A 57,671-nucleotide genomic window follows, 5' to 3' on the forward strand; every position below is an offset into this window, starting at 1 on the left:
GAACTGTTTGGGCCGAGTGAGGCGTATCCATTGATACGGTGAGCGAGGCATGGGCAGTTCTGGCCGCTTGGGCACAGCCTAAAACGCAGGTTTTGTTTTGTGGGGGCTATGCGCACCGCATTAGCTCTTTGGAGCGAGGGTCATGTCAGAGTGCTTATGCTATGACGTTTGCCAGAGAAGCTATACTCTAAGAGAGTGAAGCTACCTTATGTCTCCCCTCCAGCCTCAGCACACTCTGGCGGTGCCCTTCGCCAGTTTTGCTTGTCAGCGTACCTACGGGTACGCTTCCGCACAAGAACTGACAAATGGCACTCACCAGAGTATTCTTCACTTAACAGAGAGAAGACATAAGGTAGCTTCTATGGACGCTGTCGAAGAGGTTAAAAGCCGGTTGGCTATAGAGGACGTGTTGGGTGAATACATGACCCTCAAGCGCTCGGGTCGTAACTATAAAGGCCTCAGTCCTTTTACGGCCGAAAAATCCGCTAGCTTCATGGTTAGTCCAGAAAAACAGATCTGGCATGACTTCAGTAGTGGCAAGGGCGGGGACATGATCAGTTTTGTCATGGAGGTGGAGGGATTGGACTTCAAGGCAACCTTAGAGCTGTTGGCTCGTAAGGCCGGCGTAGACCTGAGCCAGTACCAAACCGGGCGAAATGCTGACACGTCCAAACTAAAAGAGCGTCTGTATGAAGCGCACGAGCTGGCTACTAAGTTTTATCAAACGCAGTTCACTCGTAACCAGGGTGCTTTGCGATACGTGCTGGAAAAGCGAGCTTTTAGCAAAAAGGTGGTGTTGGCTTTTCGTCTTGGTTATTCGCCCAATAACGGCACGGCGCTCATGGATTTTATGAAAAAAAAGGGCTTTAGCGAGGACGAACTGCAAAAGGCCGGGCTGGCCACCAAGCGCTACCGCGGCCTGGGCGATATGTTTCGTGGACGGCTGCAGATTCCCCTCATGGATGCGCAAGGCAGGGTGGTGGGCTTTACGGCTCGCTTGCTCGAGGACATACCGAATGCCCCCAAATACCTGAACACGCCCCAGACAGTACTGTATGACAAGGGCCGGCATGTCTATGGACTGCATCTTGCAAAAGAAGGTATCCGCAAGAATGGCTATGTGGTGGTAGCCGAGGGCAACCTGGATGTTATCGCCAGCCACCAGGCAGATATCACGCAAGTGGTAGCCACGGCCGGTACGGCTCTGACAGAGATGCACCTGAAGGCCCTCAATCGTTTTACGGGCGATATCCGGCTGGCTTTTGACCAGGACCGTGCGGGGTTGGCTGCCACTGAACGCGCCATTCCCATTGCCAGCAAAGTGGGTGTGACACTGAGTATGATCACCATTCCGGAAGGCAAAGACCCAGACGAGCTGGTCAAGAAAGACCCTGACGCCTGGCGCAAAGTTATAGAAAATCACCAGTATGCGGTGGACTGGCTTATTGAACGTATCGGTGGCCAACTTGACCTAGAGAGTGCAGTGGGCAAGCGCCAGTTCAGCGATGTGGTTCTGCGGGTGGTTCGGCAGCTACCAGACCAGGTAGAGCAAGATCATTACCTAGGGGTACTGGCCAAGCACATTGGTGCCAGTAAGCAAGCTCTAGAGCGCAAACTACAGGGGGGCGAGGAGCCAAGGACTCGTCTAAAAGCCATCAAAGCCGACATAAAAATGGACAAGCAGGCCATTGATCAACTGAAGACCCAAAACCAGCTGCTGTGCCTCACGCTCATGCAGCCCGCTGTCCGTCATTACCTGAAGCCGATTACCTACGACATGTTGTCAGACGAGTCGGCTCACCAATTGCTGCGCTTCTTGCAGGACAACCCACAGTTTGCGGGGGATCCCAAAGAGAGCGAGGCATTGAGAGATATTGCAGATTATGTTAAAATCCTAAGTCTACAGTTCGATGAATTATATCGACAACACGAGCTATTGGAGCTTCGTAACGAAGCCGCTCGGTTGCAAGAAAAGCTGATAAAACAATACGTTCACGACAAAAAACAGCCTCTGATCGAAGCCATGCGTACCGCAAACGAATCAGAGTCGCAAAAACTACTCGAGCAAGCAAAAGAACTCGATAATCTACTTAAAAAGTTATAAGAGGCATACTATTTATGGTGAAGAAAAAAGCTACCCCAAAGGTTACTACCAGAGCTACTGCAAACGCTACAACCAAGGCTGACGCAAAGAAAACGACCCCTGTTGATCCAGAGTTGGTCAAGGCTCAGAAAGAGCTTCTGGCAAAGGCCAAAAAGGACGGCAAGATAGCTCAGCGAGATATCTTTGCTGCTATTCCAGATACGGCGGCAAATGCCGAAGTTCTAGATGAGTTATACACCGAGTTGGCAGACGCCAACTTACAGGTGACTGAACCAGGCACGCCAACCGCGGCCCTGACCGATGATTGGGCGCCTGAGGGCGATGAAGAGGAAGAAGTAATACTGAGTGAGCAAGTGTACCTAGACGACATTGCCGATGACTCAGTACGTTTGTACCTGCGTGAAATTGGTAAAATTCCACTGCTGAACGCCGAAGAAGAACTAGCCCTGGCCCAAAAAGTAGTCGCTGGTGACAAGCGCGCCAAGGACAAGATGGCTGAGGCCAACATGCGCCTGGTTGTGTCTATTGCCAAGCGCTATGTGGGCCGCGGTCTAGACTTGTTGGACCTGATCCAAGAAGGCAACACTGGCCTGCTACGTGCGGTTGAAAAGTTTGACCCAGATAAAGGGTTCAAATTCAGTACCTACGCCACCTGGTGGATTCGCCAGGCTATTACCCGTGCTATTGCCGACCAAGCCCGTACTATTCGTATCCCCGTGCACATGGTAGAGACCATCAACAAATTGTTGCGTACCCAGCGTCGCCTGACCCAAGAATACAACCGCGAGCCTACCAACGAAGAGATCGCCAAGGCTATGGAAATCGACGTGGACAAGGTAGAGCACATCATGAAGATCAAGCAAGATATATCTAGTCTGGACGCCAGTGTGCGTGACGATGAAGAAGACTCGGTACTGGCAGACTTTATCGAAGACGAAGACACCATCAGTCCCGAAGAATCAGCTACCAACCAGTTGCTGAAAGAACACGTCAAAGACATGTTGGGCAGTCTTACTGAACGTGAACAAAAGATCTTGAAGCTGCGCTTTGGTCTAGAGGATGGCAAGAGCCATACCCTAGAAGAAGTTGGCCAAGAATTCAGCGTCACCCGTGAACGCATCCGCCAGATAGAAGCCAAGGCTCTGGCCAAACTGCGTAAGCACAAAGACAGCAAAAAACTCCACGACTACATTAAGTAGACTGCGCTACGCGGTCCTCATTGCAAGGCTCTGGCAGGCAAAGCATTCTAGTGAAGTGACAGAGTAGTTACGAGCTTTGTCCGTCCGTCCTTGTGGTACACGTCGAGGTGTCCGAGGAAGGTGAGCGGCTTCACATCCAGCTGCTCTGGCAGGACCACGGTGACTCCCGTAGGGGTTCCGTGCGCAGCTAGGGTAGGCACGTCTTTTTTTGCTCCTCCGTTGTCTGGGAACTATTCTGGCAACGCAAGTCTACTTGCTTATATATAATAATTTTATAAAAATACAAGAATACCTAAATGTCACTCAGGAGGTTTCAGCTGCCTGACCATCGGACCGGTCGGGGTGACCCACGCTCTTTCCGGGCTGAAACTTTACTAAGCCAAAAAGGGTGACGTAGAGTATCAGAATATACAACGAAAAGCCTGATGCTTCCAAACTCCAGGTGCTTAGCGTCAGCAGGGTGATGGCGGCGCTGATGGCGAAGAGCATAAACAAAAAAGGACTCTCCGAACGGGGGTCTTTATAGGCTTTGATCAGGGTAGGGGTGGCAGCCAGGCCGTCGGCCGTGATGCTCAGGGCTACCGCCACCGCACCGCTACCAGTAAGCTGCCATAAAATAAGTGCCGCAACCGAGGCGCCACCACATATCAGGTCAAACCGTGAAGGCCTGAACTGGCCCTTTTTTAGCCCGGCGATAAAAACGGCCAGGGGGCACAAGCCTACCATCAGGGTCAAGAAAGCGGCCGGTCCCACGCCAGCTTCTAGCTGGGCGGCGAAGGCTATCATGGGCGCCACGGACCACAAGAACCATGTCACCAGGTTGGGTCTGGTGTCGCTCTGGTACATATCTTTGATGTAGGCGTAAGCGCCCCACACAATCAACAGCACAGCCAGGTACATAAACCGTTCGTCAATCATATGGTATCTATAATTGCGCCAGAATTTGGTCGAGTTTATCAGTCAGTATTTTTTGGGTACTGTCGTTTACCAGGGTGTAGTCGGCGTTGGCAATGGGGCCGCCTTTTTCGATGTTTTCTATCTCTGCGTATTCGCGTGAGGTGACTTGTTCGTCGGTCAGGGGCCGTTCGGATCGGCTAGCCAGCCGGTCGTGGCGCAGTTTGCGGGGAGCAACTACCGCAATAGTAATGGCGTTTTCGCCGAAGTGTTCCTTGAAAATCTTGTATTCGGTCCAGCTGTACAGACCGTCGGCTACCACTTTGTCGTGGCCTTCGGTAAAAAACTGCTCTATCTGGGGAATAATACGCTTGGCGTAGGCACCTTTGCCTTCGGTAGCACGTATTTCTTCACGGACGTTGCGTTCGTTTGCTTCGGTGACTTCCAGGCCTCGGCGAATAACTTCGTCGATGGTGATACCACCAAAATACACACTGGGGACATCCTGCGACTCTAGGTGATCAACAAGCATACTCTTGCCAGCGCCCGGCATGCCCACCAAAACAATAACTTTTTTATCCTGCATAGGGGGTATTATACTTAAAGTAAATATTATGAGCACTAAAAATACCGCTAAAAGTGATAAAAAGGTCTTTGCCACAAAGCTGAGCGCCTACAAAAAATTGCTAGATGCTGATATTGCGGCTTATACCAAGACCGTAGAAAAGAGTACGCTGCAGCAGTACGGTAGCCAGGCCCGGCTGGCAACAGATGCCTATCTTAGCCTGCTGGGCCGCGGTGGCAAGCGTATTCGCGGGGCATTGACTATGGTGGGCTACGAAATGAGTGGCGGCCGCGATCAGAAAATGATCGTGCAGGCTGCTCGGGCTATCGAAATGATGCATGCCTACATACTGATCATCGATGACATTCAAGACCGCAGCCTGACCCGTCGCGGTGGCCCGACTGCCCATATGCAACTGGCTGATTATCATCGCAAACACCAGCTGGCAGACGACCCTGATCACTTTGGTATTTCGTTAGCACTCAACAGCGCGCTGTTGGCAGGGCACATGGCCAACACTATTCTGGCCAACCTACCGGGTGCCACAGAGAACGCGCGGCTAAAAGCAGTCAGTATCATGAATGACACCATGGCCACTACGGCTCATGGGCAGACAAACGACATCATGAACGAGGTGGTTGATACGGTTGATCTGCAGCAGGTAGACGATGTCCTAAAGTGGAAAACGGCACATTATACTTTCTTAAACCCTTTGTACATTGGTATGGTGCTGGCCGGAGCTGGTGACGACGCTACAGACGCTATCACCGACTATGCCATGAGCGCTGGCCGCGCCTTTCAGATCACAGACGATATACTTGGTGTATTTGGGACTGAGTTCGATAGTGGCAAGAGTCCGCTGGATGATATACGAGAAGGCAAGCGGACAGTTCTGACTGTCTATGCCCTAGAGCACACCCAAAACGCCAACAAGAATTTTTTGATACACATGCTGGGTAACCAAAAACTGACACCGGCAGAATTTAGACGCTGCAAAGACATATTGGTAGACTGTGGCGCCCTGGTCTATGCAAAAGAAGTGGCAGCCGACCATGTTCAGGCGGCGCTGGTAGCCCTAGATGCTGTCCGGGGTAGTGCAGAGGGCAAGCGGTTTTTGCGGGGATTGGCAGAATACCTACTGGTTCGAACATCGTGAAAGCCCCAACAGCTCAACTGGCTATAGATATCCTGAAGCCACTCGTAGCGGAATTGGGTCCAGCCCAGGCTGCCTTTTGGGTAACTCCTACTATGGTGCTGACTCTGTCTGGAGCCCGGGGCATTGCCGACGGCGTGTTCTATACCAACGATGTCACTCTGCAGGCCAAGTGGCAGCAAGAACTGCGCGCGGCACTGAAAATTTTCGACAAGACACGGCCAGAACCGATGATAGTTGTGGGTTCGCACACTAACCCCATGGGCCGAGTCTATGTATCTTACGACGTCTTGTTTGTGCCGGGGCTAGAGTATGCTCTGCACCAGACAAAGCTACTAAGCGATGCCGACAAGATAAAACTACTGCACGGACCCATAGACAATGAGTCGCTGGGGGTAATGACCAAGCTCCTCAAACATCACCCTGACACCAAAGAGTTTGACGAAGAGTTTCTGGGGCATGTGGCCACGGGCATTTTGCTGGGTTATCCAGACCAAGCAATCGTGGGCGCCCTAAAGGCCCGTTTGCAGGGAGCTAGCTTTGTTCCGTTTGCCCACATCAAATATGCCGATTTTTACCACTGCCCTCAGCCGATATATGAGCGCCCGGACGACTTAAAGAATAACGTCAGTATCAAAAAGCACGAACAAGACTGGTCGAAGCTGCTCAAAGATTTTTATACGTCTGACTTTCATAAAGACCTGGCCAAAGACCCGGCATTTATGGAAAAAGCCAAGCAGATCGGGCTCACTACATGAAAGAAAAAGGGGTGGGAAGTGAGTTCTAAGTCGCTCGAGCAAACTATTTTTGAGCGGGGCAGTACAACGTATTACTTTAGTTCTAAGCTGTTTCCCAAACAGGTGCGAGAAGATGTGTTTCGGTTATATAGTTTTGTGCGAATAGCAGACGACTACGTCGACGCTGCTCCGCAAAAGACGGCCGAATTTACCGCCCTGTGCCGGGCGTGGGATCTTGCTAAGATAGACAACAAGTTTGATACCAAGAGGCTGTCCACGGACAGCCTTGATGAACGGGTTATAAAAAACATGATCTATCTGGTGCGAGAATACGAGATAGACCCGGCGTTGGTAGAAGCGTTTTTGGCATCTATGCTGGCTGACATAGACAAGAAGACTTTTAAGACGCTCGATGAATCTTTGGGCTATGTCTATGGTTCGGCCGAAGTGATTGGCCTGATGATGAGCAAAGTTTTGGGCCTGCCAGAAGAAGCGCTGCCCTATGCCCGTTTACAGGGAAGGGCCATGCAGTGGATCAACTTTTTGCGTGACATAGAAGAGGACAATGCTCTGGGGCGCCACTATTTTCCCGCCGATGATCTGGCATTGTATCATCTGCCAAACCTCAATCACGAAACTGCCCTAGGCAACCATCAATTATTCATCGATTTTGTGCGCATGCAGCTGGCCCATTATCAGGACTGGCAAGCCCAGGCAGCAGAAGGCTACAAATATATTCCCAAACGTATCCTGGTGCCTATAAAAACCGCGGCCGAGCTGTACGCCTGGACTGCTCGGCAGATTCAGCAGAATCCGCTCAAGGTCTATGACCAAAAGATAAAACCAACCAAGCGGCACTTACTCACGGCAGCCGCCAAATCGGCAAAATAGTTAACAAAGTATTAAAAACTACTTTAAATTGCACCCTTAACTATTCAATGCATGAAATATCTTGTTGCAACGGGTGGCTATTTGCGCTTATGCTTTAACTACGCACACTAAAATTACGAGCCGTGTTTGAGAGCCGGCTGGTGACATACAGTGTGAGACTAAACTAAATGTGGGGAGGGTGAGTATGAAACTACTCAAACTAAATCCAGTGGTGCGAGCCATTGGTGTTATGGGCGCAGTGGCCGTTTTGGTCGGCGGCGTAACGTTTGCAGCACTAGCGGACGCAGCAACACTAACAGGTAATACAATCGCAACAGAGTCGGCAAATGCCGATCTTTTGTTATATGACGGCGATAGCTTTGAGCCAACGGCTCCTGGTTTTGACTTGGCAGAGCTGAAGCCGGGTGAAGAATCTGACAAGTTCAATTTTTACTTCAAGAACAATGGCAACGTAGATCTTGATGTAACTGCTCGTATCAATGTACTGCCAGTGTTGACTGGCCTAGACGCAGACCAGGTGACCCTAAAGTTCTACGGCGCATGCCCAGACGTTCTGACGGTTACATTGGGACAACTAAGCGATGGCACACCAGACGCGCTGCCATGTGGTCCACTGGTCGAAGGCGCACAAGGTGTGGGTGGCGAAGATGCTACCAATGCGGCCAACTACCAGGTGACCGTGACGGTAGACGAGGCTGTTGAGCTAGATGAAGCACCTAAAACCGTTGGTGAGTTTGACCTAACTTTTGACGGAACTGCAGTTACCGAAGAGCTGTAGGCTGAGGTAAATCATGGGCAAGCTCACAAAAGTCGCCAAGATTGGCCTTTGCTCCCTGGCAGCACTGTTTGGACTGGTGCTGCTGGGGTTGAGCTTGCCGCTAAGAGGCGGACAGGCGCTGTCCATTCAAACTGGCAGCATGGAGCCGAGGCTCTCGCCCGGTGATGCGGTGTTTGTGAAACGTGTTCCTGTATCTGCGTTGCAGGTCGGGGATATTGTCACATACATTAGTCCGGCTCATCCCGAACAAACCACTACACACCGCATAGTTGATATAGCCGGTCCGGTCGGTCGGCCCACCTATCTAACTTTGAAGGGTGATGCTAACCGGACGGCAGATGCCCCCGTGTCACCCTACGCGGTTGTGGGCAAGCAGGTGGCGTCTGTGCCGTACCTGGGAAGGGTATTGGACTTTCTGCGCTCGTGGGCTGGCATAACGTTGTTTGTGTATATGCCGGCGCTGGCGGTTGTTTTGGTAGAGGTGCGAAAATTGGTGGCCTACTACCGCAGTATGGAGCCCTATGTTTTGCCAGAAATTCTAGCCCGGCGCAAAAAGAAGTCGACGCATCTTGTTCGTAATGCGCTGGCGGTTATGATGATGGTTGTCATTGGCAGTGTGACCGTGGCGCTACCAGTAACAGCGGCCCTAAAAGCCACAGCCACCATGACAGGCAATACTATCGCGACGGCCACACTTCCACCGCCACCCTCGGCGGTAGGCGGTCTAGCCCTGCGACGGGTGTTTGTGGCCTGTACCTCAGAAGATCGCACAAAGGCAGACCATCTGAATATTATTCTGTATAACGCCGGCAAGACAGACTTGAATATAACAGGGTGGTACTTGCAGTCTGGAGCTACCAAGTTTTATACCTTTGCGGCAACTACCGTGTCTCATCGATCAACATTTGATTTTGCTACCCCTGTACCGCCAGGTGTCAGTTACGATAGCGGCTCGGTCAAGCTGTACAACGCTGCTGGCCAGCTGGTGGACACATCGTCGTGGAGTCACAACCCCACTGGTCGTCCTTGCCGCATATTGTAAAAAATTACAAAAGTGGCATAATCTATTGATCATGATCGGTCAACTTACAGAAACAGCCCCTGGAATATATGTCCCAGACGTGCACGACGATATAGTTGTTGCGCATAGCGACAGGCGAAACGGCAATATAGATCCACGCTTTGTAGAAGGAGACGAGTGGACTGAAGCCCGTCAGCGTCTGTTCGAGCAAGCCGGTTTGCATGCCGGCCAGGTTGCCGTTATTGGTTTTGCCAAGGGCCGAGGTCCCAGCAATGAATTTGTAGATTTGGGAGATGCCGAACCGCCCGAGAGGCCAGTGGTTACAGACGGATTGGTAACAACCCGACCAGGCGTAGGCCTGATGCTCAACCCCGCAGACTGCCTAGCCTTGGCCCTATATCATTCTGATAGACAGGTACTTATGTTGGCTCATTTAGGATGGCGCGGTATAAAGCTGGGGCTGCATACCAATATGTTGGAGTATGCCGCAGGTGAGTATGATGTGGATACGGAACAGGCGGCAGTATACTTCAGCCCCTCGATTGGTCCGCGGTCTTATGTGGCGCCGGATGTTGACGAAGACCAGCGGAACGACCCCAAGTGGGAGGCGTTTATCGACGAGCAAACAGATGGCTTTCATCTAGATTTTCCTGGATACGTAAAGCGGGATCTAGGCGAAGACTTTGGTATAACCCAGATCCACGACTCGGGTATAGATGTAGGCGCAGATCCTCACCACTTCTCGTTTACGCGGCTTAAGGACGGAACCCAGGACGTCAACGGCCGCAACGGCTTTGTGGTGGCTATACGACCTGCCGTCTAGTGACGGGGCAAATCTTTGTAGTAGGGCATAGCCTGCAGGCAAGTGTTCAGTAGTTGCCAGAGCTGACGAAAAGCATCAGCCACCATTGGGTTGGTAATGGTAATAGCGTGTGGTTCGACACCAAATACTATGATCAACAGGGTGTCACCGCTGGCACTCCATTCTACTGGAGCGTTGTAATCTTCTTGCCGAACCCATGTCCGGTCCATGTTGCTCCGTTTGTCGCCTTTATTTGAGGCGGTTCCAGTACTGAGGTCAGGTGTGATGCCGTAGCGCTTAACGCCATGGCGGCCAGGGGTAATACGGATATCATGCAATGTTTCAAAGCCCATTACCGGAATATCGGCTCGCGAGCGAATGAAATAGATAGATTGCAGTTGGTTGATCTGCCGGCGATAAGCATCGGCAACAGCTTGGCGGCCTGTCACTACTTGTATACTGGGCTGCTCGGTGTGGGTGTGGTAGGTGGCTAGCAGATCTTTTAGGACGGCTTTTACCGCGTCCTCACGGGCGGCGGCCAAGTTGCGTTGGTCGGCTACTAGGTTACCGAGCGCCATCGGGTTGCCTGGTTGATAGGTGGCTTTTTTGGTTGACTCGTCCTTGATGGCAAGCCCAAGTTCTACAAGTTTATCCAGCAGTTTATAGGCATTGGTGCGGGTTATCTTGAGATTCTGGGCGGCCTGGGGCGGGGTAACGCCCCCGGTTTGGAGTAACAGGGCATAGGCCTCCGCCTGAGGGGCGGTTAAGCCGGTTGCGATCAATTTCTCTGGGGCCATATCTAAAATTCTAGCACAAAACAGGAAAAATGTGAATACTATATTCACATTAGTAATATGCTAAAGTGTTATAATTGACTCAGTACGTGAAAGATGTATTGACATATAAGTAAATTTTTAGTATAATACTGCCTGTTTTGTTGAGATATTCGGCGGAACGTTCGTTTCAGACAGACTACACTGATTGGCCCCACATGTCAGTTGGTGACCACGACGAAAGAGGAGTCATGATTTTCATCGATTACCAGAACGGCGTTCGGGTTTCGGGCCTTCCCAAGATCGATCGCCTCGTCGAACGGCTCAGTGCTGCCCTCTTGGCCACCGGCACGCCCGGCAGCTTCGAGCAGACCAAGCCCAACGAGGCCATCTACAAGTACGACAGTGGGAAGTCGCTGACGCCCGAGGCAATCGCTCTGCGCATCCACGCCATGGTCAAGCTGGTGCTGGGCCCCGACACCGAGGTTGAGTACCGCGCTAACGACGATCGCCAGCTCATCATCAAGGCTGATGGCAGTCAATGGACGCATCGCGACGCCAGTGGCATGTGGTACTTGGACGACAAAGACCCCATCGGCTACCACTGCGAGTGAGGACATGACGGGTGCGTGCTAGTGCTATATGTGCGACCACGCACCCGTCACCCCACCCCACTAGTCTGTCTGAAACATTTCACTCTTCTGATGCGCCAAGAGCCTGTTCCAGATCTCCAATTCCGCCCCAAAACCGCCCATTCCGGTAACAATCCGCCCTGGTTTCTGAGCCGTAACTATGGTTACGCCTCAAAACCCAGAACGAATTCTTTCTCGAAATGGATCGATTTTGGGATCGGAAGCGAGATCTGGAACAGGCTCTAACCAGCGAAGTCAGGACTGACGAGCCGAAAACGGCGAAAGTGATAACAATGAATAAAGAAGGATCATATATGGAGTCACCGGCCCCAAAGAATGCAGCCAAGCGATTGTCTCTATCGACAGGGAAGTATGTGCTTGCTCCTGCCAATCGGCTGCGGCTTATTGAGCTTGCCGAACAGAGAGGACCAGGTGACCCGCGGTTTGTATCATTTAGCTTACAGTCAGGACTGGAGGTGACGGCGTGGTATGTGGGGAAAACAGAGCTACCAGATGGCAGCACGGCCCTCCGCTATCACGTGCAGACAGAGGAGAGTAAGGTTTTACCAGCCCTCCTGGACAACGATGAGCCACTATTAGAAATTATAAAAAACTAGGAGAAAAGACATGGAATCACGAACACCCAACGACAAAGACCCCCAAGCGTTATTGGAGGCGGCCGGCAATCCTGGCGGTGTAGCTTACGAGATCGCGTCGGAACTTATAGAGTCTGACGTTACGCTTGAAAGTCCGGCAGAGGTGTGGGAAGTGATCCTTCCACGGCGGGGAGCAGTCGAGACACCGCGCTGGCAACTCAACGAGGAAGCCCCCGGGCGACTCAAGGAGCTGGTTGCCGAACGTTCAGATGAGGTTATGGCTTTGGCGGACGGTTTGCGCCTGCGCCTGCCTGATTCGTTTCCCGAAAAAGACATAGAAGCCCTCCGGGCCGCCAATCCCGAGGATATCTTGGCTGCGGTAGAACCCGGGGCCAACGAGACGGCCGCCAAGCGTGGCCAGGTGCTTGCCCAAGCCCTTGAGCAAGCAGAAGTTCCGCTGGACGTCCCTATGTTCTTTGTGGCGACCGATGAATACAAGGTGCCCGTACTCAGGGCTGATGGCACGCCCAACCCCGAGCAAGCCAAAGCGCGGGCAGTAGCCGATGACTTGCCAGAGGGCGACCTGACGCAGCACCAAATTACCTGCGGTACACAAGTAAGATTGGGCTACCGCGTGGCGCAAGAATTCACTGTGCCTGACGTTGGCACTTTTATCGAATACCAAAAAGAAGGTGAACGCGATCGCATAGTCGTGAAGCCGGCACAGATTGGCAGCGAGGGCGGAACGGTTGCTGGCCTGCTGGCGATCAATCACGTCTATCATGCACTTGAGGACGCCCAGCTGGTACTTGGCACCAACGGACAATACCGTGAGAAGCTAGCCCTGCAGGGTCAGCTGGCCGCTATCAAGGCTGGAAGCGAATTGGCCCAGGATCCAATTGTGTTTGGAGATGAGGCTGGGCTAGAGGTGCCACACCCCGACGCCGAGGGCAATATTGTTACCTTTACCACAGCCGCGCGTGGCGAAGTCGCTTACATAAAAGAAGTAGCTGCGGCCGGCAAGGTCAGAATAGAAATCGAAGAAGCCCGCGCGGCTTAAAAGGAACAAATGCATGTCCAGTGAAGTCTTATCCAACCCCAACCACGCCCCTCTGAGTGACAGTGAAGTTGAGCTGCGCGAGCGGCTGTTAGAAGTTGGATTTCAGATTATAGAAGATGCACCACAAAACCATGTCTCGTACGACATCGAGGGTGATGGCGAGGCTTTTGCCCTGGGCAGTATCTTCTCATGGGGAGGCGTGGCACCAAGTGGTGACACCTTCTACGACGAACTCAGGCCGCTCTTTCCAGATAAATTTACTCCAAGCCGCCGACAGTTCTGCGAAGACCACGGGCTGGGAGTAGAGCGATTGATGGACGAGGGCACCGATCCTCAAGAGGCAACAGAAAAGCTCGTAACATGGTTGAACGAACAGACAGAAAAGACCGGTAAAAAGCCACTGATGGTCGGGCAGGCGATTGCCTGGGACTACAGTATGACCCACGCTTACTTTGCCAACTATGGCATAGACGATCCTTTTGGCCGCACGCCCAAGCCGCTCGATATCTGTGGCGAGGCTTTTGCGGGAGTTGCTGGCTATGACATGAAGCAGACGGGTAAGGAAGACTTTCCGCGGTTCATCTGGCCGGACCAAGAGTTTCCGCATCAGGCATTAGAAGATTCCAAGATACAAGGCGTACTGCATGCCGGGGTGCTAGCCCTAGATGCGACCCTGCGCAATTCGGACCTAGCCCAAGACCTTGGGCTAGAGCCAGCCCTGCGGGCCCGCGGGTTTGAGGCTATGGCTAACCAAATTAGGTAATGAAGAGGAGGCAAGAACATGGCAAAAGAAGGATTTTCTGAAGCTACAGAGGGATTGCTGCACGAAGTAGATGAACACTCTCGCCGAGTGTTGCTTGGTGATTTCAGATTTAGCTCTATTCCAGAGGCAGAGCGTACCGGACTTGACGAAGAGACTACCGTCGTTGCACGGGGTGAAGACTGGACACAGTACAGCGATGGGGAAGTACTATACTGGGACGACGGTATCCCATTCTATCTAGAGTAGAACATCTAAGACGTCTTTTCTTGGAGCAGGTTCAAAACATGGTCACGGGTGTGGCCATGTTTTTTGCTGTAGCGTTGTATTTCGCGGATAGCCAAAAATGTGCTGGCAGCGCCCAGGGCAAGCAGCCAGTCTACAACGTCCAAAGGTCCGGTGCGGAAGTAAGGTGACAAAAGTGGGCTGTAGATAATAGCCACAATACAGAGTGTTGAGCCAGCAAAGGCAATCCACAGCTGCTTGTTATGGAACTGGTAGCGGGTAAAGAAGCCCTTGCTACTGCGTCGCTGCAAGATGTTGGCAAACTGACACAGCACGATGGTCAGGTAGGTGACGGTCGTGGCTTGTAGGTGAATAAGCGAATTTGTGTCCAGTGCGGTCGGGTCGACACCCCGGCGAATAATGGCGAACAAATAATTGGCAAACGCCAGGCTGCCGATGATCAGTCCGCAGATGATCAGATCCTGGATAGAACCACGGTTGAGGATGTGCAGGCGTGGGTTACGGGGCTGTTCTTTCATGACCTCGTGGTCGGCCTTGTCCCAGCCCAGGGCGGCAATAGGGAACAGCTCGGCTATCAGGTCAATGGCCAGAATTTGCATGACAGACAGGGCCAACGGCACACCCAGAATAGCCGCAGCTGCCAGACTGGTCAGGTTCACCACCAGCTCGGCCAAGTTGCTGGTAAAGCAGCTGAGGGTGCCTTTTTTGATGTTCTGAAAAATAGTGCGGCCTTGCTGCACGGCACCCACCAAGGTATGAAAACTATCGTCTAGCAGGACGATCTCGGCAGATTGTTTGGCGACATCGGTGCCGGTGATGCCCATGGCTACGCCAATATCGGCCCGCTTGAGTGCTGGGGCGTCGTTGATGCCATCGCCCGTAACGGCCACGATGTGGCCACTGTTTTTGACCAGCCCCACGATACGCAGCTTGTCCTCTGGGCTGACTCGACTAAAGACCATGCCGCCGCGGATAGCCAGACCCAACACTTGCTCATCGGTGAGGTGTCGCAGTTCTTCGCCGGTGATAACCTTGATATCTTCTGGTTTGTCAGCTAATTTGGCTTTGACTGCAATAGCCTGAGCGGTGGTAGCAAAGTCGCCGGTAATAATAGCTACCCGGATGTTGGCGGCTCGGGCAGCAACCATGGCCTCGGCTACGTCTTCGCGGATGGGGTCTATCATAGACACCATACCCAGGTACACCATGCGATCCTCGGCGTCCTCCATCTTTAGTGACTTTGGGTTAGTTTTGTCGGGCAGTAAGCGGTAGGCCAGGGCCAGGTTGCGCATGGCAGCGGTGGCTTGGCGCTGATGTGTGGCCAAGATGTCTTTGCGTTCTTTGGCGGTTAGCTTGCGGATATGGCCGTGATCCCATACGTCGTCACAGTGTTCTAGAATGCTTTCCGGCGCACCTTTGGCAAATAAAAAGAGTTGTTTGTCAGGACCGTACTGCCTGACAGAACTCATGCGCTTGCGGGCAGAGTCAAAGGCAAATTCTTTGAGTTCCGGGTAGGCATGGTCTAGTTCGATGGGATTCAGGCCGGCCTTGTTGGCGAGGGTGATCAAGGCACCTTCGGTGGGATCGCCTATGACATACCAGCCGGCGTGTTGGTCGTCTGGCGCGCTGACGCGGGCATTGCTGGCAAAGGTGCCTGCCAAAAAGAATAACTCGAGGTCTTTCAGTGTCTGAGCTGCCAGGGGTTTGCTCTTGGCGTCTGTCACATGCCCATTTGCTATGTAGCCGCCACCAGTAACGGGGTACTGGTTCTTGCCGATGAACAGTTGCTCTACGGTCATCTCGTTCTTGGTCAGTGTGCCGGTTTTGTCAGTACAGATAATGCTGGTGGCGCCCAGGGTTTCTACGGCGGACAACTTTTTGACCAATGCTTTGGCTTTCACTAGCTTGTCGGCAGCTTGGGCCAGGGAAGTGTTGATCTCGGCCGGTAGCCCTTGGGGAATGAGCGAGCTCGCAATACCGATAGCAAACAGCAGGGCTTCTTTGATGCCCAGGTCTGCCTGGATGGCAATTGGCAACAAAATGGTACACAGCACCATGGTGCCCTGGGTGACGCGCTTGGCCACGTGGTTGAGCTCGCGCTGCAAGGGGCTGAGGTCGCTCGTAACATCTGCACTCAGGGAGGCAATGCGTCCCAGCTCGGTCTGCATGCCAGTGCCAATGACCACACCATAGCCATGGCCCAGGGCTACGGTAGTGCCCATGAACACTATGTTGTGTCGGTCGCCCAGTTCGACATGGCTAGCAATGGCGTGGGTGAATTTGCGCGACGGCTGGCTTTCGCCGGTTAGGGCAAAGTCGTTGGTGGCTAGTTCAGATTCTTCTATCAGGCGTAGGTCTGCCGGCACTGAGTCGCCCTCTTCTATATAAACAATGTCACCAGGCACCAGGGTAGTGGCGTCGATCTCTGTCAGTTTGCCTTCGCGCAGGGCTTTGGCCCGGGTGACTACCAGCTTTTCCAGGCTGTCCATCAGTTTCTCGGCTTTGAACTCTTGTGTAAACCCAATCAGGGTATTCAACATGACTAGAGCCAGTAGGATAATACCGGTGCGGCGGTCGCCCAAAACCGTAAAGGCCAGGAGGCTGCTTGTCAGCAGCAGAACAATCATGAGGTCTTTGAACTGGCGTATGTATTTGCGCCAGGCAGGGTCTTTGTGGGCCTGGGCCAGACGGTTATAGCCGTATTGGTCTAGGCGGCCAGTGGCGTCCTTGTTGGTCAGGCCTTTTGCCGTGGTCTGTAGTTGCTTTAATACGCCACTCACCTCGAGCCGGTAGAACGACAGCTTGTCTTCTGGTAGAGAACTCATATCCGTCAGTAAGTATACAGTAACAAAGCATAACCAAATTGACTTAAATGCTAATGTTTGTTATAATATACTCAACAAACTGAAACAAAATGTATGATCATAAGAGACGTCGTCCCGCAGCAGAGCGCAGGTCCATAAGGCATATTCCGGCAAACATAACCCTGACCTAGACTAGCCTACAGAACACCTGGTTTTTCAGGGTAGCCGGGTATACACCCCTTGCGGAACGGGTATACTGGTATATATGAACAGAGTGACCGGTAAGAAGGTGTTGGCGGTTATAGACGGTAAGTCAGTATTTTACCGCGGCTACTATGCCATGCCAGGCCTCAGTACCAAAGAGGGGACACCCACTGGCGGCGTCTACGGCTTTGCGGTCATGGCGCTCCAAGTTATTAAGCAAATAGATCCAGAATATGTGGCCGTGGCGTGGGACAAGCCCAAGACCAACATTCGCCGCCGGCTGGAACTCTACCCCGCCTACAAGGCCGGTCGCAAACCCGCTCCACCTGATTTTCATGTGCAGATTCCTTTGTTGCATGATTTGCTAGAAGCCTTCGGTTGGCCGTTGTACGAGTTTGACGACTACGAGGCCGACGACATCATGGGCACGCTGGCAGTGCAGGCCAAAGAACAAGATATAGAGACCATGCTGATCACTTCTGACCTGGACATGCTGCAGCTGATCAATCCGTTGGTCCATGTCTATGCCCTCAAGAAGGGGCTGAGCAATATCGAACTATACAGTCCCGAAAGTTTTCAGGCCAAGTACGGTATTCGTACCGACCAATTCCTAGACCTCAAGGCTCTTAAGGGCGATAGCTCGGACAATATTCCAGGCGTACCTGGTATTGGCGAGAAGGGCGCGCTTGATCTGCTCAAGCAGTTCGAAACGCTAGACGGTGTCTACGAAAACCTGGCCCTTATAAAAGACAGCACTGCCAAAAAATTAGAGGCTGGCAAAGAATCTGCCTATCTCAGCAAAAAGCTGGCAGACATCTGGACTAATGCACCAGTTACGCTGGATCTAAAAGAGGTAGACGGTAGCAAGTGTGACCCCGTCCGCGTTCGCCAGACATTGGAAAAACTCGAGTTCCGCACACTTGCTCAGCAACTGCCCAAGTATATGCATGTTCCAGAAGAGCAGGGTGGTCCCAAAGAAACCGCCAAGCTGGTCGTGGGTGACCACACCGTCATAGATTCCAAAGCGGCCCTAGAAAAACTGACCCTGCCCAAGGCTGACGAGTTGGTGCTGTACAGCATTAGTTCTACTCCGCATGGCCGTGAACCGGTCAGCCTGACCGTGTCGCCAGACCCTAAGACCGTTATTACTTTTGACCTAACCGCCATGGACGATGCCGACGTAGGCAACAAGCTGCGTGACTATATAGAAGGTGCCAAACTGGTTGGCTACAATCTCAAAAACAGTCTGCAACTTCTAAAAACCCTTGGTATCCAGGCGGGGCAGATTCAGCACGATGTGCTGATTGGCGCATTCCTGATCAATTCACTCCGGCGCGAACAAACCTTGGGTGAATTGGCGGCTGCAGATCTGAACATCCATTTGCCAGAAGACGAAGACACAGCCACGGCCGACATTATCGCCGTTATTCGCGGGCTGCATGTCCAGCAACAAAAAGATCTGACCAAGATGCCCAAGGTGGCTCAGCTAGCTCAGGATGTGGAGTGGCCTATCATATCGGTGCTGGCCGACATGGAATACGAGGGCATCCAGCTAGATACCAACTACTTGGTGCGCATGAGCGACCAGATCAATGACATGATTAGCGACCTCGAACAGCAGATATACGGCCATGCCGATAACGAGTTCAACATCGGCTCGCCCGCCCAGCTGGCAGATATTTTGTTCAATACCTTGCAGCTGCCCACCCAGGGCATCAAAAAGGGTAAAACTGGGTACTCCACGGCCGCGACCGAACTGGACAAGCTGCGCCCGGTGCACCCCATTATCGACCTCATTACCCAGTGGCGCGAAGTGTCCAAGCTGAAGAATACCTATGTAGATACGCTGCCCAAGCAAGTAGACGACAACTCCCGGCTGCACACTACCTACGCCCTGACGGTTGCGCAAACTGGACGGCTCAGCAGTAACGAACCCAATTTGCAGAACATTCCGGTACGGACAGATCTGGGCAAGCAAATCCGCACTGCTTTTGTAGCCGGGCCAGGGAACCTGTTGGTTAGTGCCGACTATTCCCAGCAAGAGCTGCGCCTGGCGGCCTACCTAGCTGACGACCAAGAACTAATAGATCTGTTCAACCGCGACGTAGATGTGCACACCGCCACAGCCGCCGAGGTCTATGGTCGGAAGCCCGAAGACGTCACCAAGAACATGCGCCGCGACGCCAAAGTGGTTAACTTTGGGGTTATGTACGGTCTGAGCACTCACGGCCTGGTAGCGGCTACGGGCATGACCTACGAACAAGCCGGCCACTTCATAAAGAAATATTTCGAGGTCCGGCCCAAGCTGCTTGCCTACATAGAATCAGTCAAAGAACAGGCCAAAAAAGACGGCTATACCGAAACCATCATGGGCCGCCGCCGGCCAACCCCAGACGTACACAGCAGCAACTTCATGGTGCGCGAAGCCGCTATTCGAGCGGCTGTAAATATGCCGTTCCAGGGCAGTGCCGCCGACCTGACCAAACTAGCTATGGTGCGTATCCAGCAGCAGCTAAAGAGCACCGACTGCAAGATGTTGCTGCAAATTCATGACTCAGTTATTGTCGAATGCCCAGAGGCCGAAGCCGACCGGATAGCAAAATTGCTCAAGAGTACCATGGAGGGCGCCCAGCAACTGCCGGTCAAACTAACCGTAGACACCTCCGTAGGAAAAAACTGGGGCGAGTTGTAGCAAACTCAACCTAAGGCAACTGTTTAAGTATAAACAAGCATAAGCATAATATTAACAGATACAAATGCGACTTATTGTTTAAGTCAAAGTAAAGATGTAGTAAACTTGATATATGTTAAAGCCGATAAGATTACCTGAGCCCAAGTTTACTTCTCCACTTGTCATTTCTATATGGGAGTTGGAGAAGCTTCGATACGATGGTTTCGAGGCAACGACGCCGCCTTGGCTCTTCTTTGATTTAAAGCAAATCATGCATCTACTCGAGAGCGTTCTGTCGGTACGCATAGAGGGCAATAGGACTACTTTGTACAGTGCAGTTGAGGATGTCATAGAGGGACAAAAGCCTACCTCTGACGAGCAAGTCATAGAGTGGCGCAACGTGCAGAAGGCGATAGAATTTATCGAACAGAATGCGAAACAAAGAAAAATAGACAGAGCATTTTTGAGCGAATTGCACAAGATAGTGGTTGCCGATCTCTCACCCTCAAATGAAGGGAGTAGGTCACCGGGGGTGTTCCGAAGGGGTAAGGTTAAGATTGATAAATCTGCGTATTCACCACCTGACCCTGTCCAGGTGACTGAGCTGATGGACGAACTCTTTGAATTCATTGACTCAGAGATAGCAGGTAATCAAGACCTTCTAGTGACGGCGATCGCACATCATCGCTTCGAGGCAATACACCCTTTCGATAACGGCAACGGTAGAACTGGGCGCCTGTTAACGTATGCCATGCTGACCAAGCAAAGGTTTATAGATACAGATGGGCTAAGGCTTCTGAACCCTTCCGCAATCTTTGGGGTGGACAGAAGGCACTACTTCCAGATGCTTTCTTCGGCCGACACAGGTACCGACGACGGGCTGCTGGGTTGGTGTGAGTACGTTGTCAATGGAATAAAGGCGGAAGTATCAAGAATTGATAAACTAATGGACTTCGAGTTTGTTAAGCGCTTGATTCTGGGTCCATCCATAAAAAATGCAACCGAAAAGGGAATCTTAAGCAAAAAAGAAAAAGGAATATTAGAAATTGCCATCGAGAAGGAGCGATACTTCCAGGCAGGTGATGTTATGCATCTGTACGGTGCAAGTCAGTCTGCGAGAACTATGACGTCTAGGGCCCTCAAGAAAATGAGAGACCAAAATTTGATTTTAGCTCTTCCGAATAAGAAGCAGCAGTACGTTCCAAGGTTTTTCAACAATCTGTTACTGCGTGGGGTGATGCAACAACTGAACGAGCAAAAGGTCCTTCCACTGAGTTTTAGTGCATCAGATCTCGATAAGGAATAATGTGTGAAAAAGATTCTTTTTATAACTGAAAACGAGCGAAAGATTTGGCAGGCGCAGAGTACGCTGGAGCCTTTTGGTATTGTGGTCGAGGCCCAAAAGCTAGATATCCAGGAAATCCAGGCGCTTGATCCGTTGGACATTGCTGACGCAAAGGCCCGGACGGCCTACGAGCATTTCAAAAAGCCGTTGGTGGTCTGCGATCATGCCTGGAGCATCCCGGCGCTCAAGGGCTTTCCGGGCGGGTATATGAAGGACGTGAATAAGTGGCTGGTCGAAGACGATTGGCTGGCACTACTGGCAGATAAAAAAGACCGCTCGATCATTTTGACCGAGACGGTCGTTTTTATAGACGGCGACACCACTAAGCACTTTTCGGTCGAGTTTCCGGCACATTTTATTCATGAGGCTCATGGCAGTACCAACGGTCACCCCTGTGAAAGGATAGTTGCCTTTGATGGATTTACCGAAACTATCACCCAGCGCATAGATGCTGGCCAGCACGCCCGTGATATGAGCAAATCGGCCTGGCAAGAATTTGGCCGGTGGTACTAGCAGGGCTGAGTAGGGGCCTGAGAACCGTTGCCTACTTTTTGCTGAATCCAACTGCTGGCAGCGTCAAAGAAGACGTGAGCATTGGGGTGCAAATTCAGGTTGTGGCCAGCTACTGGCTGCACCATAGCTTCTAGACAGGCGCTGGTGTCGTAGTGGCTGCTCTCGCGGGCCAGAATGTCTGCTGCCGAATTGCACTGAAGACCTCCGCTACAGTACACGTTGTCCTCGGCACCCATGGCCAACAGGACGGGCACATGGATCTGAGTGGTAAAGCCGGGCAGCAGTGGTACAAAGAAGCTATTGAGATCATCAGTCGATACGGTGCCTTTTAGCTGTTCATCTACCTTGACGGCCTTGGGTTTGGCAAAGTCGGTGTTAAAGAAAATACTGCCGGCACCTGGTTTGGTCGTGAAGTAACCCGCTATGCCAGGTTTGTTAGCAAACTTAGGGTCCTCGCTGGCTGGGTAGAGTAGGTTTGTGAACTCCTCTACGGGCAAGGCTCCGTCATGCAAAATACCCGACAGAATCACGCCATCGACATCAGCATAGGTTGCCGATTCGTACATAGCAACGGCTCCACCAGATGATTGTCCAACTAGTACGACCTTGGAAAACGACGTACCGTTCAGGCTGCCGTTACGGAGTTTCTGTACAATCTGGTGCAAGGTGTGGGCGTTGGACTGCACGGTTACCTGGTCGGCTGGTGGTCGGTCGCTGGGGTCAGCACCAAAGGTGTTAAAGGCAAAAGTCACAAAGCCCTTGTTGGTCTGATCTAGCACATACGAATGCTTTTGCGGTTGGTAAGGAAAATCCCAGTATTCTTTAGATGACGTAGTGCCATGGCCCAGAACTTGAACGGTCTTGCCCTGCGGAGATCCCCGATAGCATAGGTCACCTACGATGCTATATGTGGTGGGGTCGCTTGCAGAGAGTGTTACGGCAATGGTTTTTGATTCGCAGTGCGGTTTGGGCAGGGCCGACGCCTTGCTGGGGACAAGCCCCGCCAGGGTCACCAGACCCAATACGGCCATAGCAAAGCCACTTGCTCTTTTTATTGTCATGCCAAAACTCCTTATGGTTATTTACGCATGTAATATATCGAATGCGTAGTCTTTTTCTGACAAGGATTCTCACTTTTTAAAGAATTTTGTTTTTCTGGTCTGCGTTTTTTGTAGGATGGTATAGTAGCACCCATGAGTGATACACAGACAAGTCAGGGTGATATTGTTTTTCGGGGTAAATTATTCGAGGTCGTGCAGACCAAACAGCCAGATGGCCGAGTCTTTGAGCTGGCCCGTCGGGCACCGGGTGTTCGTATCATTGTGGCCGACAAACAAAAGCGCCAGCTGCTACTAACCAAAGAGTTTCGGACCGAGCTGAACGATTGGGACCACCGTCTGCCGGGCGGAAAAGTGTTTGATACGTTGGCCGAGTATGACAAATTTCGGGAAAGCGGCGCAGACATTGCGGTACCAGCGCTGGCCAAGGTAAAAGGCGAGGGTGCTGAAGAAGCAGGCTTGGATATCCGTGACGCCAAGCTGTTCAAGAAATCTACCTTGGGTGCCACGGTAGAGTGGGACCTGTTTATTTTTGAGGCTATAGACTGGCGGCCACACGCCGATGGCCAGCAGTTAGAGGCTGGCGAACAAATAGAAGCCGATAACTGGTTTGGCTACGACGAGGTAAAAACAATGATACTAGCGGGCCACATGGCCGAAGACCGCGTGGCACTGATACTGCTGCAGTGGCTTTCTTTGCAAGGATAGGGTGCAAAGGGATGAGCCTCTTAGAGCAAGCCACTAGCGTAGAGCAATACAATACCGCCGATATGGACTGGGAGGCAGAAGGCAATCCCGACTCACCTGTTCGCCAATTTTTGGGCCGAGTTATAGGCATCACTCCTATTGATGTCGAGGCGGCTGATGTGCTGGATGTAGGCTGTGGCTCTGGGTGGTTTTTGCAGCGTTGCGCGCAGCTAGACGCGTATAGCTTGGTTGGCGTGGAGCCATCCAGATACGCTGAAATGGCTACCAGGCTTGTTCCTCGGGCTACCATTTATAATCAAACCTTCGAGAGCTTTGCTACCGAGGAGTCGTTTGACCTGGTAAGTATGATAATGTCCACCGAGCATCTAGCAGATCTTGAAGACGCTTTTTTGAGGAGTCGGCTGCTTCTCAGGGCTTCATCAATGTTGCTGGTTGTGGCGGGCGACTACGATGCTTTCCGGGCACCGCGATTTGACTACACGATAACCGAAGAAATAAAGCAGCCAGGCAAAGAGGCTGTTGTTCGGGTAGAGCGGCCTTCGAGTTTTGGCACCACAACCGACATTCTTCGAACAGTAGATTACTGGAGCGAAACTGCGGAAGAGTCAGGCTTTAAAGTTGCAGACCACCAACCGGTGTTTGCAGATGACCAACTTGTAGAAGCTATTCCAAAGTACGAGATATACAAAGAAACACCAGTGATGCAATTATTCAGATTTAAGAAAGAGCCATGAGGCCACTGTGCTAAAAAGGCGACGAGCGTTTGGTCGCGGTAATGACCGCGAACCCACCATCTGAGACGAGGTATGAGTGGCCTACGGCAAACCCAGCGTTTTGCAGTTCTTGCTCTAGGTCAGGGATCTGCCAGTATTTAAAATATCGTTTGCCGGACAGGCCTTTTTCGCGCCAGCCCTCAAAATCGCCCACCTTCATACCCAGGCATAGCAGACCTTGGGACTGTAGTCCTTGATATAAATTGCTAACCGCTTGCCGGAACTGGTCAGTGTTACAGTGCAGCAAAACGGCGTTGGCTAGAATAGCTTTGTAAGTTTTTTCAGGTGGCTGGTCTAGGACGTTATAGGCCAACACGTCGTGGCCTTGTGCCTGCAGCAGGTCGCGAAAGGACTCGGCTGCGTCGCTGCGCTGCACGCGGAAGCCAGCAGCTTCTGTTCTTCGGGCGTCAGCCCCGCTGCCACTGCCAACTTCAAAAATTGTCTGGCCGGGTGGCAGCTGGTCCAAAAAATATTCTACCCCTGGCCAGTAGGCTGCCGTCCGGTCATGATCCAACAGCTCCTTTTTATCTACGTATTCGTCTATATGCGTATTGTAGCTTTCTAGGGTGATTCGCTGGGCCTCGGCTGGATCGATCTGTGACATACCGCGTATGATAGCAGGCTTTAGAGCCTGTTGTCCCAGTGAAATAACTCGCTGCCCGGCTGCCAAAGCTGTTTCATACTGCGTGTATATTTGGAGGAATAGCTATGGGGCGTTGGCTAAAAGAACATTCATTGAGTTTGGTGGTGTTTGGCTTATTTGCGGTCTTTCTTGTGGGCCACAGTATCGCCGGGTTTCGCCACTACAATGAGCAGCAGCAGATACATAGCCAGCCGGAGGTAACATATGCGGAATATGTGACTTCCGGCGATTTTGTCGAGTCGGTGTTCGAGAACTGGGAGAGCGAGTTCCTACAGATGGGCATGTATGTTTTTCTGACGGCTTTCTTGTATCAAAAGGGCTCGGCTGAATCAAAAAAGCCCTATGGCAAAGAGGCCTTTGACGCCGAACCGCGAGCTTCAAAGTATGCGCCATGGCCGGTCAAGCGCGGTGGTTGGGTACTGAAGCTGTACGAGAACTCGCTGAGTATTATCTTGCTGCTCATGTTCCTCCTGTCTTTTTGGCTGCATGCCGCGGGTGGGGCGCGGGCGACCTGTGAAGAGGACCAGGTTCACGGCCAAACCGATTGCCACACAACCACTCAGTACATGCATACGTCAAAGTTTTGGTATGAATCTTTCCAGAACTGGCAGAGTGAGTTTTTGGCCGTAGGTGCCCTGGTGGTTCTCAGTATTTACTTCCGACAAAAGGGGTCACCAGAGTCCAAGCCGGTCAATACGCCCCATAACAAAACAGGCGCACAGTAGCTAGTACACGACAATTAGCATAAACGACTTGTATTTTATTACCTATTGTGCCATAATAGGTCAGTTATGAAATATGTTTTGGCGGTTTTAGGAGTCATTGTAGTGGCCGTTTTGGCTATTGTATTGATTACCCGTGGCCCAAGTGGCAAAAAAAATCCTGCAGCCCCTAAGAAAGTGGTGATCTCTCAGCAGGATACCGACAGTACGTCGGCTATCTTTACCACCCAGGGCAAAGTAGTGGGCGAAGAGCAGTTTCGCGCTATTCGTATTACGGTCAGCCAGGACGAGCGTCGTCTAGAGATATTGACCGGTTACGACGGCACGGTCTCGACCAGTCAAGTCTACCCAAACACGCCATCTGCTTATTCCGCCTTTCTGACCTCGATCGAAAAGGCCGGCTTTGGTTTGGCGCGCAAAACCACTACCACCGACCCAACCGGTGTGTGTCCTCTGGGGCGTCGATCTGTTTACGAACTCAAAGACTATGACCAAAAGCTTATAAATCTCTGGAATACTTCTTGCGGCGCAAAGATCGGCAGCTTTGGCGGGCGTGCTGCCACGGTTAATTCGCTATTTAGGGCTCAGATCCCTAAGTACCAAAGCCAGGTTAAAGGTGTTAGCCTGAGCGGCACCAACGACTAACACTCTTGTCGGTCCAGTCTGCTAGACTAGAATCAGTGAAGACGCGCGCCATTATTTTTGATTGTTTTGGAGTACTTACCACGGATGTGTGGCGGGCTTTTCTGGACAACTTGCCGGCTGGAACGGACACCACAGAAGCGCGTCGTCTCAATCATGCCTATGATGCCGGGCTGATCAGCTTGCAGGATTTTCTAGAAGGGGTGCAAAAAGCTACGGGCCAAAAACCCACACGTGTAGAAGAGCTCTTGGAAGGAACCGGCGAAGTTGTCAAAAACACCCGGCTGCTGGAATACATCACGCAGCTGCGGGGCCGGGGCTACAAAATTGGCATGATTAGCAACATTGCGACCAACTGGATTCGCGACACGTTCCTGAGCGCAGAAGAGCAGGCGTTGTTCGACCACATGCTTTTTAGTTACGAACTCGGCCTGACCAAGCCAGACCCGCGAATCTATCGCCTGGCGTGCGAACGTTTGGGAGTAGAGCCGGAAGAAGCGATTTTTATTGACGATATCGATCGCTACTGCGCCGCGGCTGAGGCTGAGGGTTTAGGAGCAATTATATACACCGACTTTGGGACTGTGCAGTCCCAGCTCGAATCCTTGCTAACGGCCTAAATATATCACACGTGATATATACGGCGGTCTTTTCGTCCCATTGTATGGTAAATGCTTGACAAGCTTGACCACCAGGTTTAGGGTGTGGGCAGGTAAATGTTTTCTCTTTGATAACCAAACTAAATACTAACTAGCAAAGGCTGTTCTATGAGTTTGTATGAATATAGGGGCATGACCGTTGGGGGTGCTGCATTTGATGTTGCCGAAGCGTCTCCGGACTCTGGGGTTGCAGCCGATCTGGGCGAGCCGCTGACCGACATTAACCTTCGTGAATACGGCAGTCCCGAAGCACGCTATGCGGGCGAGGTGCCAACCGCAGATCGAGTCATCGAAGACGCACCAGTGCTTGGGCATCTCATGCTAGAGAATTTATAACAGGATCTGTACAACTAGCACGCCATCACGTATGCTAGGGGCCATTGGATGGCCTTGGCCATTCATCCAGTGCGAACACATCTTTCGAGGTGTGTTTTACATATATTAACCCCCCATGAAGGTCCAGCTTTATGAGTGCAGAACACCTTATTACGTTTGCTGAGTTACAAGAACGAATACTGGTCGCCAAGACGGCAGCGCTTATGGATTTTGAACAGTGGCAACAAGGCACGGGCGCGTTTTGGAATAACAAACCTTCCGAAGATTTGCGCTATGCTGGTTCGATAGAGCTCAGCAATGGCAAGCTCATTCCCATGCACTCGATCATAGGCTACATGGCTATGATATCCGGAGAACCAGACGTTTTTGGGTCTGACATATTTCCTGCAGCTGATGCAGCTGTAAACGAAGCGTCCCGGCCAGGGCCGAGCTCTTAACTGCGATAATTATCTGCTTGGACTGCACCGTAACCTGTACGGGCTGTTGGTAGCGGTCCATGACATAGTCTTTTATTATTTGTACTTCTGGTGGTTCGGCAAAACGGCCCAGGGGCATTAGGTCGGCGAGGGAGTTAGTCATGCTTTCATGGTAACAGATAGGCTACAATAAAGGTCATGCCCGAACTCCCCGAAGTAGAGACCGTAAAACTTGGTCTGAACCAATTGGTGATTGGCAAAAAGGTAGCCAGTGTTAATTTTAATTGGTCTAAGTCTTTTCCGAACGCTCCTGAAGATGTCCGTCAGTTTTTGGTGGGAGCTCAGCTGTTGGCAGTCAGGCGCCGAGCCAAGGTGCTGATCATAGAACTAGACAGCAAGTATTCCTTGCTCATTCACCTAAAAATGACTGGCCAGCTGGTGTTTGTAGGCACCCAGACACGGTTTGGGGCAGGGCATCCAAATGACTCACTCATTGGCCAATTACCAGATACATCTACCCGTGTCACGTTTACATTCACGGACGGTAGCTTTTTGTATTTTAATGACCAGCGTAAGTTTGGTTGGGTCCGGCTGGTACCGACGGCCGAGATCCCCAACATAGATTTCTTTAAAAAAGTTGGGCCAGAACCACTGGCTGCCGACTTTACGGTCGCGGCTTTTCATCAGCGATTGCTGCGACGCCCGGGCAGCGGCATAAAGGCAGTGCTGCTGGACCAGACGGTCATAGCCGGAGTGGGCAATATCTATGCTGACGAATCGCTCTGGGCAGCAAAGATCCACCCCATCACGTTGGTCCGAAGCCTCTCGGCATCTCAGACCAAAACCTTGTTTATAGCACTTCGCGACGTTCTGGAGCTATCTATTGCAAAGGGCGACAGCAGTGACAAAAACTATGTAGATGCCCAGGGCAAAAAGGGCAGCTATAGTAGCTTTGCCAAAGTCTTTCGGCGCGAAGGGCAGCCCTGCGAACGCCACCCTGATACCATGATCATAAAACTAAGAGTAGCTGGCCGCGGGACACACATCTGCCCCCAATGCCAAAAGGTGGTTATATGACGGTACATACTTTTCATTTTTCGGGCGAGCCTGCCCATCATCCAGACGAGGATGCTAGGGCCTGGCGTGACAATCGATTTGCAGTGTTTGACGGTATCACGCTACTGCACCAACAGCCATACCCGGACCCATCACCCGCTGCGGCCGCAGCACAGGCTGGCTGTCAGGCGGTTTTGGATACGCCGTTAGATGCGCAGGGTCCAGAAAAAACCCTCCGACATATGGCCGCAGAGGCCAATCGGCATATCAAGCAACTCAATCAATTTCTGAACATCACTGAACAAACGGTAGACTACCTAGCGGTGCAGTACGCTGCGGCTGTCGGAGCGTATGGGTTTATCCAGGATGATACGCTGCACTGTGCCCAGCTGAACGATTGCGAAGTGATGGTGCTGAACAAGCAGGGTGATATCACCTTTCGGTTAGAGACTGATACCGGTCCGGTTAACGCCTACCTGCGTCATCTGCAGGATACACACCATTTTGCTGCTAGTAGTCCCGAAGAACACCAGTATGCTCGCAAAAACGTTATCAACAATACCCAGCTGGAGTTTCAGGGTGTACCCATACGCATGGGTGTATTTACCGGCCAGGAGGTTGCCGAGCAGTTTATAACTATCGGGCAGCATCAGCTTGCGCCAGGCGACACGGTTTTGTTCTATAGCGACGGCATGCTGCCGTTTGTTGATAACCCGGCGTTCAGGAAGTACTTGGCGACAGCCGCGGACTTCAAAGATTTAGATAGTTTTCATCGCTCCTTGGGCGGCCGGCTGGCAGAGCGTTCGCTTGTGCTCGTGCGTCCAGGGTAACCATGACTCACTGAGGGTTTATATACTTATATCAAATCAAAATGTTTAGTGGCCCCGCTCGGTGATATCTAGGAAATTTCCCTAGAGTTACACCGAGCGGGGGCCACTGCGACTAGCTAGGGGTAACCCAGCGGGACTTGGGGCCTACTTGAAGGCGTTGACGGGGCCGGCGTCCATCTGGACGGTGCCATCGGCACGCAGCACTGGCCGGCTCTCTGAGTTCCGTGCGCTGTAGAGCTCCAGCGCCTCGATGACCACGCCGTCGGGCGTGTTGCGGATGATGCCGGGCACGCAGGTGTAGACATTGTCGTCGTCGTTGGCGTGCTTGGCGTCGACGCCCACCTTGGTGCCCTGACCGTTGTCGATCTCCAGCCCCACGCGGTAGCGGAAGAACGAGCCCTGACCGTTGGATCGGGCCGAGTAGGCGACGGGCAGTACAGCCACGATGTCGTCGGTCAGCCGGATCTCCAGCGTCTCCTGGGCCTGACCGTCCGCACTGCGGCCGACGTCACCGAGATGCCGGACGGCACCGTCGGGGGTCTGGAGCTGGAAGCCCTTCTTGTCCTGCTCGGTTCCGAAGGTCGCCACCGTCTCCATGCTGCCGTCACGGTAGCCCACGAGAGCGTAGAGATCGTAGTCGGTCTTGGAGCTCCAGCTGGTGCGGGCCACGATGAGGGGGGTCTTGTCGATGCTGACCGACTGGCCCTTGCTCAGGCTGACCGCGCCGGACCGCTTGCCGAGGTCGACCGCCGGGGCAGCAGCCGAGGGGACGGGCTGGTCCTGGTCCTGGTCCTGGTCCTTTTTGAAAAATCCCATGGGATTTCCTTTCGCTGTCATAGTCAACTCGTTTGAGTTGAGACAAATATATAAAACTGATAAGGTGCTTACGAGAATGTATTTATAAATTAACTTCTACAAATTGTCAACTTTTTAACCTAGTGGGTACGGAAAAGAGGTCATCGCTCGGCCTACCGTCGAGGGCGAGAAGGCGAAGATCCACCATCTTTTCTGCTCCATTTCGGGTAGTCGGATGGCTTGATAGCTGCCATGCTATAAGGTAAAAATAAACTTGAATCAAGAATATTGTTATTACTACAAGAAAATTGTAAAGAGGTTTTTTCTATGCTACACTTGGCTCTGCTTTTCGACTCAGAAAGTGAAAAACAAGAGAGTTTTGAGGAGCATTTAAGTCCCTTAACAATTCGTTGATTCCCAAGGCAATCCTCCAAAAGGAGGGAGAGAGGTGTCAGACAACCCCGGTCCTATCAGCCGACTCAAGGCTCGCGCGGCCGGTGAAGTCTCCGCCGCTCCTCTTGCAAGCCGCCTTGTGGCCGGTGCCTCTAGCCGCTACGATGCCGCCACCAAGCTTGATGAAACGCTTGCCGAAGCAGGTTTCAGTCTCCACGGTTTGTGGACACTGTCACCCGCACAACAGGCCGTCGCCCAGCTTTGGTGGTTGAGTGCCGTAGGGTGGGAGACGGCTGAGCGGTTCTTTGCTCGGCTGACGTCTGCCACACAACGGCAATTCATCGATCGCGATGGAGTGCCATGGTGCGAAGGGCTGTGTGCCGCCGCCGAGACCTATACGACCGAAGCAGTTCGCTGCCAAAGTCAGGTAGAGGTCCAGGTGTCGGTGCCCCCGCCTCAGATCAAGCAGCTCAAGGACCTCCCCGTGACCGACGACCTTGTCGCTGGAACCTGGGCAATCCTCGAGGCCATCTACGACCGTGTGCAAGAAGACCAGACTCGCTTGCTTGGTATGAAAGTGCCCAAGCGGTTCCGGCCAGTACTGCACGAGATCGTGAAGATTGTGCACCCCAACATGGCGGTGTTCGAACATCTCAGGCAGGAGTGGGACTCAGCTACTACAGCCAGTACTCGACTGGGTGTCGTGAACCAGGGTTTCGACCCCATTCGCGCGCTCTTCCGGGCTGGCCAAATGTGCTGGGCACCCTCCCTGACTGGCCAGGTGTACCTGCAGTGTTTGCATACCCAACCAACGCTGGAAGATCTGGAGTTCGGGTTTGACCCGTGGCTCTTGACCGATCCATTGCAGCGGAAGGCTCGCGAGCCCAAGCTGGAACACCAGCAGGAACTCACGCGTTTCTGGGAGAAGGTGACTTCCCCTGGCGATGCACGTGAGGTGGCACAGCAATTGGAGCAGTGGGTTCGTAATCGCAAGATCCGGCAGCGCTGGGGACAAGGCCAAGTCATGGTTCCGTGGCCCTCGCAGTTTCTGGTGCGATACCCAGTCTCCTACGGAGGCCGATCGTTCCAGTGCGGAGATCTTATCTCTGCTTTCGTTCTTCAACAGTCCGATAAGGACTGGCAGGTAGAGATTCGTCGAACAGGACGGGTCACGGACTTGCTGGAACTATTCGGCCAGTAGCAAGTTCACCAACCCACGGCTGATGGGTCCTCCATCAGCAACACCCAGAAACAGGAGAGTGATACCGATGGATACCGTTTCCCTCGAAAAGGGCGAGAACGTCAACCTCAGCAAGATGGTCGCCGATGCAGGTGGCACCCTGACCAAGGTCAGCGTGCGCGCCGGCTGGGATGCGAAGAGCGTCAACACCACCGGTCCGGGCTTCGACATCGACATCTCGGCGTTCGTCCTCGACAAGGACCGCAAGATCCTCAGCCAGGATCCGAGGTGGTTCATCTACTTCAAGAACCTCGACTCGCCCGACGGCTCGGTCCACCACCACGGTGACAACCTGACGGGTGCTGGCGACGATGACGACGAGATCATCGACGTCAACCTCGATCAGCTTCCCACCATCGCCCAGCGTTCGGTCTTCTCTGCGACGGTCTTCGAGGCTGTCAAGCGGAGCCACAACTTCGGCAACATGCAGAACGCCTTCGTCCGCGTGCTGGACGACAGCACCGGCATCGAGCTGGTGCGCTACGACCTGACCGAGGACTACGCGTCCGCCATCGGCCTCGTCGTCGGCGAGCTCTACCTCCACGACGGCGACTGGAAGTTCCGCGCCAAGGGCGACGTCTACCCCGCCGGTCTGGCCGGTCTGTGTGCCGAGCACGGCGTGGCGGTGAAGTAGAGCCAAGTCCAGGGATCAACACCCGCTCCACCAAGGAGCACCGGCTTTGACGCCTAGCGTCTAGCCAACCCCCTAGGGGTGGTCCTCATGCTCCAGCTCCGGCTGTGAAAACTTGGACCACCCCTTTCGACTATCTGGGCATATCCATGTCCAGAGTGTTCCATCGGGAGGAATCGATGGCACTGGAAAGTGACAACACCAACGTCAAGGACGACGACTCCGGCCTGGAGCCGAAGACCGTTGCCATCCTGGTGGCGATCGCCTTCGTCGCGGGCACGCTGTTCGGCGTGGCGATTCTGCCGCTGATCATGTGGCTGGTGAGGATCGCCTTCTGGACGGCTGTGATCATCGCGATCATCGGCCTCGTCTACAAGCTCCGGCCAGGGCGTTCCCGCTCCTAGCCAACCCTCATCGTGGGGGGTGAGTCTTCGGGCTCACTCCTCACACCGAGGTATCTGGACCCGGTCAGACCTGTCGGTCTCACTCGGTCCGTAGTAGGGTCAACATGATTTTTTTATTCTTCCATGTTGGCCCGCTTTTTTTATTCAAAATTTGGGTATAAAAATCCCCTACAACGGGGGTACGTTTGATTATTAGTATAAAAAATTTAGTACGAGTCTTCAGCGGCAGAGCAGTGGGTGGCCCCCGAGGGCAAAAAGAGCCTTTTGGGGGCCACCGTTACTGCTACGCGACGTGCAAGGGCGTCGAGCTGGGGACGGCGTGGTTGCCGTCGTTGGGCTCGTCGACCTCGGGGGTCGGGGGGTTCTTCTTGGTGTGCCGACGGCTGCTGATGAAGGCGGCGGTGATGAAGCCGACGCTCAGGCTACCGGTGACCCACTCGGGGATCTCGAACCGGAGGCTCAGCAGCACACACAGCGCCAAGGCGCCGATGGCCCAGTGAGCGCCATGCTCCAGGAACCGGTACTTGGTCAGGGTCTGGTGGCGGATGACGTGAACGGTCAGCGACCGCACGTGCACCGCACCGATACCCAGACCAGCCGTGATCAGCAGCACCTTGTCGGTGAGGGCGAACGCGCCGACGACTCCGTCGAAGGAGAACGATGCGTCCAGCATCTCCAGGTACAGGAAGCTGAAGAAGCCCGCCTTGGCGGCGTTCTTGGCCAGCTGACTGCCGTTGCTGCTTTCGTCTTCCTCGTCATTCTCGAAGACGCTGTCGAAGGCGTTGACCAGCAGGTAGACGACCAGACCGAGCAGACCGGCGAACAGCACGGCTTCCTTGTGGTCACCACCCCAGAGTGAGGCGACGGTCAGCAGTGTGAACAGGGCGACGATCACCGACACGGTGTCCAGCTTGCCGACCTTGATGAGCGGACGCTCCAGTCGTCGCAGCCAGACGATGTCCTTGTCCTCCAGGATGAAGTTGAGGAAGATCATGAACAGGAACGTGCCGCCGAAGGCAGCTAGCTGCGGGTGGGCGGTTTCCAGGTGCTCGGCGTAGACGTGCGGGTGGTTCAGCGCCAGGTCGATGACCTCGCCAAAGCCCAGGTGGGCGGTGAGGCTGACCAGCACGACGGGGAACACGGCTCGCATGCCGATGACTGCCACGGCGATGCCGACGGTCATGAAGATCTTCTGCCACATGGGTGACATCTTCTCCAGCACCTTGGCGTTGACCACGGCGTTGTCGAAGCTGAAGACGACCTCGATGATCACCAGAGCGGTCAGCGGCAGAAGCGCTGCTGGGCCCATGGTGACGAGGATGACACCGTACAGCACGAGAGTCGTGAGCCAGGTGAAGAAGTAGATCCTGAACATGGAGTCGGGGTTCTTGACGTGATGATGCAAGAAGCGCATCAGGTTGGTGCCTTTCTCTTTGGGAACAAGCAATCACGGCACCACCTCGCGGTGATACGGCCATTGCTTGCCCCAATATGGCGAAGACTCGTACTTTAAATGAACGATCCCACCGAAGTGAGACCAAGGCATACAATAACATAACTCAGTAGTAAAGGCAATAAAAAACCTCTGGTAGATTCCAGAGGGCGTACGGTTCAAAAAAAAGGGGGGCAGGGGATCGCATCGGGGGTAGGGGGGTGATCAAAGATCACTGCTACGTTGATGAGATCCCCTGAGGGAGACGGCGCAATGGCCACATGCGTTGGCTTGGGCCAATGCACCGTCTCCCAGCGAGGGGTTGCCTGTCAGGCGGGTGTCGAAGCGAGTGCTACGATGCCGTGTGCCTGATCAGGCGATGAGCTGAGCTCAGCTGGCGAACCAGACCGGGACCTCGTCGCCGGGCAGGCTGTTCACGTCGAGCACGTCCACGTCGTCGGCGGCGGGGCCGTCGTCGTCGAGCTGGCGCAGCCAGTTGGCGACCTCGCCGTCGGGCTGGTTGTTCACCACCACGATGACGATCTTGTCGCCGTCCAGGTTGGCCACGGCGGCCTCGACGCTGGCGCGGTCGGCGGTGTTGCCGTCGCTGATGACGATCGACAGGTCGTTGCCGTCGGTGGACGCGGCGTTGCGCTTGGCGACCTCGAGGGCGCCGGCGAGGTCGGTGCCGTAGGTGATGACCGGGACGTTGCTGTCCGAGTCGAACGGGGTGTAGGCGGCGACGGCGGCGTCGGCGGCCTTCTGGACGCTGTTGTCGGCGACCTCGTCGGTCATCGAGGCGACGGTGGTGTCCGGGACGAGGACCACGACGTTGGTCTTGTTGCTCATGCTGGAAGGTTCTCCCTCTTGGTGTCTTTTTGCCTTTTCGGGGCATTGGACGGGGTTGTTGCCACTGGTGTGACCGAATTATCCTACTATACGCCAAATAATATGTCAAAACTTTTTTTCAAAAAAGTCCACATAATGTTATTAATGATAAAATTCTCACAATAAAGGTTATGCAAACGACAAAAAACTCAGGATGGGAGTTGTCGTATACTAGTGGTGCATGATACGAGTTTTAACCGGTGACAACACTTTTACCCTCAGAAGCGAGCTAAATCGTTTGGTAGATGCTTTCGTGGCGGACTATACCGACATGGGGCTGGAGCGTCTGGACGGCGAAGAAATCAGCTACGACCGTATTCGCGAAGCGCTGCAGAGCTTGCCGTTTCTGGCATCCAAAAAAATGGTCTTGTTGCAGCGTCCCAGCGCTAACAAAGAATTTTTAGAAAAGGCCACCCAGCTATTAGACGGCGTGCCAGAGACCACAGACGTACTTATAGTCGAGCCCAAGCTGGACAAGCGGCTCAGTTATTACAAATTCCTCAAGAAAAACAGTGACTATAAAGAATTCACCGAACTGGACGAAAATGGTCTGTCGAGCTGGCTTGTACAGCAAGCCCAATTACAGGGTTCGACCCTGAAAAAAGAAGATGCCCGTTATTTGGTGCAGCGGGTAGGGATACACCAGCAATTGCTGTCCAGCGAGCTACTCAAGCTGCTTACTTATGACCCGCAGATATCCAAGCAAACCATAGACCTCCTGACCAACCTGACGCCGCAAAGCACTATCTTTGAGCTACTAGACGCCGCACTGGCTGGCCGCACCAAACAGGCGCTGGGACTGTACCAAGAGCAGCGGGGTATGAAGGTAGAGCCCCAGCAGATCATGGCCATGCTGGCGTGGCAACTGCACATACTGGCGGTGGTCAAGGTGGCCGGTTCGCGCGACGCCAACACCATTGCCAAAGAGGCTCGGCTGAACCCCTATGTGGTACGTAAAACCCAGGGGTTGGTCCAGCGTATGCCTCTGAGCCAAATCAAAAAACTTGTTCACCATGCCTGTATCTTGGACACTCGCCTAAAGAGTGAACCAATCGACGCCGACGAGGCCCTGCAGCACCTCATCATGACCATCTAACGGCAAGAACTCCAAGTTTGATCCACGTGCACCTCAAGCCAGGCGATAAATCTTCTGGTCGCCGTGCAGGGGTGTTTTGAGATTGCTACAGGTACGATCAAGATACCCATCAAAGTGACGCATCCTTGCGCAGGCTATTGCAGCGGATTTGATAGCTTGAGCCCCTGGATATGGTGAAAATCATCAGTATTTGCAGTCCATAGCGTAAGGTCATGCTCGAGGGCAGTAGCGGCTATTATTGAATCGCCTAAACTCATTTTTTTGTTTTGTCGCAACTTGACGGCCTGCTCAATAATAGACTGGCTTAGGTCGATATTTTCGTATGCCTCAAAGAGCCGCTGAAGCGCGCGCTGCTCTGCTGCGGTGATCTGTTGAAAACCAAGGGCCTCAATTATGCTTATTGATGCGTAGCAAGCTTCTAGCCCTTCAAGTTTGGAGATGTCGATGGACCCATTACCTGCGTAGACAAAAACGTTGGTGTCAAAAATAACCATATGTTTAGTCTCGGCCAGGAAGCAGACGGTCTTTGCGGATTTCACGTTGCCAGGCGGCTGGGTCTTGAATAGTTTGAAAAGGCTTCAGCGCCTGGAGCTCTTTCCATAGCTGCTGAATATACTTACGGTCCTGTACTGTGTGCTTCTGGGGCAACGTGATATCTGCCTTGTCGCCTAATTTAAGCTGCGCGTGCTCAACATATGCCTTTGGCACCCGAAGGGCATATGAATTTCCCGTCTTGATCACCGTCGTTGTGTACTTATTCATAGTAACTACTATTATAGGTACATTAATTTCTGTGTCAAACTAATTATGCTTGACACGCTTGGTTGATAAAATGAAGCAAGCATATTGCCAAAACAGCAATAATATGCTAATGTTTATATATACTCATGAACTACACTGACTCTCTTGTAGCACCAGAAGCCATCACGGCCCCAGAGACTGTGTATCATGCCAATAATCTCGAAATTATGTCTGATCTGGATAGGCTTTTTTGGCAAGAAAGCGAGATTGTTAACCAGCCCGACGGCCGTATGACTATGACCATTATCCAAAGGCCTCTAGAGAAGGACAGCGAGCTAGCGGACGATGTTGAGCATGGCCAGCGTATCCAGAAAGACCAGGAAGACGAAGTCTATGAAAACTTTGGGGATTGTGTGGTGTTCGAACAGAGGAGCAAGGGACCACTTGGGTCAGCTCTGCGATTGTTTGGTATGCACCTGGCGGCTCGGAGACAGGACGGCCTGCTGAGATACGATGTCACCGTGTCGGACGTAGACTCTCTGAATGATACCCTGGATGAGGTACGCGTAGTTACGGGTTTTGCGCCAACAGCCAAATGGTTCGAGGGCGATCAGTATACTCACGCTGACTTGGAACGAGCTATCGAAGAAAAGACACCAATAGTTGCCATAGATCCCTCACTGCGCATGCATGATACTTTGACCCATCTACCTGCATGGCTGATGCTGTCTGAAATTACCATGGACGCAATGAGTGCACGAGTAGTAGAACTGCGTACTGCTGTGGAACGAGCACGAGCCTCGGGACATGAAGCATTGCTGGGGCGCACACAGGGCGACCTGACCACCTACCTCAACAGTGTAGATACACTACTCAGCACCACAACTCTTCTGGAGGAAATGGAAGGAACGCTTACATCGCAAGAAGGTGCTGCTGGCAAACTTGCGGCAACAATGAAGAAACTCACAGGCAATCCAGACGACAGGGCTGCAAGGCGCCACGCCAAACTGGCTCTGCGCAGAGTGCATCAGCTAACAGAGATGAAACACTCCAGGAACTAAAAGCCGGGCAGCAAAAACTAAAATGTCAGAAACTTACTCCCCCATAAACCAAGAAATGCACTCCCTAGATGAGCTGCGCCAGCAATCGCCCCTGGACGGTATTGAGCAGCAACTACCTCAGGACGCAGCCATAGAGTTTGCCCTCCGGGATTTACGCCAGGCCGTAGAGACCGAGCGCAGCCTTGTCGATGCACATACCGTTCAAGACGCTCAACGTTTTATAAATCAGGTAGGTAACCAGCATGAAGCTGCCGCTACCATCGCTACAGCCCAGGCCCTTGAGGCTGCGGGGCACGTATCAGCAACTAAACTTTCCGAGATTGAGCAACGCAGGCTAGAAAAAGATACCCCGGACGATAGCACTGCTCGCTATCACCTGGCTCGTACGACTGGCCCCCATGACCGACGGGCTGTGTCTCCGATCGAGGACAGAAGTATCTCAAAGCAGATGATTACCAGAGAGCTCGCCGCCGAAGTAACCAGGGTTACCGCACCCCAGTCTAGTAGCGAGTATTTGCATAGCCAGGAAGGCCAAGCGGAGCTGACACGTGTAGGGCTGGAAGGGTTCGACAAGGCAGTCGCCGCTCGACTACAAGTCATTACGGGTGCGGCTTCTGATGAGGCTCCCACTCCCCAGCAGATAGCGGAGGGGCTGCGCACCTTGACACAAGAAATGCACAGTAGCCAGTCCACATTGTCGAATGAAGTTTTGGAAAAGCTCGAAGAGAAGGGCGTTTTGATGTCGGCTGAGGTGCAGCAACAAGTGCTCAGCCAAGTCCTTGCCGGGGCACCTGAAAGGTTTGCCTCTGTCGAGCATCGTGACCACCAGATTTTTGCCGCCGCAAAGGTGTTTATTGGATTTGCCAGCGGTGGCGGCGAGGTCTACGAAGACGTGCTGGCTGGCCAGGCCCGGGCAACGGCGTTTCATTCAGCCTTCCGCAGCAAGGGGCAAGGGGAAGGATCCGGCCACACCAGGGGGCGACGAGAAGCTCCTGGGGCGTACGAAAATAATCCTCAAGACAACAACTCTTCTATTGCCACCGAAGGACCATTGGCTGGCCGTCGCCTGGCGGCGGATCAACTGGTGGCCTACAACCAAATCCTTACTGATAATCCCCACCTGGCTACAGGTGAAGGAACGGCGCAAGACTTTAAGGATCTAGCCAAAAAATACCACAATGACAGCGAGGGCAGTAAGGATGGTATAGCATTTGGCGTGGTCAGTATGATCAAAGAAGACGGTGGCTTCAAAAAGGCAAGAACGGCTACAGCCTCGCCGGCAACCGCGGCCCAGCCCAAACCAACTACTGCACCGCCAGAGCCGTCTCGTCCTGAGGCTCCCGTTGGTCCTCTAGCGCTCGAGGCCGCACCGGCACCAGTTTCCGCAGAAGCAGACAAAGGGAAGATTATTAGCATGGATGAACGGCGGCGTAACGATCCAGAGCTTAGCAAGGACAAGAGCAACAAAGGCAGCGGCGATCTAGTCGAAGCAGCCTAACTTCTCCTAAAGTTAAAGCCACCTAGCAAAAGGTGGCTTTAAAACCCTAAGACGGTTTCGGATTATTTCTTGGTCGACTTCTTGGCGGCTGGCTTCTTTGCAGGAGCCTTTTTAGCAGCTGTTTTCTTGGCAGGTGCGGCTTTCTTGGCTGCAGTCTTCTTGGGAGCGGCAGTCTTTTTTGCGCCAGCAGCAGCTTTGGCTTTAGCGGCTAGCTGTCTCTGTTTGCGGGCAACTTTGTTCTTGTGCATTACATTCTTTTTGGCGGCTTTGTCCAAAGCACTCTGTGCTTGGCTCTGGGCCTTCTTAACATCTTTTTTGCCACCAGTTACGGCTGTCTGAAAGGATTTCAGGGCAGTGCGCAGGGTGCGCTTGGTCTTGACGTTGCGCACAGTTGCTTTGCGAGCAACCTTAACGCGCTTCTTGGCTGATTTAATAATGGGCATCGTGCTTCCTCTATTAATCGTTGTTTAAGAGCTCTTTCATGTCTATCTTTTGATAGCGAATCACAAGCAGCTGCCTGATTTGTTGTTTGTTTTCTCGGCTTCCAAGGCGTAGCTATAGCTACGACTGGAAGCGAAAAACAGATAACAAGTGGCAGACCTTGGGATTATTAGCCAAAATGATAGATGTGAAAGAACTCGATTTATCGGATCTGACTATACAGGGGTGGACTCCTTTTGTAAAGGCGGGCAGATCCTTGGGCCGGAGCACCTTGGTGTAATGCGGAGGGTATAGTATTGCACGGACGCTTATGTTTATGGTACGCTGCCAGAGACTAGGTATAACCAAAAAAATCAAAATCAAAATGGAAAATCCTAAGAATCAAATAGCAGAGCGTATAAAAGAGGCAAGCAATGTCTTGGTGACTGTTAGTGCCAACCCTTCGGTTGACCAACTGTCGGCGGCCATTGGCTTGACCCTACTACTGAACAAGCTGGACAAGCACGCCTCGGCTGTTTTTAGTGGGCAGGTGCCATCTACTCTTGAGTTCCTCAAGCCAGACGAAACACTCGAGAAAAATACCGATTCTTTGCGTGACTTTATTATTGCTCTGGACAAGTCCAAGGCTGACAAACTGCGCTACAAGGTCGAAGACACTATGGTCAAGATCTTTATTACTCCGTACCGTACATCTATCGGCCAGCAGGATCTTGAGTTTAGCCAGGGCGATTTCAACGTCGACGTGGTTATTGCACTAGGTGTCCATAGCAGGGAAGAGCTAGATCAAGCCATTACCGCTCATGGCCGTATCTTGCATGATGCAACAGTGGCAAGCATCAACACCAACAGCGAGGGTGCCGATGTAGGCAGCATGAACTGGGCTGACGCCAAGGCTAGCAGTTTATGCGAGATGGTGGTGTCACTGGCCGAACTGGTCAAGGCCAATTCGCTAGACGCCCAAATGGCGACCGCACTATTAACAGGTATCGTTGCCGAAACCGACAGATTCAGTAACCAAAAAACTACCTCGGTCACCATGAGTGCCAGTGCCAAACTGATGACAGCCGGTGCCAACCAGCAGCTGGTGTCGTCCAAACTGGAACAGCCCGAAGAGCTACCGCCAGCAGAACCGCTCGCCAAAAAAGAACCCAAGAAGGGCGCCAAAGATAAGGACCAGAAACCACCAGAAGATGCAGCGAGCGGTGATGGATCGTTACGGATCGAGCACGACGAAGAACCAGAAGCGCCCGAGCCCCCTGCAGAAGAACCGGCAAAGCCAATCGAACAGATAAAGATTGACGACCAAGGGCAGATGCTCCCCATGGAGCCACCTCAACTACCGCCACCACCTCCACCCGAACCCCCTCATGAAGAACCCCCGGCGCCTCCACCACCCCCGCCTTTGCCCCCAATGAACGAGCCAACTCTGCCACCTCCAGTGCCAAAATCAGAGGCACATATCAAGGTGGATAGTCGTGACTTCCTAGAGCAGCCACCACTGACCCAGCGCCTTGAAGATGCCATGCAAACTACCATGCCCCAGGTACCCGGCGAACTCGGCCTTGCGCCACCACCCGACGAAGACACGGGCTACGATCCAACAGGGGGGTCGCTCAACCTGCCGGCGGTGAATACGCCGCTACTCAAGCACAATTCTGGCGCGGCCCACACCAATGATGAACCCTTGCCTCCACCTCCACCTCTACCCCCGCGCCCTAAAGCACCAGAACCAAAACCTGAGCCACCTCAACTACCGCCACCACCTCCACCCGAACCCCCTCATGAAGAACCCCCGGCGCCTCCACCACCCCCGCCACCGGCGCCCGAACCACTGCCTCCGCCACCACCACCTCCTGTACCACCAAAACCGCCAGAGCCACAGCTGCCCCAGGCGGTCATTGACGTTATGGACGATCGCACCCTGAAGGAGCTTGAGCGGGTTGTAGATAGTCCACACCGCACCGCATCTGCCAAAGTAGGGGAGGGCAAGACCCTCAAGGCCTTAGAGCAGACTTTTAATAGCCCTCATCTCACCGCACCGCCACCGGCGCCCGAACCGCTATTTCCTCCACTCCCAGCCCCGGGCAGTGCTGCACCCAAAAAAGACGACGACATGGCCCTAGACTACGAGGCTATAGACTCTGAGCCACCTGAACATGCCGACAAGCCAGATCCTAAAAAAGATGCAGCCGACAATCCCAGCCCAGCTGATGACCTGGGGGCTCCTGAAGTAACAGACGTACCAGTTCTGACCATACCTGGCAGTGCGCCAGTGGCCCCGGCCGATGACGTCACGCTCCCAGCCGCCGTTACTGATGGTGCGGACACCAATCAGCCACTAGCGGACGCCCCGACAGGCGGCACCAACCTGGACGAACTGCCAACAGAAACCAATGCCCGTGACCAGGTAGCAGCAGCCCTGGCAGCCGCTAGCGGTACAGAACCCTTAGAGCCGCCAGCCGCCATGGGAGCTTCGCCGCTTTCGGAGATAGAACACCAAAAACCCGGCGCTCACATAGATATTGATAAAGACGGTACCGTCAGCTTCCCGCAGACGTTGGTACCAGAGTCAGACAGCTTGCCGCCAGACGATACAGCGGCTCCGGCCAGCGACGCCACCGCACCACCGACTATGCCACCACCCATCATGCCACCGGTACCTTCTGCCGATAGCAGCTCCCCGGCTTCCTAGCAGGGGCTTGCTCTAAAAATCGTCGTCGATAAAGTCAGGCTCTTGTTCCGCGACCTTTATTTCTATATGAAATCGCTTGCGTGCGGTGCGCTCTAGCTCCTCTACGATATGCTGGCCTGTTACTTCTTCGACAGTCGTGACAACTCCCTGCTTTAGCAGGGCTGCAACCACTTGGGTGTCGCCAAGTTTGCCTGTTCGTTTCAGGGCCGCTACCATGTCGTCGCAGACTCGTTCGGCAAAAGGTGCTTCTTCTCGCAACAGCTCCGGTGCCTTATCTAACTGTCTCCGTACCAAACTAGAAGTAAGGTTATCTGCAAGCCATGCTGCCTCCGAAAACTTTTTGTCGTCATCATATTCACCAGCGGCAACCTTTGGGTTCAGGCCAGAGAACGCCAAGGGTCCATCCTCTAGGGCCGCCGCCGCGTACTGTGCCATGAAGTCCATCAACGGTTCGCCATGCTCATACAAGGCTTGCTCGTGATCCGTGGCCGCATCGTGCAGGAAATAAAAGAAGTTAGTTGCACCAATAGGGAACTTGCCCTGTTTTAATATACTCAGATAAATGTGGTCATCGATATGGCCCGTCTCCAATATCTCAACATCAGGATAGTAAATGGCCGATTTCTCGTCCTCTGGTTTGAGTGCATCTGCTTGCCGCAGTATATCTAACCGTCTCTTGAGCTCATGCGGGGTAGGGAACGAGATTTGGGCAGTGGCGTCACCGGCCATTGTTACCTCAAACCCTAAATCTGCATAGAGCTGTTGTATCTCGGCGATAGATTGATAAGCGTAATAATGGGGATAGGTTGCGTCATTGAGCCGCTCACTCACATACCGTGGGTTATTGAACGATCGCCTATCTAGTGTCACGTCTACCGAGCCCTCTGATGGGTCGCCAGTCACACCTACAACCTCGGTGGAGGTTCGGAGCGTCAAGATGTTAGCCTCATCCATGCTTATGGTGGTGGCTGCTTCGAGCCCAGAGGTCACCTTTGATATCCCAATGGTAACAAGTTCTATAGCCTCTCCCGGGGTTCTCTCATCAAATGCAAGGGGTCCGTATTGCTGGAGGGCAATAAAAAGCTCGGCGTCATTTGTAAGGACTTGCGCTCCAGATTCATGGCCCACACGTACAAAAGTATCCTGCACTACAGTGTCGTCAACCAGGTGTATATCTAAGAGCATCGCCTGAGGACCGAGGTCTAGCTCTTGTCCCTGTGAGGGGCCTGGGGAAAGTTCTTGTGTTTGGCTCATTTTTGTCTTAAGTTTAAGAGTATGCTAATTATAGCATTATTTTGATTATAAATCAATATTATAATACGAACTACGTCTGTATAATAGCGGAGTATGTTTGATGGCATTCTGCTTATTGATAAGCCCAAAGGTTGGACGTCTTTTGATGTGGTGGCCAAAGTTCGGGGCATGGTCCGTGCAGAAACGGGCCAGAAAAAGCCCAAAGTGGGACATACTGGCACACTCGATCCGCTTGCCACCGGGCTGTTGGTATTGGTGTTGGGCAAGTACACCAAGCGCGTCCCAGAACTGTCCAAAACCGACAAAACCTACGAGGTGACCATGTGCTTGGGGCAGACCAGTACCACTGGCGACGAAGAAGGCGAAAAAGCAGCCGTTTCGGACAAAGTCCCCTCGGAACAGGAGCTGTTGGGGGTTATCCGTCAATTCGTGGGTGAGATATCGCAAATCCCGCCAGCTTATTCGGCTATCAAGGTGAATGGTCAGCGTGCCTATAAACTGGCTCGGGCGGGCAAAGAGGTGGTGCTGGAGTCCAGAAAAGCCACTATCTATTCTTTAGAACTTCGGCGCTATGCCTACCCCGAGGTAGATTTTGTGGTTAGGGTGTCCAGTGGCACCTATATCAGAACTTTAGTGGAGGATGTGGGTAAAAAATTAGGCACGGGAGCTTATACGTCTGCGCTCCGCCGTACCACGGTGGGGAGCTTTGACGAGGCTCAGGCCATGCCCATAGAAGGGCTTTCGGCAACCACCATTCTGGCTAGTCTTATAGCGTAGCGTTGGCGTGAATATGTGTTTTCTGTAGCCAGGCAATCCCTTCTTCGGGGGTAGAGAAGGCTCCGTCCAGCTGGCCTCCTAAAAGAAGATCCAGTAGCGGGCCAAACTCTGGGCCAGGCTTCATGCCCAGTAGCTCGATCAGGTGATGGCCTCCCACTATGGGCTTCGGTGGAGCCTCGGCCACAGCCATATCGAGCGATTGCAGGTAGATGGCATGTGAACGAGTAGTGGGCTCAAAGTCGTGCCCCCGACCGTTAGAATCGCACCGACTCACCAGGTCCCATAGCCTGATACTGGCTGGGTGCAGACGTTGCGCAAAGCGTCCCAGCTGTTTAGGGGTGGGCTCAGGGACATGCACATGCCACAGGTGATCACGAACAATGGGCAGGACCTTTTGTACCACGCTACGCTTCATTTGTATCTGTTCCAGGAAACGCTTCGAGGGTTCAATACCGGCAGTTTCATGGCCGTGAGCGGTAATACGCATAACGCCATTCTTCTCTTTGCGTGCAGTGGTCGTAGCCTTGCCTAGGTCGTGACAGAGGGCGCCAAATAAGACAACCAGCGCATCATCACCTTGCAAACCCTCTCGTTGTACAACTTGCACGGCGGCATCAATAGCATGCTTGGTGTGATTCCAAACATTTCCCTCGGGGTGCCATTCACTTTCTTGCGGAATAGTGTCCAGTACGGCTAGTTCTGGGTGTAATTGATCCAGCACGCCCAATTCGCGAGCTACCTCGAGTCCTACGCTGGGCCGCGGTGATTTAGTGATCAGTTTCAGCCATTCCTCGCCCACACGTTCGGCGGGCAGTTCGGTGAGGTCAAGCGATCGACAGAGGTCAGCAGTCGGGGGGTCTACATCAAACCCAAAACGGCCGGCAAACTGCATGACGCGCAGTACCCGCAAAGGGTCATCGGTAAATAATTCAGGATCGGTAGCACGCAGCACACCGGCTTTAATGTCTGCAGCGCCCCCATACTCGTCAATCAGTTCGCCGGTGAGAGGGTCCATGGCCAGGGCATTTATGGTCAGATCGCGCCGCTTTGCCGCTTCGGCTATGGTCATTGTAGGATCGCCGGTGACTATAAAGCCGCGGTGTCCCCGATCTACCTTAGAGTCACGCCGGGGGATAGAGAAGTCCAATACATCTCCACTCTCTGGGTTGGTGAGCTTGGCAATGCCAAAGCTGGCACCAACCAGGTTAACTTCGCCGTATGCTCGCAAGGCAGGGACAAGCTGCCCAAAAGGCACTCCGTATACCTCAATATCTATATCTTTAGACGCCAGCGCCTCGCCTGTATGGCGGGCAATCAGCGAATCTCGTACGAACCCACCAACTACTAGGGCCCGTCCGCCCTGATCTAGCAAATTTTGGGCGAGATCAGCACAAAACCGTAGATCAGAGGCCCAGGCCGGATCTGTTTCGTGGTGTGCTTGCTCATAAAAGCCGACGAGGTGTTCGATAGGCTGCACTTCACGCTCGGATTCCATTGTTCCGTCACGATGTAACATATTATAGTTATTTTACAATAAAAAACCATTTTTGTCTATCTTCATCTAAATTCTCGACATCAGACGACTACAGGCCAAGGGGTTTGTCCTTGAGAAACACCGTGCGCAAGTAGGGGATTTTGATATCAAAGATGCCCGGCTCCTGACAGAAAAAGCTGATATTTTGAACTATTTGATCAAATAGGGTATAATATTGTTCACTAAATGAACGGAGTATCATGAGCTTTTCCCCTGAACACATGCCCTCAGAACCAGAAACATTTCCTTGGGTAGTAGAAGTAGACGGCAGAGTCCATGATCTTTCAATAACGCTTTACGAACATCCAGACGCATCGTCCCGTGACACCTTGGCCCAGTATTACGGTGGCCTCGGAGAAAGAGGATTAGCACTTCCCAAAGCCGTCCACGAGCTGGGTGTGAATGATCTGCAAGCAACTGCGGTAGAGCTACCGTTTCGGGAACTTCCTGCAGAGGCAAAATACATCGAGTTCATGGCGACCGAAGCCCCACAAGCTGTTGCCGCACACCTGAACGAAAGGGCTGGCAAACCTGGTGACGCGCCCGCCCACCGCCTCGGAAACTCCCAGGGCAGTGGGGTAGCCCTCATCTCGGCTGGTGCAGCCCCCGAAGGCGTCGACATTGTCGCTGTTATGGGAGTGCTCGGACTCAACAAAGAAGCCTTCCAGAATCATCCACTGGGCGCAAAGGCTGGCTTTCTCTACCGTTTTGCAGTCAAGAACGCTCTACTACGCATGGAGCAAAACTTGCTGGTAGATCCCAAGGGTAACTTCGATGCAATAAGAGAAGTAGGCGGCTACGTCCTTGCCGAAATGCTAAGTGGACGGCTCAACCCAACGCTTGACTATGCCCTGGATAAATCACTGGTGCCTCAACTAAGTACGCTCATTGCCGAGGGTCACGACGTCGGCCTCTTCTTGGGCAAGCGGGATCCAAACTTCCGACCTAAAGAAGTAGGGGCTACCCTGGACACCATTGGCGCTCGTAGTCTGCTGCATGTTGTCCCTGGCAGTCACGGTACTACCAATAACTGGGGCGGTCGCCGCCAGCTGGGGCACGTGGGTCGGTGGGTACGACAGGTCGAGGACGATCGTAACCTGCCAGAGCCAGACGAAGCCCAGGTGGCTTAGTCTTGCCTAACAGATAGGAGTATGCTAATATGGTGCCTAACGCCATCAAAACTCTTCCGTAAACGTAAATAGATTGGGACTAGATGATTTTCATGCAAGCATTACAGAACTCCTTTCCGCTGCAAAGCATTCTGGCGGCACCAGCTGCTAGTTTTGCTCGTCAGCGTACCGATGGGTATGCCTCCTCACAAGAACTAACAGCTGGCACTCACCAGAATGCCTTCCAGCTAGGAAAGGAGTTCTGAATGATTGCATCTGAAAAGAAGCAGACAATCGTTGCTGACCTGCAAAAGGAAAAGAACGACACCGGCAGCCCCGCTGTGCAGGTTGGTATCTTGACTGAGCGTATCAGGGAGCTCACCGAGCACCTCAAGGTAAACAAACACGACTTCATGGCTCGCCGTGGTCTGTTGCAAATGGTTGGCAAGCGCAAGCGTTTGCTGAAGTACATCGCACAAAAAGACAGCCAGGCTTACCTGGATCTGATCAAAAAACTAGGTATTCGTCGCTAGAAAAGTGCATAAACCACCGTTCTTGAATCTCGAGAGCGGCAACTTGTGCACATTACAAGAGGGAACAGGTCGCTGGCAGAGCACCAGATATACGCGTGCATTATTTAAGCACAAGGCTCGTAGTATATTTGCACCCTGGCAGTGACAACTCCCAGAAAGGTCTTCAGAAAGATAGATGAGCACCATCAATCCCTTTGGAAAAAAAGTAATAACCGTAGAGACTAACTTCTGCGGCAAGAAACTCTCGCTCGAAGTAGGGCGGGTTGGTTTTCGTACCAGTGCCTCAGTGCTTGCCCGTTACGGTGACACTGTTGTACTTGGCACAGCTATGGTCAGCGAGAAGTCCGTGGGTCACATGGACTATTTCCCATTGAGCATCGACTACGAAGAAAAAATGTACGCCGCCGGCAAGATTAGCGGTAGCCGATTTATCAAGCGCGAAGGTCGTCCCAGTGACGACTCTGTACTGATTGGCCGCCTGATCGACCGACCTATCCGACCCCTATGGCCAAAAGGCTTCCGTTACGAAGTACAGGGCGTCGCCTCTGTGCTCAGTCTGGACCCAGCCTTTCGCCCTGACATGATTGCCATGATTGCCATGAGCGCCGCCTTTATGCTTACTGGTGCACCGTTCGACGGCCCTGTTGCAGGTATACGTGTAGGCATGAAGGACGACAAGTATCAGGCCTTTATGACCGCCGAAGAGCTAGACACCGGCAAACTCGACCTGGTGGTGGCCGGTACCGAAAACGGCGTCATGATGGTAGAGGCCGGCGCTAACGAAGCGACCGAAGAACAAGTAGCCGACGCCATCACCTGGGCCCAAGAAGCTATGCAGCCTGCTATCAAGCTGCAGAAAGACCTGGTCAAGAAAGTTGGCGTGGTCAAAAAAGAATACGAAGTCTTGCTACCTGACGACTCCATCCAGAAAGAGGTAGACAAGTGGCTGGCCGGCAAGCTAGGCGAAAAACTACGGGCACCGTACCCAGAACGCAACGTCTTGGTTGCCAGCTTGCGTGATGAGTTCCATAAAGCCTTTGCCGAAAAGCACGGTGAAGACTATGACGACAAGCGCGGCAGCTACGAAGATGCCATGACGCTGGCCATTCATAAGGATGTCCGCCAAGAGATCGTCAAGAAAAAGATTCGTCCAGACGGCCGCAAACTAGAAGAAATCCGCACGCTCAGCAGCGAAATAGCCCTGTTACCACGGGCTCATGGTTCTAGCATCTTCACCAGAGGCATGACCCAAGCCCTGAACATTGTGACCCTGGCACCGCTCAGCTACGCTCAGATGGTAGACACCATGGAAAAACAGGGCGAGCGACGCTATTTTCACCACTACAACGCCCCTGGCTATACGGTTGGTGAAGTAAAGCGCCTCGGCAGTCCTGGCCGGCGCGAAATTGGCCATGGCTATTTGGCCGAACGAGCTCTGACAGCCGTGCTTCCTGAAGAGTCGGAATTCCCCTATACCATTCGGTCAGTGACTGAAATAATGAGCCAGAACGGCAGCACCAGCATGGCAGCGACATGTAGTAGTTGTTTAGCGCTGATGGATGCAGGTGTGCCGCTCAAACGGCCAGTCAGTGGTATTGCCATGGGACTGATGCTGGATGGCGACAAACCTTATATCATGAGTGATATCGCAGATGCCGAAGATTTTGCCGGAGACATGGATTTCAAGGTAACCGGCACCACGGAAGGTATCACAGCGCTACAAATGGACATGAAGGTCCATGGACTAAGCCCCGATATCTTGCGCCAAGCACTCGCCCAAGCCAAAGCAGGCCGCGCTCATATTCTCGAGCACATGCTGACTACCATCAAAGAGCCTCGTGCCGAGATGAGTCCCTACGCTCCACGGGTAGAAAGCATTCAGATCAACCCAGACAAGATTCGCGAAATTATTGGCAAGGGTGGCGAGACTATCAACAAGATTATTGCCGAGACCGGTGCCGAGATAGACATCAAAGACGACGGCACGGTATTCATCGCCAGCCCAGACAAGGCAAGCATCGACGGTGCTATCAAGTACATTAAGAACCTGACCGAAGACCCCGAAATAGGCACTATCTACAAAGATGCGCCTGTGGTGAGTGTCATGGACTTTGGTGCCTTTGTACAGATTTTGCCTGGCAAAGATGGCCTGGTGCACGTATCAGAAATGAAAGAAGAGCGTGTTAACAAGCCAAGTGACGTGGTCAAAGAAGGCGACCTGGTGACTGTCAAGCTAGTAGCTATAGATGAGAGGGGCCGCCTCAACCTCAGCATGAAGCAAGCCGCCCGTGAACTAAACGACAAGAAGAAATAAGCAATAAGCATGAAGAAAACCCCAGAAGCATTTAGCAAACCAACCGCCTTGCACCTGCAGAGCATAGCCGCCTTTGCGCTGGCGTATATTCTCGGATCGCGTGCCATAGACACGGGCAGTTGGTGGCAGTATCTGGGGTGCGTCATGCTTCTGGTAGTGGGTATTAAGTTGGGGATTCGCTCTTTCAGAACCTATGGCAAAAAAAGATGATTTAGAACAGTTAAAAGCCAAAATCTTGGCAGACAATGTGTGCCAAGATTTGGCTGCCCAGGCCACGCAGATTGTGTTTGGTGATGGCAGTGCAGACGCCCAGATCGTCTTTATTGGTGAGGCTCCAGGCAAGCACGAGGATCTACAGGGTCTGCCATTTGTCGGAGCAGCCGGGAAGTTTCTGGACGAGATGCTAGAGATGATCGGCATGCAACGAAAGGACATTTACATTACCAATATCGTAAAGTACCGCCCGCCTAATAACCGGGACCCACTGCCCGAAGAAAAAGCCGTCTTCTTGCCGTACTTGCAAGCCCAGTTGGACATAATTCAGCCCAAGCTGGTGGCCACCCTTGGTCGCCATAGCATGAATTGTTTCCTACCGGACTTACAAATTAGCAAAGTCCATGGCCAGCCCAAACGACACAAGGGCAGGGTCTATTTGCCGCTGTTTCACCCAGCAGCAGCCTTATATAACGGAGGTATGCGCCAGACACTTATAGATGACTTTGCGCGCATCCCACTCATTTTAGACAAGATAAAAGCCTAAGAACCTGTCCATGATCTCCAATTTCACCCCAAAACCGCCCATTCCGGCGCCAATCCGCCCTAGCCTATCAGCCGTAACTACGGTTACGCCAGATAAACTAGAACGAATTGTCATCCAAAGTGGATCAGTTTTGGAGGCAAAAGCGAAATCATGAACAGATTCTAAGAACCCTTTAACCTACGAAAGGAATAAAAACAAGTATGAACAAACCAACTAATCAGAATAAACGCGGCCAAGGCGGAGCCCCTGCACGGGGTCGCACCAGACCTTTGGTGGGTGGAGCACCCGTACGCAGCGCCAGCCGCGGTGCTGCTATCCGCGCCCAGAAACGTACCCATGACGATGCCCAACGGGTTATCAGCCAATACCTAGAAGTGCCTGAAAAATCAGAAGGCAAGCGCCCCCAGCGGGCCAACTTTATCGACGACAATCCCCGCCTCAAGATCATCGGACTCGGTGGCATGGACGGTGGTGGGTCAAAGAACATGGTCCTGGTCGAATACATGAACGACGCCGTAATTATCGACGCCGGAAACGACCTAGGGGTCGACCTGCCAGGTATCAACTACGGCATTTGCGATGTTAGCTATGTCGAATCTATCAAGCACAAGTTGCGCGGCTACATTATTACGCATGGCCACCTGGACCACATTGGTGGACTGCCGCACATTGTACCCAAGCTACCAGCACCTATTTATGGCTCACGCTTCTCCATTGGACGCGTAGAAGAAATCTTCCAGAACTTTGGGCTGCCTATGCCCGAAGGCTTCAACCTAGAGACCGTGATCATGAACGAAAACACGCACGAGCGACTCAAGGTCGGACCGTTCTTTGTGGAACTCGTACGCGTTACGCACTCCATACCTGGCAGCACCGTGGTGGTGCTCGATACTCCAGTAGGTCGCATCGTCAACACTGGTGACTTCCGTCTGGACCCTAATCCACTAGACCACGAGCGTACGGATATCGAACGGCTCAAGCAACTGGGCGACGAAGGTGTGCTGGCGCTGCTCAGCGAGAGCACCACTACCGACCGTCTGGGTCGCACGCCATCAGAGAGCACCATCGAACAGAGTTATGTAGACATCATGGACAAAGCCCCAGGACGTATCTTTGTGGCTATCTTTAGTACTAACGTCAACCGCGTGCAGATGATCGTGAATGCTGCCGTACACCACAACAAAAAGATCGCCCTAGATGGCCGCAGTATGATCAGTACCCTAGAAATGGCAGTGCGCAACGGCTTTATCAAGATTCCCAAAGGGACATTTGTGCCCATTTCTACCGTGCCCAATCTAAAAGACCAAGACGTCGTAGTAGTATGTACCGGTGGACAGGGCGAGCCCAGCAGTGCCTTGCAGCGCATGGCCAGTGGCGACCACAAGCACGTCAAACTAAAAGAGCAAGACACCGTTATCCTCAGTAGTACGCCTATCCCAGAGAGTGGCAACGACGCGCTTATTTCTGCCATGGTAGACAACCTGATGCGCAAGAATGTGCATGTTTTCCAGCACATCACCCACGAACTAGACGGCAACGGACCGCTGCACGTGTCTGGTCACGCTAGTATCGACGAATATGCTGACATGATTAATATGACCAAGCCCAAATATTTCATTCCGATTTATGGGTCTTACTATAAAAAACAGCGCCACATAGAAATCGCAATAGAGAACAACATCCCGCGCAAAGATTGCGTAAATGCCGAGAACGGCGACATAGTAGAACTGTCACCAGACGCCATCCAGATTACCGGTAAAGTACCAGTTGGTACTGTGTTGGTAGACCAGTCTGGTGCCATCGTTAGCAGCGTGGTTATCAAGGACCGCCTGATGTTGGCAGAAGAAGGCTTGGTAGCCATTGTTCTAACCATAGACAAAAAGACCGGCAACCTGCTTACTAGCCCAGATATCATCAGCCGTGGTTTCATATATATGCGCGATAACGAAGAGCTCATGAACGCTTTCCGTATAGAGCTGAAGCGGGCAGTCAGCCAGCGCTTTAAGCGAGTAGATCTGGACCGATTCAAGCTAGAGCTCAAAGAGCATGTCACCCATTTCTTGTTCGAGTACACCCAGCGCAGTCCAATTGTCATACCTGTTGTGAATGTCATCGCAGGCAAGGGCGGTAATGGCGGTAATGGTAATGGCACTGCTCCTGCTGCTGCAGGAACAGCTCCTGGTAAAAAACAGGCTCCCGGTACTCCTCCTCCGCCTCCAGCCGAACCAACCCCAGACGAGATTGCCGCCGAACAACAGCGCCGCTTCGAAGAAATGCGTGCCCGCCTCCTTGGCCAAGACGCCCGCACAGACTAGCTTAAGAGGAGATGACTCCACGTCGAGGCCAAGCCTGAGCTATAATTTGAGCATGCAGACAAAGGGTGAACTCATAACCGGGCGACAGGCAAAGACTTACGATTATCGCGGTGCAGTATGGAATCGCATCAAGGCAAGACATCTGACCTTGGTCAATCCTCAGCCTGGGCAGCGTGTCCTGGATGTGGGGTGCGGTACGGGCAGGACTCTGCAACTGCTGAGTCAAAAGTGTGACAAGGGCGTACAGCTCTACGGGCTTGAGCCGTCACCCGATATGCTTGAGCGAGCACGGGCAGGGCTCGGGAAACGGGCCCAGATTCGGCAGGGGTTTGCTCAAGAGTTGCCGTATCCCACTGCTCATTTTGATTTCGTTATAAGTACTCAGGTGCTACACCATATCCCTCTGGTAGGAAAAAAAGAAATGCTATCAGAAATGCACCGCATATTAAAACCGGGCGGCACGCTGGTATTGAGCGATTGGGGTAAGCCTACGACTACCTTGGGTAAAATCATAGGGCTCTTATGGCGTAACCATGCCTACGTACAAGCCAACAGAAATATCCTCACTACAGGCTTTCTCCAGACTATAGACCTCAATACGCACGAGATTGTGCAGTTCGGAGTAGTACACCACCTAGTGGGCAAAAAGCAGAGAGAGTAGCTGACATGCATGTATAACCTGAATCCCGAAACTCAATTTAACAGAGGTAGGTGAAAATGAAAGTCTACTCACCCCAACAGAGACGGCAACTTCACCCAAATCCTTATAACAGGGGTGTAGTTTCGGGATTCAGGTTGTATAAACTTGATAAAAGTACAGTTTTATGCTATATTAAAATAGTTGAAACGAAAATAAAAAATGGAAAATCTACTTCCCAATACAGCTCACGAAGTACCTCTTGTGCCCTCTGGGGCTGAGGTTCGGGAACCCTTGGATCGGCTAAGTGATGAAGAGTTTTTGCAAGCCTCACAGGAGTTCGGCAACACATACGCTGCACTGGTACGAGGAGAGGCGGTCGACGACTTTCCAGCTTCGGCAGAGGTGCAGGCAACCCTTGATGCTGCCGGTCAAAAACTAGAGGGTCTGGATGAGTCTCAGCGCGCGAAAGTAGTTATTGGTCAGTATCGAAGCGTGCTCAGAGAAGCCTACGAAGCTGCAGGACACGAGCCGCCTATCGATAGTGGCGAGCCGGATGAAGCAGCGCTTGCATCCGTAACTAGAGTAGAGCAGGGTCCTTACGGTACACAGATTGTATACACTAATGGCAAGCAGAACGAGGCGTTGTTTGGTAGTGATAGCCTCGCGTTTGCTGCCTCAGAGGCCATGCTCCAGCACTATAACACCCCTATAGTGGTGGTGTACGAAGGATATGGTGACAACGAGAAGCAAGAGGTCATGACACATGAAACCAGCCATGCCGTATGGGGAGTGCTGCGTGCCAGTGGCGTGATACCTTCACCCCAGGGTGAGGACGATCGTGCGGGTGCCGGCCGTTCGGCATTCGAGCTTGCCCGAGACGAAGCGGCCGCCCTGATGGTGGCTGGTCAGAGGAAGATAGTTCATTCCAATGTCGTGACCCGCATGGAACAGGAAGGGTATAGCGCCGAACAGGTTGAAAGGTATCGTGCTCTGGGCGAGGGTTTTAATGCAATGGCCGTCCAGGATAAGCCCATAGAACTTTCTAGTGCGTTGCTCGGTATAGTATCTGCCCGGACCTTTGATGAGCTAGAGGTAAACATGACCAGGTTGGCTCGACTAACCCAGGCCCTTCCGGGAGTAGAGAAACCGGCAAATGACAGTGCAGAAGTCGAAACGCCCGATGAAGCACCTATGTGGACCCTCTAGGTAGAAGAGTACCTGAATCACGAATTAGAACCCCTGTTAAATTACAGATAGGATGTATCCGAATCAGGCCCCCTTATCTGTCGGAAAAGCACAAGAGAATCAGACTAACAGATAGGCTAATTCGTGATTGGGGTGCGTAAATATTGAATTATCTTTGTAAAAATGGTATAGTTTGCACGACTCTATCAGAGTTTTGTTTGCCCAAGAAGTGCAAGTTCGTACCCGAAATTACAGAGAGGAGCGGCAGTGTCCGCTTTTCAATCTCCTGGCCGCCGAGTGCTGCTGGGTGTCCTGGTTCTCCTGGCCCTCGCGGTCTCCGCCTGTGGTGGCGACGCTGGTGCCAGTGGCAGCCGACCCAATGCCAACCGCAACGTCCAGACCTTCGACGACGTGCGGGATGACTACACCTTCACCGCCGAGGACTACAGCGACGAGATCCTGGACTACGCCGAGGATTTTCCCGAGCTCGACTTCCTGAACAACCGGGACCTCCTGGACAACGTGGCTTGGCTGTGCGCCGAGGTGGACGTCACGGGTGTTCAGACGGTGACCGCGGTCGACCGACTGGCTGCCAAGATCGGCCACCGGTGGCCGGAGGACCTGGATCCGCTGGCTGAAGCTGCCGGTTCGTACGTCTGTCCCGGCGTGATTAGCGACTACTACGTCGTCGACCCCTACGGCTACCGCGACTACATCGTCGAGGAAGATCCTTTCTTCGGCGATGATGGCTACTACGACGACTTCTAGAGCCGTCGGCGATAGAAACATCTGATAGGGAACCGCGCGTGGCGTTGGTGGCAATTGACTGGAGGACATCCTTCATCAAGACCCATCAATGCCCCGCGCGACCCACCCACGATTATTATTTTTGAAGATTCGCTGCCAATACAGCTCATCAGTACAGCTTGAGATTACTATCTCTACTCTGCAGTCTTCGGGTGGATGGTCTCTTGTGGTTCAGGGGGCGCTAGTGGCGTCCAACGAATCATAAAGACCACCCACCCGGTGATTTGATATCTGGTCACCACTCCAGAGGCGCTGTACTGGCGGCTAACTGATGGGGCCTGACATCGGGGTCTGACAGTTTTGGCAGAAGTACCGGCCGGGCGCATTGATCTTTCCGCATACTCGGCAGGTTGGGGAGGAGGTTTTCTTTTCTTCCAGAGAGGATGAGGTGGGCAGGGTGCCGAGTGGTTCTGGGGACGGCATGGGTGGGTAGATGACGTTCGTGCCTTCGGGATCTTTTTCTCGTGAAGCAGCATTCACAAGGGCTACCATGGCAGCAACAAAGCAGGCGACCATGATCAGCACCAGGGGGATGGGGAGTTGACCGGCGTCCAGCCGTAATCCAATCCAGGCCACCAGTGTCACAAGCAGCACACCAACAAGACAACGTCCCGCCACGGCAGGTGTCATGTCTGTACCTCTTTCTAAGATGTGAGCTAACCAAGCCAACCTTGGTCAGTACAGCTACTGATGCGTTTTTCAGCGCAGGAGTACTATGATTATACAATGTTACTGTCATAGCAGCGAGGTGGGTGCCAAGACTGCCGGCCAGCTGCGTTAAAAACATAACCCCGTGAATCACGAAACCCCCAACACATAAAGCACCCGTTTTGCTACTCTTGAAGTGCTAGCTAAAAGAGGAAACAAACATGAGTGCTTTACAAAAACATCATATCGTCGATCTGTTTGTTTGGGTAGACGAATGTCTACCCAAACACGAGCCTTATCCGTTCGGTGGTCGTCCTTCGGCTCTCCGGGATAGTGAGCTGCTCACTATCCTCATCTGGGACGGCCTCAACGAACCGCACAAAACACTCAAGGCCATTCATTCCTGGATACGGCGGGATTATGGAGATTACTTTCCTCACCTGCCCAAGTACCAGAACTTTGTGGCTCACTGCCACCGGCTACTGCCAGCTATGATCTGGCTGTTGCAGTCCTTGCTGCGCTACGATGCGGCCCTGCGCTTTGCCGACAGCACCATGCTGGAAGTATCCAAGAACCACCGAGCCGACCACCACAAGGTTGCCCGAAGTGTGGCCGCCTGGGGCAAGAACTGGCAGGGCTGGCACTACGGCTTCAAGCTGCACGCCAGCATTGACCAGAACAACAACCTAACTGGTATCTGTTTCACCCCGGCCAATGGCTATGACGCTCAACACATGGAGCAACTGGCGAAAGGCGCGACCAAAGTCCTCGTTGGCGATAGCCACTACGGAGCCAGCCCGATGAGAAGGCGGCTCTGGAAGAAGCACGGCATTATTGTTATTGCACCGCCGCACTACAAACAGCGCAAGAAGCTCATGAGCGGAATGCAATT

Annotated in this window: 60 protein-coding genes (1 of these 60 only partly in view); 44 read left to right on the forward strand and 16 right to left on the reverse strand. The window is 52.8% G+C overall.

The annotated features are described in order from the left end of the window. Positions 1–361 precede the first annotated feature (361 nt). Both dnaG and rpoD read left to right on the forward strand, forming a co-directional pair. Positions 362–2,104, forward strand: coding sequence for a DNA primase (gene dnaG, locus VK694_01845; GenBank protein ID HTE57457.1), 1,743 nt, complete (start codon positions 362–364; stop codon positions 2,102–2,104). Between the two features lie 14 nt (positions 2,105–2,118). After that, the gene (gene rpoD / locus VK694_01850; protein HTE57458.1) at positions 2,119–3,303 is read left to right on the forward strand and encodes an RNA polymerase sigma factor RpoD; all 1,185 of its coding nucleotides are present in this window, start codon (positions 2,119–2,121) and stop codon (positions 3,301–3,303) included. Positions 3,304–3,350: 47 nt separating this feature from the next. On the opposite strand, the gene VK694_01855 is transcribed toward rpoD, so the two are convergent. The 3 genes from VK694_01855 to VK694_01865 all read right to left on the reverse strand — a co-directional run bounded on the left by VK694_01855 (position 3,351) and on the right by VK694_01865 (position 4,783). Next, positions 3,351–3,503 carry a hypothetical protein gene (locus tag VK694_01855; protein HTE57459.1) on the reverse strand — a complete coding sequence of 51 codons (153 nt, stop codon included), beginning with the start codon at positions 3,501–3,503 and terminating at the stop codon, positions 3,351–3,353. 103 nt (positions 3,504–3,606) lie between these two features. Further along, positions 3,607–4,221, reverse strand: coding sequence for a hypothetical protein (locus VK694_01860; protein ID HTE57460.1), 615 nt, complete (start codon positions 4,219–4,221; stop codon positions 3,607–3,609). A 7-nt stretch (positions 4,222–4,228) separates the two neighbouring features. Beyond that, a complete protein-coding gene (locus tag VK694_01865) occupies positions 4,229–4,783 on the reverse strand; it encodes an AAA family ATPase (GenBank protein ID HTE57461.1) in 555 nt (184 codons plus the stop codon). Between the two features lie 28 nt (positions 4,784–4,811). Between VK694_01865 and VK694_01870 the strand changes: the two genes are divergently transcribed. The 6 genes from VK694_01870 to VK694_01895 all read left to right on the forward strand — a co-directional run bounded on the left by VK694_01870 (position 4,812) and on the right by VK694_01895 (position 10,165). Beyond that, complete coding sequence (locus tag VK694_01870; protein HTE57462.1) at positions 4,812–5,918, forward strand: polyprenyl synthetase family protein; 1,107 nt, start codon at positions 4,812–4,814, stop codon at positions 5,916–5,918. After that, positions 5,915–6,673 (forward strand): hypothetical protein, encoded by a 759-nt coding sequence (locus VK694_01875; protein HTE57463.1) that lies wholly within the window; start codon positions 5,915–5,917, stop codon positions 6,671–6,673. The genes VK694_01870 and VK694_01875 overlap by 4 nt, the downstream gene beginning before the upstream one ends. Positions 6,674–6,691: 18 nt before the next feature. Next, entirely contained in the window at positions 6,692–7,543 is an 852-nt protein-coding gene (locus tag VK694_01880) for a phytoene/squalene synthase family protein (GenBank protein ID HTE57464.1), read from the forward strand. 184 nt (positions 7,544–7,727) lie between these two features. Continuing rightward, a complete protein-coding gene (locus VK694_01885) occupies positions 7,728–8,321 on the forward strand; it encodes a hypothetical protein (GenBank protein HTE57465.1) in 594 nt (197 codons plus the stop codon). 13 nt (positions 8,322–8,334) lie between these two features. Beyond that, positions 8,335–9,363 (forward strand): signal peptidase I, encoded by a 1,029-nt coding sequence (locus VK694_01890; protein HTE57466.1) that lies wholly within the window; start codon positions 8,335–8,337, stop codon positions 9,361–9,363. 31 nt (positions 9,364–9,394) lie between these two features. Continuing rightward, positions 9,395–10,165 carry a polyphenol oxidase family protein gene (locus VK694_01895; protein HTE57467.1) on the forward strand — a complete coding sequence of 257 codons (771 nt, stop codon included), beginning with the start codon at positions 9,395–9,397 and terminating at the stop codon, positions 10,163–10,165. Here VK694_01895 and VK694_01900 read toward each other — a convergent pair. Beyond that, the gene (locus VK694_01900; protein HTE57468.1) at positions 10,162–10,941 is read right to left on the reverse strand and encodes a helix-turn-helix domain-containing protein; all 780 of its coding nucleotides are present in this window, start codon (positions 10,939–10,941) and stop codon (positions 10,162–10,164) included. The two genes, VK694_01895 and VK694_01900, sit on opposite strands and share 4 nt — an antisense overlap. A gap of 137 nt (positions 10,942–11,078) precedes the next feature. Between VK694_01900 and VK694_01905 the strand changes: the two genes are divergently transcribed. From VK694_01905 to VK694_01925, 5 genes are all read left to right on the forward strand, one after another. Beyond that, positions 11,079–11,531 carry a hypothetical protein gene (locus VK694_01905; protein ID HTE57469.1) on the forward strand — a complete coding sequence of 151 codons (453 nt, stop codon included), beginning with the start codon at positions 11,079–11,081 and terminating at the stop codon, positions 11,529–11,531. 332 nt (positions 11,532–11,863) lie between these two features. Further along, positions 11,864–12,166, forward strand: a complete 303-nt coding sequence (locus VK694_01910) for a hypothetical protein (GenBank protein HTE57470.1) — start codon at positions 11,864–11,866, stop codon at positions 12,164–12,166. 10 nt (positions 12,167–12,176) lie between these two features. Beyond that, positions 12,177–13,205 (forward strand): hypothetical protein, encoded by a 1,029-nt coding sequence (locus tag VK694_01915; protein ID HTE57471.1) that lies wholly within the window; start codon positions 12,177–12,179, stop codon positions 13,203–13,205. 13 nt (positions 13,206–13,218) lie between these two features. Beyond that, positions 13,219–13,968, forward strand: a complete 750-nt coding sequence (locus tag VK694_01920; GenBank protein ID HTE57472.1) for a hypothetical protein — start codon at positions 13,219–13,221, stop codon at positions 13,966–13,968. Positions 13,969–13,986: 18 nt separating this feature from the next. Then, entirely contained in the window at positions 13,987–14,214 is a 228-nt protein-coding gene (locus VK694_01925) for a hypothetical protein (protein ID HTE57473.1), read from the forward strand. 5 nt (positions 14,215–14,219) lie between these two features. Here VK694_01925 and VK694_01930 read toward each other — a convergent pair whose 3' ends face one another. Next, a complete protein-coding gene (locus VK694_01930; protein HTE57474.1) occupies positions 14,220–17,036 on the reverse strand; it encodes a cation-transporting P-type ATPase in 2,817 nt (938 codons plus the stop codon). A 244-nt stretch (positions 17,037–17,280) separates the two neighbouring features. On the opposite strand from VK694_01930, the gene polA reads away from it, so the two are divergent. The 3 genes from polA to VK694_01945 all read left to right on the forward strand — a co-directional run bounded on the left by polA (position 17,281) and on the right by VK694_01945 (position 21,748). Continuing rightward, complete coding sequence (polA, locus tag VK694_01935) at positions 17,281–19,911, forward strand: DNA polymerase I (GenBank protein HTE57475.1); 2,631 nt, start codon at positions 17,281–17,283, stop codon at positions 19,909–19,911. Positions 19,912–20,023: 112 nt separating this feature from the next. Continuing rightward, positions 20,024–21,196, forward strand: a complete 1,173-nt coding sequence (locus VK694_01940; protein ID HTE57476.1) for a Fic family protein — start codon at positions 20,024–20,026, stop codon at positions 21,194–21,196. Between the two features lie 3 nt (positions 21,197–21,199). After that, on the forward strand, positions 21,200–21,748 hold the full coding sequence (locus tag VK694_01945) for a non-canonical purine NTP pyrophosphatase (GenBank protein HTE57477.1): 549 nt from the start codon (positions 21,200–21,202) through the stop codon (positions 21,746–21,748). Here the strand turns inward: VK694_01945 and VK694_01950 are convergent. Next, positions 21,745–22,809, reverse strand: coding sequence for an alpha/beta hydrolase (locus VK694_01950; GenBank protein ID HTE57478.1), 1,065 nt, complete (start codon positions 22,807–22,809; stop codon positions 21,745–21,747). The genes VK694_01945 and VK694_01950 overlap by 4 nt on opposite strands. Positions 22,810–22,941: 132 nt before the next feature. Between VK694_01950 and VK694_01955 the strand changes: the two genes are divergently transcribed. Beyond that, positions 22,942–23,514, forward strand: coding sequence for a hypothetical protein (locus tag VK694_01955; GenBank protein HTE57479.1), 573 nt, complete (start codon positions 22,942–22,944; stop codon positions 23,512–23,514). Positions 23,515–23,525: 11 nt separating this feature from the next. Further along, entirely contained in the window at positions 23,526–24,248 is a 723-nt protein-coding gene (locus VK694_01960; GenBank protein HTE57480.1) for a class I SAM-dependent methyltransferase, read from the forward strand. 10 nt (positions 24,249–24,258) lie between these two features. On the opposite strand, the gene VK694_01965 is transcribed toward VK694_01960, so the two are convergent. After that, positions 24,259–24,891 (reverse strand): methyltransferase domain-containing protein, encoded by a 633-nt coding sequence (locus tag VK694_01965; protein ID HTE57481.1) that lies wholly within the window; start codon positions 24,889–24,891, stop codon positions 24,259–24,261. 104 nt (positions 24,892–24,995) lie between these two features. Between VK694_01965 and VK694_01970 the strand changes: the two genes are divergently transcribed. The 7 genes from VK694_01970 (at position 24,996) to VK694_02000 (ending at position 29,591) form a co-directional block, all read left to right on the forward strand. After that, complete coding sequence (locus VK694_01970) at positions 24,996–25,655, forward strand: DUF6766 family protein (GenBank protein HTE57482.1); 660 nt, start codon at positions 24,996–24,998, stop codon at positions 25,653–25,655. A gap of 66 nt (positions 25,656–25,721) precedes the next feature. After that, on the forward strand, positions 25,722–26,297 hold the full coding sequence (locus VK694_01975; GenBank protein HTE57483.1) for a hypothetical protein: 576 nt from the start codon (positions 25,722–25,724) through the stop codon (positions 26,295–26,297). A gap of 35 nt (positions 26,298–26,332) precedes the next feature. Next, positions 26,333–26,914 (forward strand): HAD family phosphatase, encoded by a 582-nt coding sequence (locus VK694_01980; protein HTE57484.1) that lies wholly within the window; start codon positions 26,333–26,335, stop codon positions 26,912–26,914. 147 nt (positions 26,915–27,061) lie between these two features. After that, a complete protein-coding gene (locus tag VK694_01985; protein HTE57485.1) occupies positions 27,062–27,289 on the forward strand; it encodes a hypothetical protein in 228 nt (75 codons plus the stop codon). A 131-nt stretch (positions 27,290–27,420) separates the two neighbouring features. Then, entirely contained in the window at positions 27,421–27,726 is a 306-nt protein-coding gene (locus VK694_01990; protein HTE57486.1) for a hypothetical protein, read from the forward strand. A gap of 177 nt (positions 27,727–27,903) precedes the next feature. After that, entirely contained in the window at positions 27,904–28,782 is an 879-nt protein-coding gene (gene mutM, locus VK694_01995; GenBank protein ID HTE57487.1) for a bifunctional DNA-formamidopyrimidine glycosylase/DNA-(apurinic or apyrimidinic site) lyase, read from the forward strand. Then, positions 28,779–29,591 carry a hypothetical protein gene (locus tag VK694_02000; protein ID HTE57488.1) on the forward strand — a complete coding sequence of 271 codons (813 nt, stop codon included), beginning with the start codon at positions 28,779–28,781 and terminating at the stop codon, positions 29,589–29,591. The genes mutM and VK694_02000 overlap by 4 nt, the downstream gene beginning before the upstream one ends. 144 nt (positions 29,592–29,735) lie before the next feature. Here VK694_02000 and VK694_02005 read toward each other — a convergent pair whose 3' ends face one another. After that, positions 29,736–30,407 (reverse strand): hypothetical protein, encoded by a 672-nt coding sequence (locus tag VK694_02005; protein HTE57489.1) that lies wholly within the window; start codon positions 30,405–30,407, stop codon positions 29,736–29,738. Between the two features lie 427 nt (positions 30,408–30,834). On the opposite strand from VK694_02005, the gene VK694_02010 reads away from it, so the two are divergent. The 3 genes from VK694_02010 (at position 30,835) to VK694_02020 (ending at position 33,054) form a co-directional block, all read left to right on the forward strand. Beyond that, positions 30,835–31,980 carry a hypothetical protein gene (locus VK694_02010; GenBank protein ID HTE57490.1) on the forward strand — a complete coding sequence of 382 codons (1,146 nt, stop codon included), beginning with the start codon at positions 30,835–30,837 and terminating at the stop codon, positions 31,978–31,980. A 67-nt stretch (positions 31,981–32,047) separates the two neighbouring features. Then, positions 32,048–32,653: a TerD family protein gene (locus tag VK694_02015; protein ID HTE57491.1), complete on the forward strand. Its 606-nt coding sequence runs from the start codon at positions 32,048–32,050 to the stop codon at positions 32,651–32,653. Positions 32,654–32,829: 176 nt separating this feature from the next. Next, a complete protein-coding gene (locus tag VK694_02020) occupies positions 32,830–33,054 on the forward strand; it encodes a hypothetical protein (protein ID HTE57492.1) in 225 nt (74 codons plus the stop codon). A gap of 283 nt (positions 33,055–33,337) precedes the next feature. Here the strand turns inward: VK694_02020 and VK694_02025 are convergent, their stop codons facing one another. After that, entirely contained in the window at positions 33,338–34,468 is a 1,131-nt protein-coding gene (locus tag VK694_02025) for a DUF475 domain-containing protein (GenBank protein ID HTE57493.1), read from the reverse strand. Between the two features lie 408 nt (positions 34,469–34,876). After that, positions 34,877–35,335 (reverse strand): hypothetical protein, encoded by a 459-nt coding sequence (locus tag VK694_02030; GenBank protein ID HTE57494.1) that lies wholly within the window; start codon positions 35,333–35,335, stop codon positions 34,877–34,879. Positions 35,336–35,555: 220 nt separating this feature from the next. On the opposite strand from VK694_02030, the gene holA reads away from it, so the two are divergent. Next, complete coding sequence (gene holA / locus VK694_02035) at positions 35,556–36,470, forward strand: DNA polymerase III subunit delta (protein ID HTE57495.1); 915 nt, start codon at positions 35,556–35,558, stop codon at positions 36,468–36,470. A gap of 134 nt (positions 36,471–36,604) precedes the next feature. On the opposite strand, the gene VK694_02040 is transcribed toward holA, so the two are convergent. Together VK694_02040 and VK694_02045 are read right to left on the reverse strand one after the other, a co-directional pair. After that, positions 36,605–36,964, reverse strand: coding sequence for a type II toxin-antitoxin system VapC family toxin (locus tag VK694_02040; GenBank protein ID HTE57496.1), 360 nt, complete (start codon positions 36,962–36,964; stop codon positions 36,605–36,607). 4 nt (positions 36,965–36,968) lie between these two features. After that, positions 36,969–37,232 carry a hypothetical protein gene (locus VK694_02045; protein ID HTE57497.1) on the reverse strand — a complete coding sequence of 88 codons (264 nt, stop codon included), beginning with the start codon at positions 37,230–37,232 and terminating at the stop codon, positions 36,969–36,971. A gap of 125 nt (positions 37,233–37,357) precedes the next feature. Here VK694_02045 and VK694_02050 point away from each other — a divergent pair, with 125 nt between their 5' ends. Continuing rightward, a complete protein-coding gene (locus VK694_02050) occupies positions 37,358–38,272 on the forward strand; it encodes a hypothetical protein (GenBank protein ID HTE57498.1) in 915 nt (304 codons plus the stop codon). 22 nt (positions 38,273–38,294) lie between these two features. After that, positions 38,295–39,770: a hypothetical protein gene (locus VK694_02055; protein ID HTE57499.1), complete on the forward strand. Its 1,476-nt coding sequence runs from the start codon at positions 38,295–38,297 to the stop codon at positions 39,768–39,770. A 62-nt stretch (positions 39,771–39,832) separates the two neighbouring features. Here VK694_02055 and rpsT read toward each other — a convergent pair whose 3' ends face one another. Then, positions 39,833–40,213, reverse strand: coding sequence for a 30S ribosomal protein S20 (gene rpsT / locus VK694_02060; protein ID HTE57500.1), 381 nt, complete (start codon positions 40,211–40,213; stop codon positions 39,833–39,835). A 362-nt stretch (positions 40,214–40,575) separates the two neighbouring features. Here rpsT and VK694_02065 point away from each other — a divergent pair, with 362 nt between their 5' ends. Further along, positions 40,576–42,903, forward strand: a complete 2,328-nt coding sequence (locus tag VK694_02065) for a hypothetical protein (protein ID HTE57501.1) — start codon at positions 40,576–40,578, stop codon at positions 42,901–42,903. A 12-nt stretch (positions 42,904–42,915) separates the two neighbouring features. Here VK694_02065 and VK694_02070 read toward each other — a convergent pair whose 3' ends face one another. Then, entirely contained in the window at positions 42,916–44,157 is a 1,242-nt protein-coding gene (locus VK694_02070) for a hypothetical protein (GenBank protein ID HTE57502.1), read from the reverse strand. Between the two features lie 93 nt (positions 44,158–44,250). Here VK694_02070 and truB point away from each other — a divergent pair, with 93 nt between their 5' ends. Continuing rightward, on the forward strand, positions 44,251–44,934 hold the full coding sequence (gene truB, locus VK694_02075) for a tRNA pseudouridine(55) synthase TruB (GenBank protein HTE57503.1): 684 nt from the start codon (positions 44,251–44,253) through the stop codon (positions 44,932–44,934). Here truB and VK694_02080 read toward each other — a convergent pair. Then, positions 44,924–46,450: an HD domain-containing protein gene (locus tag VK694_02080; GenBank protein HTE57504.1), complete on the reverse strand. Its 1,527-nt coding sequence runs from the start codon at positions 46,448–46,450 to the stop codon at positions 44,924–44,926. The genes truB and VK694_02080 overlap by 11 nt on opposite strands. Before the next feature lie 218 nt (positions 46,451–46,668). Between VK694_02080 and VK694_02085 the strand changes: the two genes are divergently transcribed. From VK694_02085 to VK694_02130, 10 genes are all read left to right on the forward strand, one after another. Then, positions 46,669–47,598, forward strand: a complete 930-nt coding sequence (locus VK694_02085; protein HTE57505.1) for a hypothetical protein — start codon at positions 46,669–46,671, stop codon at positions 47,596–47,598. A gap of 92 nt (positions 47,599–47,690) precedes the next feature. Beyond that, positions 47,691–47,843 (forward strand): hypothetical protein, encoded by a 153-nt coding sequence (locus VK694_02090; protein HTE57506.1) that lies wholly within the window; start codon positions 47,691–47,693, stop codon positions 47,841–47,843. After that, complete coding sequence (rpsO, locus tag VK694_02095) at positions 47,844–48,110, forward strand: 30S ribosomal protein S15 (GenBank protein ID HTE57507.1); 267 nt, start codon at positions 47,844–47,846, stop codon at positions 48,108–48,110. It begins immediately after the preceding gene. Positions 48,111–48,285: 175 nt separating this feature from the next. Further along, positions 48,286–50,424: a polyribonucleotide nucleotidyltransferase gene (gene pnp, locus VK694_02100; GenBank protein HTE57508.1), complete on the forward strand. Its 2,139-nt coding sequence runs from the start codon at positions 48,286–48,288 to the stop codon at positions 50,422–50,424. A 9-nt stretch (positions 50,425–50,433) separates the two neighbouring features. Next, positions 50,434–50,634, forward strand: a complete 201-nt coding sequence (locus tag VK694_02105) for a hypothetical protein (GenBank protein ID HTE57509.1) — start codon at positions 50,434–50,436, stop codon at positions 50,632–50,634. Further along, a complete protein-coding gene (locus tag VK694_02110) occupies positions 50,618–51,184 on the forward strand; it encodes a uracil-DNA glycosylase (GenBank protein ID HTE57510.1) in 567 nt (188 codons plus the stop codon). Before VK694_02105 ends, VK694_02110 begins: the two co-directional genes overlap by 17 nt. 200 nt (positions 51,185–51,384) lie before the next feature. After that, positions 51,385–53,499, forward strand: coding sequence for a ribonuclease J (locus tag VK694_02115; GenBank protein HTE57511.1), 2,115 nt, complete (start codon positions 51,385–51,387; stop codon positions 53,497–53,499). Between the two features lie 52 nt (positions 53,500–53,551). Beyond that, positions 53,552–54,160 carry a methyltransferase domain-containing protein gene (locus VK694_02120; GenBank protein ID HTE57512.1) on the forward strand — a complete coding sequence of 203 codons (609 nt, stop codon included), beginning with the start codon at positions 53,552–53,554 and terminating at the stop codon, positions 54,158–54,160. 198 nt (positions 54,161–54,358) lie between these two features. Then, on the forward strand, positions 54,359–55,345 hold the full coding sequence (locus VK694_02125; GenBank protein ID HTE57513.1) for a hypothetical protein: 987 nt from the start codon (positions 54,359–54,361) through the stop codon (positions 55,343–55,345). A 246-nt stretch (positions 55,346–55,591) separates the two neighbouring features. Further along, positions 55,592–56,092: a hypothetical protein gene (locus VK694_02130; protein ID HTE57514.1), complete on the forward strand. Its 501-nt coding sequence runs from the start codon at positions 55,592–55,594 to the stop codon at positions 56,090–56,092. A gap of 303 nt (positions 56,093–56,395) precedes the next feature. Here the strand turns inward: VK694_02130 and VK694_02135 are convergent, their stop codons facing one another. Then, positions 56,396–56,749 carry a hypothetical protein gene (locus VK694_02135; protein HTE57515.1) on the reverse strand — a complete coding sequence of 118 codons (354 nt, stop codon included), beginning with the start codon at positions 56,747–56,749 and terminating at the stop codon, positions 56,396–56,398. Positions 56,750–57,000: 251 nt separating this feature from the next. On the opposite strand from VK694_02135, the gene VK694_02140 reads away from it, so the two are divergent. Continuing rightward, a protein-coding gene (locus VK694_02140; protein ID HTE57516.1) for an IS982 family transposase crosses the window boundary here: on the forward strand, positions 57,001–57,671 show its 5' portion. The gene runs 154 nt beyond the window's last position; the window shows 671 of its 825 coding nt (coding positions 1–671); its start codon is at positions 57,001–57,003; the stop codon falls past the right edge of the window.

The organism is Verrucomicrobiia bacterium (assembly GCA_035489575.1).
Lineage (GTDB): Bacteria > Patescibacteriota > Saccharimonadia > Saccharimonadales > JAGQNK01 > DATHJY01.

Bases quoted from the DNA above. Each gene is read 5' to 3' on its own strand.
- dnaG (HTE57457.1), top strand. From the start codon at position 362: ATGGACGCTGTCGAAGAGGTTAAAAGCCGGTTGGCTATAGAGGACGTG.
- rpoD (HTE57458.1), top strand. From the start codon at position 2,119: ATGGTGAAGAAAAAAGCTACCCCAAAGGTTACTACCAGAGCTACTGCA.
- VK694_01860 (HTE57460.1), bottom strand. From the start codon at position 4,221: ATGATTGACGAACGGTTTATGTACCTGGCTGTGCTGTTGATTGTGTGG.
- VK694_01865 (HTE57461.1), bottom strand. From the start codon at position 4,783: ATGCAGGATAAAAAAGTTATTGTTTTGGTGGGCATGCCGGGCGCTGGC.
- VK694_01870 (HTE57462.1), top strand. From the start codon at position 4,812: ATGAGCACTAAAAATACCGCTAAAAGTGATAAAAAGGTCTTTGCCACA.
- VK694_01885 (HTE57465.1), top strand. From the start codon at position 7,728: ATGAAACTACTCAAACTAAATCCAGTGGTGCGAGCCATTGGTGTTATG.
- VK694_01890 (HTE57466.1), top strand. From the start codon at position 8,335: ATGGGCAAGCTCACAAAAGTCGCCAAGATTGGCCTTTGCTCCCTGGCA.
- VK694_01895 (HTE57467.1), top strand. From the start codon at position 9,395: ATGATCGGTCAACTTACAGAAACAGCCCCTGGAATATATGTCCCAGAC.
- VK694_01900 (HTE57468.1), bottom strand. From the start codon at position 10,941: ATGGCCCCAGAGAAATTGATCGCAACCGGCTTAACCGCCCCTCAGGCG.
- VK694_01910 (HTE57470.1), top strand. From the start codon at position 11,864: ATGGAGTCACCGGCCCCAAAGAATGCAGCCAAGCGATTGTCTCTATCG.
- VK694_01915 (HTE57471.1), top strand. From the start codon at position 12,177: ATGGAATCACGAACACCCAACGACAAAGACCCCCAAGCGTTATTGGAG.
- VK694_01920 (HTE57472.1), top strand. From the start codon at position 13,219: ATGTCCAGTGAAGTCTTATCCAACCCCAACCACGCCCCTCTGAGTGAC.
- VK694_01925 (HTE57473.1), top strand. From the start codon at position 13,987: ATGGCAAAAGAAGGATTTTCTGAAGCTACAGAGGGATTGCTGCACGAA.
- VK694_01930 (HTE57474.1), bottom strand. From the start codon at position 17,036: ATGAGTTCTCTACCAGAAGACAAGCTGTCGTTCTACCGGCTCGAGGTG.
- polA (HTE57475.1), top strand. From the start codon at position 17,281: ATGAACAGAGTGACCGGTAAGAAGGTGTTGGCGGTTATAGACGGTAAG.
- VK694_01940 (HTE57476.1), top strand. From the start codon at position 20,024: ATGTTAAAGCCGATAAGATTACCTGAGCCCAAGTTTACTTCTCCACTT.
- VK694_01950 (HTE57478.1), bottom strand. From the start codon at position 22,809: ATGACAATAAAAAGAGCAAGTGGCTTTGCTATGGCCGTATTGGGTCTG.
- VK694_01955 (HTE57479.1), top strand. From the start codon at position 22,942: ATGAGTGATACACAGACAAGTCAGGGTGATATTGTTTTTCGGGGTAAA.
- VK694_01960 (HTE57480.1), top strand. From the start codon at position 23,526: ATGAGCCTCTTAGAGCAAGCCACTAGCGTAGAGCAATACAATACCGCC.
- VK694_01965 (HTE57481.1), bottom strand. From the start codon at position 24,891: ATGTCACAGATCGATCCAGCCGAGGCCCAGCGAATCACCCTAGAAAGC.
- VK694_01970 (HTE57482.1), top strand. From the start codon at position 24,996: ATGGGGCGTTGGCTAAAAGAACATTCATTGAGTTTGGTGGTGTTTGGC.
- VK694_01975 (HTE57483.1), top strand. From the start codon at position 25,722: ATGAAATATGTTTTGGCGGTTTTAGGAGTCATTGTAGTGGCCGTTTTG.
- VK694_01985 (HTE57485.1), top strand. From the start codon at position 27,062: ATGAGTTTGTATGAATATAGGGGCATGACCGTTGGGGGTGCTGCATTT.
- VK694_01990 (HTE57486.1), top strand. From the start codon at position 27,421: ATGAGTGCAGAACACCTTATTACGTTTGCTGAGTTACAAGAACGAATA.
- mutM (HTE57487.1), top strand. From the start codon at position 27,904: ATGCCCGAACTCCCCGAAGTAGAGACCGTAAAACTTGGTCTGAACCAA.
- VK694_02000 (HTE57488.1), top strand. From the start codon at position 28,779: ATGACGGTACATACTTTTCATTTTTCGGGCGAGCCTGCCCATCATCCA.
- VK694_02005 (HTE57489.1), bottom strand. From the start codon at position 30,407: ATGGGATTTTTCAAAAAGGACCAGGACCAGGACCAGGACCAGCCCGTC.
- VK694_02015 (HTE57491.1), top strand. From the start codon at position 32,048: ATGGATACCGTTTCCCTCGAAAAGGGCGAGAACGTCAACCTCAGCAAG.
- VK694_02020 (HTE57492.1), top strand. From the start codon at position 32,830: ATGGCACTGGAAAGTGACAACACCAACGTCAAGGACGACGACTCCGGC.
- VK694_02025 (HTE57493.1), bottom strand. From the start codon at position 34,468: ATGCGCTTCTTGCATCATCACGTCAAGAACCCCGACTCCATGTTCAGG.
- VK694_02030 (HTE57494.1), bottom strand. From the start codon at position 35,335: ATGAGCAACAAGACCAACGTCGTGGTCCTCGTCCCGGACACCACCGTC.
- holA (HTE57495.1), top strand. From the start codon at position 35,556: ATGATACGAGTTTTAACCGGTGACAACACTTTTACCCTCAGAAGCGAG.
- VK694_02040 (HTE57496.1), bottom strand. From the start codon at position 36,964: ATGGTTATTTTTGACACCAACGTTTTTGTCTACGCAGGTAATGGGTCC.
- VK694_02045 (HTE57497.1), bottom strand. From the start codon at position 37,232: ATGAATAAGTACACAACGACGGTGATCAAGACGGGAAATTCATATGCC.
- VK694_02050 (HTE57498.1), top strand. From the start codon at position 37,358: ATGAACTACACTGACTCTCTTGTAGCACCAGAAGCCATCACGGCCCCA.
- VK694_02055 (HTE57499.1), top strand. From the start codon at position 38,295: ATGTCAGAAACTTACTCCCCCATAAACCAAGAAATGCACTCCCTAGAT.
- rpsT (HTE57500.1), bottom strand. From the start codon at position 40,213: ATGCCCATTATTAAATCAGCCAAGAAGCGCGTTAAGGTTGCTCGCAAA.
- VK694_02065 (HTE57501.1), top strand. From the start codon at position 40,576: ATGGAAAATCCTAAGAATCAAATAGCAGAGCGTATAAAAGAGGCAAGC.
- VK694_02070 (HTE57502.1), bottom strand. From the start codon at position 44,157: ATGAGCCAAACACAAGAACTTTCCCCAGGCCCCTCACAGGGACAAGAG.
- truB (HTE57503.1), top strand. From the start codon at position 44,251: ATGTTTGATGGCATTCTGCTTATTGATAAGCCCAAAGGTTGGACGTCT.
- VK694_02080 (HTE57504.1), bottom strand. From the start codon at position 46,450: ATGTTACATCGTGACGGAACAATGGAATCCGAGCGTGAAGTGCAGCCT.
- VK694_02085 (HTE57505.1), top strand. From the start codon at position 46,669: ATGAGCTTTTCCCCTGAACACATGCCCTCAGAACCAGAAACATTTCCT.
- VK694_02090 (HTE57506.1), top strand. From the start codon at position 47,691: ATGCAAGCATTACAGAACTCCTTTCCGCTGCAAAGCATTCTGGCGGCA.
- rpsO (HTE57507.1), top strand. From the start codon at position 47,844: ATGATTGCATCTGAAAAGAAGCAGACAATCGTTGCTGACCTGCAAAAG.
- pnp (HTE57508.1), top strand. From the start codon at position 48,286: ATGAGCACCATCAATCCCTTTGGAAAAAAAGTAATAACCGTAGAGACT.
- VK694_02105 (HTE57509.1), top strand. From the start codon at position 50,434: ATGAAGAAAACCCCAGAAGCATTTAGCAAACCAACCGCCTTGCACCTG.
- VK694_02110 (HTE57510.1), top strand. From the start codon at position 50,618: ATGGCAAAAAAAGATGATTTAGAACAGTTAAAAGCCAAAATCTTGGCA.
- VK694_02115 (HTE57511.1), top strand. From the start codon at position 51,385: ATGAACAAACCAACTAATCAGAATAAACGCGGCCAAGGCGGAGCCCCT.
- VK694_02120 (HTE57512.1), top strand. From the start codon at position 53,552: ATGCAGACAAAGGGTGAACTCATAACCGGGCGACAGGCAAAGACTTAC.
- VK694_02125 (HTE57513.1), top strand. From the start codon at position 54,359: ATGGAAAATCTACTTCCCAATACAGCTCACGAAGTACCTCTTGTGCCC.